General features: G+C 73.4%; 57 protein-coding genes and 1 pseudogene (1 of these 58 only partly in view). 30 read left to right on the top strand and 28 right to left on the bottom strand.

The window, feature by feature from the left end; genetic code table 11:
• Positions 1–117 precede the first annotated feature (117 nt).
• From EIW28_RS15380 to EIW28_RS15390, 3 genes are read right to left on the bottom strand one after another with little or no spacing between them, the layout of a single operon-like run.
• Positions 118–537, bottom strand: coding sequence for an SHOCT-like domain-containing protein (locus tag EIW28_RS15380; protein WP_125248601.1), 420 nt, complete (start codon positions 535–537; stop codon positions 118–120).
• 17 nt (positions 538–554) lie between these two features.
• Positions 555–812, bottom strand: coding sequence for a hypothetical protein (locus EIW28_RS15385; protein WP_197717290.1), 258 nt, complete (start codon positions 810–812; stop codon positions 555–557).
• The gene (locus EIW28_RS15390; RefSeq protein WP_125248603.1) at positions 812–1,174 is read right to left on the bottom strand and encodes a DUF2089 domain-containing protein; all 363 of its coding nucleotides are present in this window, start codon (positions 1,172–1,174) and stop codon (positions 812–814) included. The genes EIW28_RS15385 and EIW28_RS15390 overlap by 1 nt, the downstream gene beginning before the upstream one ends.
• Before the next feature lie 362 nt (positions 1,175–1,536).
• Here EIW28_RS15390 and EIW28_RS15395 point away from each other — a divergent pair, with 362 nt between their 5' ends.
• Together EIW28_RS15395 and EIW28_RS15400 are read left to right on the top strand one after the other, a co-directional pair.
• Entirely contained in the window at positions 1,537–2,601 is a 1,065-nt protein-coding gene (locus tag EIW28_RS15395; protein WP_197717291.1) for a LacI family DNA-binding transcriptional regulator, read from the top strand.
• 37 nt (positions 2,602–2,638) lie between these two features.
• Complete coding sequence (locus EIW28_RS15400) at positions 2,639–3,316, top strand: haloacid dehalogenase type II (RefSeq protein ID WP_125248605.1); 678 nt, start codon at positions 2,639–2,641, stop codon at positions 3,314–3,316.
• A gap of 2 nt (positions 3,317–3,318) precedes the next feature.
• Here EIW28_RS15400 and EIW28_RS15405 read toward each other — a convergent pair whose 3' ends face one another.
• The 4 genes from EIW28_RS15405 to EIW28_RS15420 form a co-directional block, all read right to left on the bottom strand.
• Entirely contained in the window at positions 3,319–3,834 is a 516-nt protein-coding gene (locus EIW28_RS15405) for a hypothetical protein (RefSeq protein WP_125248606.1), read from the bottom strand.
• A gap of 128 nt (positions 3,835–3,962) precedes the next feature.
• Complete coding sequence (locus EIW28_RS15410) at positions 3,963–4,637, bottom strand: response regulator (RefSeq protein ID WP_125248607.1); 675 nt, start codon at positions 4,635–4,637, stop codon at positions 3,963–3,965.
• A complete protein-coding gene (locus tag EIW28_RS15415; RefSeq protein WP_125248608.1) occupies positions 4,634–7,180 on the bottom strand; it encodes a sensor histidine kinase in 2,547 nt (848 codons plus the stop codon). Before EIW28_RS15415 ends, EIW28_RS15410 begins: the two co-directional genes overlap by 4 nt.
• A gap of 77 nt (positions 7,181–7,257) precedes the next feature.
• The gene (locus tag EIW28_RS15420) at positions 7,258–8,439 is read right to left on the bottom strand and encodes an ROK family transcriptional regulator (RefSeq protein WP_125248609.1); all 1,182 of its coding nucleotides are present in this window, start codon (positions 8,437–8,439) and stop codon (positions 7,258–7,260) included.
• 293 nt (positions 8,440–8,732) lie between these two features.
• Between EIW28_RS15420 and EIW28_RS15425 the strand changes: the two genes are divergently transcribed.
• The 4 genes from EIW28_RS15425 to EIW28_RS15440 all read left to right on the top strand — a co-directional run bounded on the left by EIW28_RS15425 (position 8,733) and on the right by EIW28_RS15440 (position 13,695).
• A complete protein-coding gene (locus EIW28_RS15425; protein ID WP_125248610.1) occupies positions 8,733–10,145 on the top strand; it encodes an ABC transporter substrate-binding protein in 1,413 nt (470 codons plus the stop codon).
• A 105-nt stretch (positions 10,146–10,250) separates the two neighbouring features.
• A complete protein-coding gene (locus EIW28_RS15430) occupies positions 10,251–11,237 on the top strand; it encodes a carbohydrate ABC transporter permease (RefSeq protein WP_125248611.1) in 987 nt (328 codons plus the stop codon).
• Positions 11,234–12,331, top strand: coding sequence for a carbohydrate ABC transporter permease (locus EIW28_RS15435; RefSeq protein ID WP_197717292.1), 1,098 nt, complete (start codon positions 11,234–11,236; stop codon positions 12,329–12,331). Before EIW28_RS15430 ends, EIW28_RS15435 begins: the two co-directional genes overlap by 4 nt.
• 20 nt (positions 12,332–12,351) lie before the next feature.
• On the top strand, positions 12,352–13,695 hold the full coding sequence (locus EIW28_RS15440) for a GH1 family beta-glucosidase (protein WP_125248612.1): 1,344 nt from the start codon (positions 12,352–12,354) through the stop codon (positions 13,693–13,695).
• On the opposite strand, the gene EIW28_RS15445 is transcribed toward EIW28_RS15440, so the two are convergent.
• The 3 genes from EIW28_RS15445 to EIW28_RS15455 form a co-directional block, all read right to left on the bottom strand.
• On the bottom strand, positions 13,692–14,162 hold the full coding sequence (locus tag EIW28_RS15445; protein ID WP_125248613.1) for a globin domain-containing protein: 471 nt from the start codon (positions 14,160–14,162) through the stop codon (positions 13,692–13,694). The two genes, EIW28_RS15440 and EIW28_RS15445, sit on opposite strands and share 4 nt — an antisense overlap.
• 33 nt (positions 14,163–14,195) lie before the next feature.
• On the bottom strand, positions 14,196–14,900 hold the full coding sequence (locus EIW28_RS15450; protein WP_125248614.1) for a hypothetical protein: 705 nt from the start codon (positions 14,898–14,900) through the stop codon (positions 14,196–14,198).
• A 143-nt stretch (positions 14,901–15,043) separates the two neighbouring features.
• Complete coding sequence (locus EIW28_RS15455) at positions 15,044–16,069, bottom strand: LacI family DNA-binding transcriptional regulator (protein ID WP_125248615.1); 1,026 nt, start codon at positions 16,067–16,069, stop codon at positions 15,044–15,046.
• Between the two features lie 169 nt (positions 16,070–16,238).
• On the opposite strand from EIW28_RS15455, the gene EIW28_RS15460 reads away from it, so the two are divergent.
• From EIW28_RS15460 to EIW28_RS15485, 6 genes are all read left to right on the top strand, one after another.
• Complete coding sequence (locus tag EIW28_RS15460) at positions 16,239–17,888, top strand: glycoside hydrolase family 13 protein (protein ID WP_232013998.1); 1,650 nt, start codon at positions 16,239–16,241, stop codon at positions 17,886–17,888.
• Positions 17,889–17,949: 61 nt separating this feature from the next.
• Positions 17,950–19,311: an ABC transporter substrate-binding protein gene (locus EIW28_RS15465; protein WP_125248616.1), complete on the top strand. Its 1,362-nt coding sequence runs from the start codon at positions 17,950–17,952 to the stop codon at positions 19,309–19,311.
• A gap of 16 nt (positions 19,312–19,327) precedes the next feature.
• A complete protein-coding gene (locus tag EIW28_RS15470) occupies positions 19,328–20,296 on the top strand; it encodes a carbohydrate ABC transporter permease (protein WP_125248617.1) in 969 nt (322 codons plus the stop codon).
• On the top strand, positions 20,296–21,183 hold the full coding sequence (locus EIW28_RS15475; protein WP_125248618.1) for a carbohydrate ABC transporter permease: 888 nt from the start codon (positions 20,296–20,298) through the stop codon (positions 21,181–21,183). The genes EIW28_RS15470 and EIW28_RS15475 overlap by 1 nt, the downstream gene beginning before the upstream one ends.
• A 164-nt stretch (positions 21,184–21,347) precedes the next feature.
• Positions 21,348–22,619 (top strand): glycoside hydrolase family 16 protein, encoded by a 1,272-nt coding sequence (locus EIW28_RS15480; protein WP_232013999.1) that lies wholly within the window; start codon positions 21,348–21,350, stop codon positions 22,617–22,619.
• Between the two features lie 443 nt (positions 22,620–23,062).
• On the top strand, positions 23,063–23,899 hold the full coding sequence (locus tag EIW28_RS15485; protein WP_125249029.1) for an undecaprenyl-diphosphate phosphatase: 837 nt from the start codon (positions 23,063–23,065) through the stop codon (positions 23,897–23,899).
• Positions 23,900–23,942: 43 nt separating this feature from the next.
• Here EIW28_RS15485 and EIW28_RS15490 read toward each other — a convergent pair whose 3' ends face one another.
• The 7 genes and pseudogenes from EIW28_RS15490 to EIW28_RS15520 form a co-directional block, all read right to left on the bottom strand.
• On the bottom strand, positions 23,943–24,881 hold the full coding sequence (locus tag EIW28_RS15490) for a DMT family transporter (RefSeq protein ID WP_125248620.1): 939 nt from the start codon (positions 24,879–24,881) through the stop codon (positions 23,943–23,945).
• Positions 24,882–25,049: 168 nt separating this feature from the next.
• Positions 25,050–26,297: an MFS transporter gene (locus EIW28_RS15495; protein ID WP_197717293.1), complete on the bottom strand. Its 1,248-nt coding sequence runs from the start codon at positions 26,295–26,297 to the stop codon at positions 25,050–25,052.
• Complete coding sequence (locus tag EIW28_RS15500) at positions 26,294–26,926, bottom strand: GntR family transcriptional regulator (protein WP_158630418.1); 633 nt, start codon at positions 26,924–26,926, stop codon at positions 26,294–26,296. Before EIW28_RS15500 ends, EIW28_RS15495 begins: the two co-directional genes overlap by 4 nt.
• Positions 26,927–26,985: 59 nt before the next feature.
• Entirely contained in the window at positions 26,986–27,549 is a 564-nt protein-coding gene (locus EIW28_RS15505) for a PadR family transcriptional regulator (RefSeq protein ID WP_125248622.1), read from the bottom strand.
• Between the two features lie 191 nt (positions 27,550–27,740).
• A complete protein-coding gene (locus tag EIW28_RS15510; RefSeq protein ID WP_125248623.1) occupies positions 27,741–28,304 on the bottom strand; it encodes a hypothetical protein in 564 nt (187 codons plus the stop codon).
• A 40-nt stretch (positions 28,305–28,344) separates the two neighbouring features.
• A pseudogene (locus EIW28_RS15515) lies at positions 28,345–29,658 on the bottom strand (UDP-N-acetylglucosamine 1-carboxyvinyltransferase); the annotation flags it as partial.
• An 88-nt stretch (positions 29,659–29,746) separates the two neighbouring features.
• A complete protein-coding gene (locus tag EIW28_RS15520; protein WP_125248625.1) occupies positions 29,747–30,673 on the bottom strand; it encodes a LysR family transcriptional regulator in 927 nt (308 codons plus the stop codon).
• A gap of 131 nt (positions 30,674–30,804) precedes the next feature.
• On the opposite strand from EIW28_RS15520, the gene EIW28_RS15525 reads away from it, so the two are divergent.
• The 6 genes from EIW28_RS15525 (at position 30,805) to EIW28_RS15550 (ending at position 34,916) form a co-directional block, all read left to right on the top strand.
• Complete coding sequence (locus EIW28_RS15525) at positions 30,805–31,077, top strand: hypothetical protein (RefSeq protein ID WP_197717294.1); 273 nt, start codon at positions 30,805–30,807, stop codon at positions 31,075–31,077.
• A 96-nt stretch (positions 31,078–31,173) separates the two neighbouring features.
• Positions 31,174–31,521 (top strand): hypothetical protein, encoded by a 348-nt coding sequence (locus tag EIW28_RS24265; protein ID WP_125248626.1) that lies wholly within the window; start codon positions 31,174–31,176, stop codon positions 31,519–31,521.
• Between the two features lie 20 nt (positions 31,522–31,541).
• Positions 31,542–32,189, top strand: coding sequence for a response regulator (locus EIW28_RS15535; RefSeq protein WP_125248627.1), 648 nt, complete (start codon positions 31,542–31,544; stop codon positions 32,187–32,189).
• A gap of 55 nt (positions 32,190–32,244) precedes the next feature.
• Positions 32,245–32,859: an IMPACT family protein gene (locus tag EIW28_RS15540; RefSeq protein WP_197717295.1), complete on the top strand. Its 615-nt coding sequence runs from the start codon at positions 32,245–32,247 to the stop codon at positions 32,857–32,859.
• A gap of 10 nt (positions 32,860–32,869) precedes the next feature.
• Entirely contained in the window at positions 32,870–33,829 is a 960-nt protein-coding gene (locus EIW28_RS15545) for a glycoside hydrolase family 43 protein (RefSeq protein ID WP_125248628.1), read from the top strand.
• Positions 33,830–33,911: 82 nt separating this feature from the next.
• Positions 33,912–34,916 (top strand): NAD(P)-dependent alcohol dehydrogenase, encoded by a 1,005-nt coding sequence (locus EIW28_RS15550; protein ID WP_125248629.1) that lies wholly within the window; start codon positions 33,912–33,914, stop codon positions 34,914–34,916.
• Here EIW28_RS15550 and arfB read toward each other — a convergent pair.
• From arfB to EIW28_RS15565, 3 genes are read right to left on the bottom strand one after another with little or no spacing between them, the layout of a single operon-like run.
• Entirely contained in the window at positions 34,913–35,332 is a 420-nt protein-coding gene (gene arfB, locus EIW28_RS15555) for an alternative ribosome rescue aminoacyl-tRNA hydrolase ArfB (protein ID WP_125248630.1), read from the bottom strand. The two genes, EIW28_RS15550 and arfB, sit on opposite strands and share 4 nt — an antisense overlap.
• A 54-nt stretch (positions 35,333–35,386) precedes the next feature.
• Entirely contained in the window at positions 35,387–37,888 is a 2,502-nt protein-coding gene (locus EIW28_RS15560) for a DEAD/DEAH box helicase (RefSeq protein WP_125248631.1), read from the bottom strand.
• 36 nt (positions 37,889–37,924) lie between these two features.
• Entirely contained in the window at positions 37,925–38,725 is an 801-nt protein-coding gene (locus EIW28_RS15565) for an exodeoxyribonuclease III (protein ID WP_125248632.1), read from the bottom strand.
• Positions 38,726–38,815: 90 nt separating this feature from the next.
• On the opposite strand from EIW28_RS15565, the gene EIW28_RS24270 reads away from it, so the two are divergent.
• From EIW28_RS24270 to EIW28_RS15580, 4 genes are all read left to right on the top strand, one after another.
• On the top strand, positions 38,816–41,089 hold the full coding sequence (locus EIW28_RS24270) for a hypothetical protein (RefSeq protein ID WP_158630419.1): 2,274 nt from the start codon (positions 38,816–38,818) through the stop codon (positions 41,087–41,089).
• A 61-nt stretch (positions 41,090–41,150) separates the two neighbouring features.
• On the top strand, positions 41,151–41,930 hold the full coding sequence (locus EIW28_RS15570) for an exodeoxyribonuclease III (protein WP_125248633.1): 780 nt from the start codon (positions 41,151–41,153) through the stop codon (positions 41,928–41,930).
• A gap of 71 nt (positions 41,931–42,001) precedes the next feature.
• Positions 42,002–42,964, top strand: coding sequence for a coiled-coil domain-containing protein (locus EIW28_RS15575; protein WP_125248634.1), 963 nt, complete (start codon positions 42,002–42,004; stop codon positions 42,962–42,964).
• Positions 42,965–43,100: 136 nt separating this feature from the next.
• A complete protein-coding gene (locus EIW28_RS15580) occupies positions 43,101–43,544 on the top strand; it encodes a hypothetical protein (protein WP_125248635.1) in 444 nt (147 codons plus the stop codon).
• 10 nt (positions 43,545–43,554) lie between these two features.
• Here EIW28_RS15580 and EIW28_RS15585 read toward each other — a convergent pair whose 3' ends face one another.
• From EIW28_RS15585 to EIW28_RS15595, 3 genes are read right to left on the bottom strand one after another with little or no spacing between them, the layout of a single operon-like run.
• Complete coding sequence (locus tag EIW28_RS15585) at positions 43,555–44,049, bottom strand: methylated-DNA--[protein]-cysteine S-methyltransferase (protein WP_197717297.1); 495 nt, start codon at positions 44,047–44,049, stop codon at positions 43,555–43,557.
• On the bottom strand, positions 44,046–45,548 hold the full coding sequence (locus tag EIW28_RS15590; RefSeq protein ID WP_125248636.1) for an AlkA N-terminal domain-containing protein: 1,503 nt from the start codon (positions 45,546–45,548) through the stop codon (positions 44,046–44,048). Before EIW28_RS15590 ends, EIW28_RS15585 begins: the two co-directional genes overlap by 4 nt.
• A gap of 50 nt (positions 45,549–45,598) precedes the next feature.
• Positions 45,599–46,591, bottom strand: coding sequence for a tyrosine-type recombinase/integrase (locus EIW28_RS15595; protein ID WP_125248637.1), 993 nt, complete (start codon positions 46,589–46,591; stop codon positions 45,599–45,601).
• A gap of 119 nt (positions 46,592–46,710) precedes the next feature.
• Between EIW28_RS15595 and EIW28_RS15600 the strand changes: the two genes are divergently transcribed.
• Entirely contained in the window at positions 46,711–47,130 is a 420-nt protein-coding gene (locus EIW28_RS15600; protein WP_125248638.1) for a secondary thiamine-phosphate synthase enzyme YjbQ, read from the top strand.
• On the opposite strand, the gene EIW28_RS15605 is transcribed toward EIW28_RS15600, so the two are convergent.
• Positions 47,127–48,086: an aldo/keto reductase gene (locus EIW28_RS15605; protein ID WP_232014001.1), complete on the bottom strand. Its 960-nt coding sequence runs from the start codon at positions 48,084–48,086 to the stop codon at positions 47,127–47,129. The genes EIW28_RS15600 and EIW28_RS15605 overlap by 4 nt on opposite strands.
• A gap of 102 nt (positions 48,087–48,188) precedes the next feature.
• On the opposite strand from EIW28_RS15605, the gene EIW28_RS15610 reads away from it, so the two are divergent.
• A complete protein-coding gene (locus EIW28_RS15610) occupies positions 48,189–48,563 on the top strand; it encodes a MerR family transcriptional regulator (RefSeq protein ID WP_232014002.1) in 375 nt (124 codons plus the stop codon).
• Positions 48,564–48,612: 49 nt separating this feature from the next.
• Complete coding sequence (locus EIW28_RS15615) at positions 48,613–49,347, top strand: nucleotidyltransferase domain-containing protein (RefSeq protein WP_125248639.1); 735 nt, start codon at positions 48,613–48,615, stop codon at positions 49,345–49,347.
• Positions 49,348–49,434: 87 nt separating this feature from the next.
• On the opposite strand, the gene EIW28_RS15620 is transcribed toward EIW28_RS15615, so the two are convergent.
• Both EIW28_RS15620 and EIW28_RS15625 read right to left on the bottom strand, forming a co-directional pair.
• Complete coding sequence (locus EIW28_RS15620; protein ID WP_125248640.1) at positions 49,435–49,932, bottom strand: tetratricopeptide repeat protein; 498 nt, start codon at positions 49,930–49,932, stop codon at positions 49,435–49,437.
• Positions 49,933–49,943: 11 nt separating this feature from the next.
• Complete coding sequence (locus EIW28_RS15625) at positions 49,944–50,705, bottom strand: hypothetical protein (RefSeq protein WP_125248641.1); 762 nt, start codon at positions 50,703–50,705, stop codon at positions 49,944–49,946.
• 22 nt (positions 50,706–50,727) lie between these two features.
• Here EIW28_RS15625 and EIW28_RS15630 point away from each other — a divergent pair, with 22 nt between their 5' ends.
• Positions 50,728–51,399, top strand: a complete 672-nt coding sequence (locus tag EIW28_RS15630; protein ID WP_125248642.1) for a maleylpyruvate isomerase N-terminal domain-containing protein — start codon at positions 50,728–50,730, stop codon at positions 51,397–51,399.
• On the opposite strand, the gene EIW28_RS15635 is transcribed toward EIW28_RS15630, so the two are convergent.
• Positions 51,396–52,085 (bottom strand): HNH endonuclease family protein, encoded by a 690-nt coding sequence (locus tag EIW28_RS15635; RefSeq protein WP_158630420.1) that lies wholly within the window; start codon positions 52,083–52,085, stop codon positions 51,396–51,398. The genes EIW28_RS15630 and EIW28_RS15635 overlap by 4 nt on opposite strands.
• A gap of 143 nt (positions 52,086–52,228) precedes the next feature.
• Between EIW28_RS15635 and EIW28_RS15640 the strand changes: the two genes are divergently transcribed.
• The 3 genes from EIW28_RS15640 (at position 52,229) to EIW28_RS15650 (ending at position 54,268) form a co-directional block, all read left to right on the top strand.
• Complete coding sequence (locus EIW28_RS15640; RefSeq protein ID WP_125248644.1) at positions 52,229–52,768, top strand: AAA family ATPase; 540 nt, start codon at positions 52,229–52,231, stop codon at positions 52,766–52,768.
• A gap of 64 nt (positions 52,769–52,832) precedes the next feature.
• Entirely contained in the window at positions 52,833–53,990 is a 1,158-nt protein-coding gene (locus tag EIW28_RS15645) for a WD40/YVTN/BNR-like repeat-containing protein (RefSeq protein ID WP_125248645.1), read from the top strand.
• A complete protein-coding gene (locus EIW28_RS15650) occupies positions 53,987–54,268 on the top strand; it encodes a MoaD/ThiS family protein (protein WP_125248646.1) in 282 nt (93 codons plus the stop codon). The genes EIW28_RS15645 and EIW28_RS15650 overlap by 4 nt, the downstream gene beginning before the upstream one ends.
• 54 nt (positions 54,269–54,322) lie before the next feature.
• On the opposite strand, the gene EIW28_RS15655 is transcribed toward EIW28_RS15650, so the two are convergent.
• On the bottom strand, positions 54,323–54,721 hold the full coding sequence (locus EIW28_RS15655; protein ID WP_125249036.1) for an FKBP-type peptidyl-prolyl cis-trans isomerase: 399 nt from the start codon (positions 54,719–54,721) through the stop codon (positions 54,323–54,325).
• 245 nt (positions 54,722–54,966) lie between these two features.
• Between EIW28_RS15655 and EIW28_RS15660 the strand changes: the two genes are divergently transcribed.
• Positions 54,967–55,266: the beginning of a rhomboid family intramembrane serine protease gene (locus tag EIW28_RS15660; RefSeq protein ID WP_125248647.1), read on the top strand. Its footprint extends 300 nt past the window's final position; only the first 300 of its 600 coding nucleotides appear in the window; its start codon is at positions 54,967–54,969; its stop codon lies off the right edge, out of view.

The raw sequence follows: 55,266 nt of genomic DNA on the forward strand, positions 1-55,266 counted from the left end.
GCGGGGGTGCGGCGCCGGGGGCCGGCTTCGCCGCGTCCGCGCGCTCGGGCGGGGCCGGCGCGGGCGCCCGCCTCGGCGGCGGGTAGAGGGTGAGCAGCAGGCCCAGGCCGATCACGGCTACTCGCAGTAGATGCGGACCTTGGTGTCGGTCTGGTCCACGTCCAGGGTGAGGTCGTCGAGGGCGTCGACGAGGTCTTCGAGCTGGTTCGGCTTGATCTCGGTGAGGTCGATCGGCACCCCCTGCTTGACCAGCTCCTGGTTGGCCCGCTCGAGCGCCTGGGGCGGCACGAAGACCGCGAGGCGCATGCCGGCGCGCAGCAGCTTGAGGGGGACGCGGATGTTCACCTTCGTCTCGCCGCTGTGCTCGTCGTTCGCGTCCACGATGAGCCGCAGGTACTTCGGCCGCGCCTTGCCGCGGGCCGGGGCCGCGTCGGGCTCCTCGACCGTCTCGACGGCGGTGAGGAGGCGCTCGGCCTCGTCGGCGGTGATCTTGCCTTCGGCCAGCATCTGGAGGATCTGGCGTCGCTGTTCGTTCATGGCTCCTGGTTTCCTTTTCATCTGACGGAGACGAACACGGCCGTGCGGCCCTGCTCGAACTCGAAGCGGGCGCCCGGCAGCGCCCCGAAGAGCCGCCCCACGCCGGCGAGTGTTCGCAGGGGCGGCAGGCCGTACATGAGGCAGGCGACGATCCCGCCGATGACGGTGAACACGAGCAGCGGCGACAGCAGCAGCACGATCGGCACCACGGGGAGGAACAGCCGCCGCCGGCGGCCGTCGCGGCGGCGCCAGCGCGCCGTCACCAGCTGGGGCATCATCTCGACCTCTCGAGTTCCGCGAGCGCCTCCTCGACGCTGATCCGGCCCTGCCGGAGGCGCTCGATGACGTCCGCTCCGGTCGGGACGGGCTCGGTCTCGACGAAGTCGAGCTGGTCGGCGATCCGGTTGAGCCGGGCCTTGACCGTCGGGTAGCTGATGCCGAAGACCCGCTCCATCTCCTTGATCGACCCGTGGGACCGGACGAACGCGGCGACGAACACCTGGTCCTCGGCGCTGAGCTGCGCCAGCTGCGGCGGCTCGAACTCGCCTTCGATCGCAATCCAGCTCTCGGTGAGCCGGACCCGCTCGACCTTGAACTCCTGTCCGCGCGTCAGATCGGTCAGCTCCTGCCAGTCCATCCCGTGCCCTTCCTCGACGACGATTCCCGTCCTTCATTTGTATCTTGAGATATTCAAGAAGTCAACGCGAGAATCTTAATTTTCTTGATCTCAACTTCAAGGCACGGAGGAATCGCCCTGTTGATAGCGGTTTGCCCGCCGGGCTCGGAGCCGCCCTGATGGCAGTCGGCCGGGGCGGGCGACGCGGCGTCGTCCCGGGCGTCGACGCGCAACCCGGAGTGAAAACGATGCAACTCCCAGACCGCCCACCCCGACCCGGCCGATCCCGCTCCGCCCGCCCCCGACTTGACAGCGGGCCGCCCGGCGGGGAATCATCGTTTCAGGAACCGTTTCCTGAAAACCCTGAAACAAAGGCGGTCAGCTTGGCGCGCAAGACGAGCGGCACCGGCAAGCGCAGCACCACCATCCGCGAGGTCGCCGAGCGCGCCGGGGTGTCGGTGGCGACCGTCTCCCGCATCCTCTCGGGCACCTACCCGGCCGCCCCCGCCACCCGCGCCAAGGTCATGAAGGCCGTCGACGAGCTCGACTACGTCGCCAACCACCACGCCCGCGCCCTCCAGGGCAGCACCCGCAAGAGCATCGCCATCATCGTCAACTCGGTGACCTCCCCGCACTACGCCCATGTGGCCCAAGGCGTCCAGACCCAGGCCGCCGAGGACTCGCGCCTGTGCCAGATCGGCACCAGCGGCGGCGACGCCGAACGCGAGCTCGCCATGGTCCGGTTCATGCGCGAGCAGCACCCCGAGGCCGTCATCCTCGCCGGCGACGTCAACGCCGACGACGAGTACCGCGCCCGCATGAGCCGCTACGCCCACGCGCTGGCCGCCATCGGCTCGCGCCTCGTCCTGTGCGGCCGCCCGCCCCTGGGCCCCGACGCGCCCGCCGTCGTCGTGGAGTACGACAACACCGGCGGCGCGTTCGCCGCCACCAGCCACCTGCTCTCCAACGGCCACAAGCGCATCCTCTACCTGGGCCGGCGCACCGGCTTCACCACCGCCGACGCGCGCGTCGAGGGCTACCGCAGCGCCCTGGCCGCGCACGGCGTCCCCCACGACCCCGGCCTCGAAGCCGACGGCACCTTCGAACGCCGCGAGGGCTACCGCATGATGCAGGAGCGCCTCACGGCCGGCGCCCCCGACTTCACCGCCGTCTTCGCCGCCAACGACCAGATCGCCGCCGGCGCCCGCCAGGCCCTCCTCGAACGGGGCCTGACCGTCCCCGGCGACGTCTCCCTCATCGGCTTCGACGACCTCCCGCCCGCCGCCGACATCGACCTCACCACCGTCTACCAGCCCCACGAGGAGCTCGGCCGCACCGCCGTGCGACTCGCCCTCGAACACGCCCGCCACGGCGGCCCGCCCCCGCACACCGTCCTCGGCGCCCACCTCGTCCTCCGCGGCTCGGTCCGGCCCGTCCTCGCCGGATAGCATCGCCCCCGACGCACCGCGAGCGACAGGAGCACACATGAACGCGCCGATCGAAGCCGTCGTCTTCGACGTCCTGGGCACCATGGTCGACGAGACCCGCGGCCTCGCCGCCGCCATCCGGGAGGCCGCCCCCGGCGCCGACACCGCCCCGCTCCTCGCACTGTGGCAGCGGCACATCGAACGCGAACAGGACCGCATCGTCAAGGGCGAGCGGCCCTTCGCCACCACCGACGTCCTCGACCGCGAGGCCGCCGAGTTCGTGGCCGAGCACGCCGGGATCACCGACGCGGCCGTCCTCGACCGCCTCGCCACCGCCGGCCGCCGCCACCCCGCCTGGGACGACGCCGCCGCCGGCCTCGAGCGCATCGCCCGCCGCCGGCCCGTGCTCGCCCTCTCCAACGCCGGCCGCGCCGCCCTGCTCCACCTCACCGCGAACGCCGGACTGCGCTGGCACCAGGCGCTCACGGCCGAGGACGCCCGCACGTACAAGCCCGCGCCCGAGGTCTACCGGCTCGCCGTCGAAGCCGTCGGCTGCCCGCCCGAGCGCCTGCTCATGGTCGCCGCCCACGCCTGGGACCTGCGCGGCGCGCAGGCGATCGGGATGCGCACCGCCTACGTCCGCCGCCCCGTCGGCGACCCGCCCGGCGACGGCGACGCCTTCGACTGGCACGCCGAGAGCCTCGGCGAACTCGCCGAGGCCCTCGGAACCCGCTGATGTCAGGCGCGCCTGCGCAGCACCAGCACCGCGACGACCGCGGCGAGCGCCGCGGCCACGAGCGCCGCGGCCTCGACAGGGCCGTACCAGCCCGGCACCCCGTCGCGCACGTACTCGGCCACCCACCGGTCGGGCTCCGAGGAGGCCGCGATCGCGAAGCGCCACCCCAGGTCGAACACGCCCGGCACGACGGCGAGGACGACCGCCAGGACCGCGACCACCAGCGCGAACCGCCGGCCGGCGCCGCGAGCGGCCCGCACGGCCGCGACCGCGAACAGGACCGCGAAGGCGGTGTAGCCGAGGACCGCCAGCCAGTAGGGCAGGTACCAGGCGGCCGGCTCGAACTGCTCGCACGAGGCCACGAAGTCCGGGTTCTGCCGGGAGACGCACCCGACGCCGGAGTCCGCGGTGAAGTCCCCGTACAGCGCGATCTTCGCGACCGCCAAGGCCGCGAACAGCACCGCCGCCGTCCACAGTGCTACCGCCGCGCCAGGCCTCGCCCCGGTCTCCGTCGCCATGTCCCGCTCCCGTTCTCGCGTCCACTGCTGCGGCCACAACTCTAGGTGCGCGCCGCGCTCCCGTCACGCCCCGCCGCGCACCTGGCACGAACCCGGGGGAGGAGCGGCTGTCAGAGGTTCGGCACCGGCTAGGGCCGGAACCGGTACCCCATGCCCGGCTCGGTCAGCAGGTGCACCGGCCGCGCCGGGTCGGCCTCGAGCTTGCGCCGCAGCTGCGCCATGTACTGGCGCAGGTAGTTCGTCTCCCGGTCGTAGTTGGGGCCCCAGACGCGGTGCAGGAGCTCGCGCTGGCTCACCAGCTTCCCGGGGTTGCGCAGCAGCACTTCGAGGAGCTGCCACTCGGTCGGCGTCAGCCGCACCTCCTCGCCGTCCCGGCGGACCTCCCGCGCCGCCAGGTCCACCGTCACCGGCCCGATCGCCGTCACCGGCGAGTCCGAACCGGGCCCGGAGCGGCGCGTGGCCGCGCGCACCCGCGCCAGCAGCTCCCCGATGTCGAACGGCTTGGTCACGTAGTCGTCCGCGCCCGCGTCGAGCGCCGCGATCTTCTCCGCGCTCGCGGCCCGGCCCGACAGGACCAGGATCGGCGCCTTCGACCAGCCGCGCAGGCCCTCGATCACCTCCGAGCCGTCCATGTCCGGCAGGCCCAGGTCGAGCACCACCAGGTCCGGCACCACCGCCGCGGCCGCCCGCAGCGCCTGCGCGCCGTCGGCCGCAGTCGTCACCTCGTAGCCGTGCGCCGCCAGGTTGATCCGCAGCGCCCGCGCGATCTGCGGCTCGTCGTCCACCACCAGGACCTTGATCACTCGGCACCCTCTCCATCGGACGCCGCGACCCGCAGCGCCAGCACCATCGTCAGCCCGCCGCCCGGAGTCGCCTCCGCGGTCAGCGAGCCGCCCATCGCCTCGGCCAGGCCGCGCGAGAGCGCCAGCCCCAGGCCGACGCCCGTCGTGTTGTCCCGGTCCCCGAGCCGCTGGAACGGGCGGAACATCGTCTCGCGGTCCTCGTCGGGCACGCCCGGGCCGCGGTCGACCACCCGCAGCTCCACCGCGCCGCCGTGGATGCCCGCCGTCACCCGCGGCGGCTCGCCCCCGGGGCTGTACCGCAGCGCGTTCGCGATGACGTTCACCAGGATCCGCTGGAGCAGGCCCGGATCGGCCAGGACCTCCGGCAGGTCCGGGCGCACGTCCAGGCTGACGTCGGCCGCGGCGTCGCCGATCTCGTCGAGCGCCCACGGCACCGCCTCGTCGAGCGCGATCGGCACCGGGTCGGCCCCGAGCACCCCCGCCTGGAGCCGGCTCATGTCCAGCAGGTTGTCCACCAGGCCCGTCAAGCGCGCCAGCGACTGCTCCGCCGAGTCCAGCAGCTCCTCGCGCTCGGCCGCCGAGAACAGCTCCCCGGTGGACTTCAGGCTCGACACCGCGACCCGCGCCGACGCCAGCGGCGTGCGCAGGTCGTGCGAGACGGCCGCCAGCAGCGCCGTCCGCAGCTTGTCCGCGTCCGTCAGGCGCTGCACCGTCGCGGCCTGCCGCTCCAGCCGCTCGCGCTCCAGGGCCGCCGCGGCGTGCATCGCGAACGCCTGCGCGATGCGCCGGTCGGCCGCCTCCAGCGTGTGCCCGCGCAGCGCCATCGCGAGGTCGTCGTCGATCGGCAGGTCGTTCTCGGCCGCCCCCGGCGACCCGCACGCCGCGCCCGCGTGCGCGACCACCCGCCACGCCTTCGGGTCGCGCCGCTCGTCCGGGCCCGCGCCCGGCTGCGCCCGCTCCAGCAGCGTCACCGACGCCAGCCCGAACGTCTCCCGCAGCTGCTCCAGCAGGTCGTCGAGGCGGTTCCCGCCCCGCAGCACGTTCCCCGCGAGCGTCGCCAGGGTCTGCGCCTCGGCGCTGGCCCGCGCCGCCAGCCGCGCCCGCGCGGCCGACAGGTTCACCACCGCGGCCCCGCCGAGCGCCAGCGCCACGAAGATCACCAGGGCGATCAGCTGCTCCTGGTCGTGGATCTTCAACTCGTAGTACGGGGTCGCGAAGAAGTAGTTGAGGAGGAAGAACCCGATGAGCGCGCCCAGCAGGGCCGGCCACATGCCGCCGGTGAGCGTCAGCGCCATGACCGCGGTGAGGACGATGAGGATCATCGTCGTCAGCGACAGCTCCTCGTGGAAGGGGATGAGCACCACCACGAGCGCGGGGATGCCGAGGAACGCCAGGCCGATGCCCAGGCGCCGGCGCGCCGCGCCGATCAGGTACCGGCCGGTGCGGCTCCGCTTGACCGACGCCACCCGCTCGTGGCTGACCAGGTGCACGTCGATCTTCCCCGACCGGGCCGTGGTCGTCACCCCGACGCCGCGGGAGATCGCCTGCGCGAACCGGCCCCGCCGCGAGGCGCCGAGGACCAGCTGGGTCGCGTTCGCGCCGCGCGCGAACTCCAGCAGCGCGTCGGGGATCGAGTCGCCCACGACCTGGTGGTAGGAGCCGCCGAGGGCCTCGACGAGGTTGCGCTGGCGGGCGAGGTTCCGCGCCGACGTCGCGCTGGTGAGCCCGTCCCCAGAGGCGACGTGCACGGCCCTGAGGTCGGCGCCGCCCGAGCGCGCGGCGATGCGCGCGGCCCGCCGGATGAGCGTGTCGCCCTCGTCGCCGCCCGACAGCGCCACCACGACCCGCTCCTTGGACTCCCACACCTTCGTGATGTGCTGGGCCTCGCGGTACTGCTCGAGCTGGTCCTCGACCTTGTCGGCCAGCCACAGCAGGGCGATCTCGCGCAGCGCGGTGAGGTTGCCGAGCCGGAAGTAGTTCGACAGGGCCGCGTCCACCTTCTCGGGCGGGTACACGTTGCCGTGGATCATGCGGCGCCGCAGCGCCTCCGGGGTGATGTCGGCGAGCTCGACCTGGTCGGCGCGGCGCACCACCTCGTCGGGGACGGTCTCGCGCTGCGGCACGCCGGTGATCTCGGCGACGACGTCGCTGAGGGATTCGAGGTGCTGCACGTTCACCGTCGAGATCACGTCGATCCCGGCGTCGAGGAGCTCGTCGACGTCCTGCCAGCGCTTCTCGTTGCGCGAGCCGGGGGCGTTGGTGTGCGCGAGCTCGTCGACGAGCGCGACCGCGGGGGCGCGGCGCAGGACGGCGTCCACGTCGAACTCCTCGACGACCGCCCCGCGGTGCTCCAGGGCGCGGCGGGGCACGGTCTCGAGGCCGCCGATCAGCGCGGCGGTGGCGCGGCGGCCGTGGGTCTCGACGAAGCCGATGACGACGTCGGTGCCGCGCGCCGCGCGGCGGCGGGCCTCCTCGAGCGCGGTGAAGGTCTTCCCGACGCCGGGGGCCGCGCCGAGATAGATCCGGAGTTGTCCACGTGGCACCTGCTAATCATTCCCGCGTTTCGCCGGTTCGGCCGTCAAGAACGCGTCAAAGGTGATCCGGCGGCCCTTGCGACCTGTCACGCGCCGCCGAGGAACCGCGAGATGACCGGGGTGGCGGCGCCTTTCGCGACGGCGTCGGGGCCGAGGCGCCCGGGGACGATGCGGGCGCTGGCGAACGGCTGCTTGAGCGCGTACTCGCCGGTGGCGGCGGTGATGTCGGCGAGGCGGCGGCCGGCGAGCATGAGGCCGGCCCAGCCGCCGATGACGATGAGCTCGGGGTTGAACAGGTTGAGCAGGTCGGCCAGGCCGGCGCCGAGGTAGCGGACGGTCTCGTCGACGACCGCGCGCGCGGCGGGGGAGGGGTCGTCCAGGAGGCGGGCGAGCGCGGCCTCCTCGCCGCCGGCGAGGTCCACCGCGCCGGCGGCGGCGAGGTACCGGTCGAGGATGCCCTCGGCGCCGACGTACGCCTCCAGGCAGCCGCGGCTGCCGCAGCGGCAGCGGGGCCCGTCGACGCGCATGGTGGTGTGCCCCCATTCGCCGGCGCTGGAGCCGGCGCCGCGGTACAGGGCCCCGTCGGCGACGACGCACGAGCCGACGCCGGAGCCGATGAGGGCGATGATGGCGTTCGCCGCGCCCCGGCCCGCGCCGAACCACAGCTCGGCCTGGCCCATCGTCATCGCGCCGTTCTCGACGTGGACCTGGAGCGGGTCGAGGCGTTCGGCGAGCATGCGCCCCAAGGGGACGGCGTCCCAGCCGAACGCCTGGGCGTGCACCACGCCGCCGGGCCCGTACTCGACGATGCCGGGCACCCCGACCCCGACGCCGAGGACGGGCGCGCCCGCGGCGGCGGCGAGCACCTCCTTGACGCCGGCGGCGACGTGCTCGATGACGGTGGCCGGGTCGTGCCGCCCGGTCTCGAGGGCGTACCGGGCGGCGGCGCGCGCGGTCAGGGCGAGGTCGAGGAGCTCGACCTGGACGTGGGTCTCGCCGACGTCGACGCCGACGACCAGGGCGTGCCCGGGGTCGACCTCGAGGAGGATGTGGGGCCGGCCGCCGTCGGAGTCGACCTTCCCGGCCTCGCGGAGGATGCCCTCGGCGATGAGCTCGGCCGTCGCGTTGGAGACCGTGGCGGTGCTCAGGTCGGTGGCGGGGGCGAGGTCGCGGCGGGTGAGCGGGCCGTCGAAGTACAGCGTCCGCAGCAGGCGCGTCCGGTTGCCGAGCTTGAGGTCGCGCGTGGTCATCCGCTTGGGGCGTGCCATCTGTCCACCAGTCCGTGTCGTTACCCGTCCGGGACCATGCCGTTATTGCGGGGAGATTGACGGCACGGGTCGGGCTACTTAATCTAAGTCTTAACAGTAAGTCGTAGACCTACTGCTCCAGCCTACCTCCGGGCCCCAGACCGGAGCGCGTCGATTCCCGGTCGTCCCGGGCGGCGCAGGGACCGCGACGCCCGTCAGAGAGCGCTCCCCGACCCTTGACCCTCCGAAAAGGAACCTTCCCGAATCCCTCCCCGGTCGCCGGCGTCCTCCGGCGGCCCCACCAAGGAGCATCCATGAGGATCACACCTCCCCGCCGCGCCCGCGGCGCCGCGGCCGCCAAGGCCGCCGCCGTCGGCGCCACCGCCCTGCTCGCCGCGGCCGCCTGCCTCAGCGGCGGCGGCTCCAGCGCCTCCGACAAGGTCGAGATCCGCTGGTTCGTCGGCATGGGCGCCGGTTCCGACGCCCCCACCATCCCCGCCCAGGAAGCGGTCGTCGAGGAGTTCAACGCCAGCCAGGACGAGATCGAACTCGTCCTCGAGATCGTCGACGCCGACCAGGCCCCCAACATCCTCTCCACCCAGATCGCCACCGGCGACGCCCCCGACATCGTCGGCCCCATGGGCATCCGCGGCCGCTCCACCTTCCCCGGCGCCTGGCTCGACCTCACCCCCCACATCGAGGCGAACGAGTACGACCTCACCGACTTCGACCCCGCCCTGGTCGACTTCTACCGCATCGAGGAGGAGGGCCAGATCGGTCTGCCCTTCGCCGTCTTCCCCTCCTTCATGTACGTCAACCTCGACCTGTTCGACGAGGCCGGACTGCCCTACCCGCCCCAGGAGTACGGCGCCCCCTACATCGACGCCGACGGCACCGAGCACGTCTGGGACATCGCGACCATGACCGAGCTCGCCAAGCAGCTCACCGTCGACGCCGAGGGCAACGACGCCACCAGCCCCGACTTCGACCCCGCGAACATCGTCCAGTTCGGCTTCGGCAACGTCTTCGCCGACATCCGCGCCCAGTCCACCCTCTTCGGCGCCGGCTCCCTCGTCGACGCCGACGGCAACGCCCAGATCCCGCCCCACTGGGCCGAGGCCCAGCAGTGGTACTACGACGGCATGTGGACCGACCACTTCATCCCCAACGGCCCCTACGGCGACTCCGACATGCTCAACGCCGGCTCCTGGTTCGAGTCCGGCAACCTCGCCATGGGCTACACCCACCTGTGGTACGCCACCTGCTGCATGGCCGGCTTCGAAGGCACCTGGGACACCGCCGCCGCCCCCTCCTACGACGGCACCGCCACCGCCAAGCTCCACGCCGACACGTTCTCCATCACCAAGGACACCGCCCACCCCGACGAGGCGTTCGAAGTCCTCACCTACCTCATCGGCGACGCCGCCGAGACCCTCACCCAGACCTACGGCGGCATGCCCGCCCGCATCAGCCTCCAGGACGGCTACTTCGACCGCGTCGGCGCCGCCAACTTCGAAGGCCAGGACATCAACTGGGACACCGCCGTCGAAGGCATGTCCTACGTCGACAACCCCTCCCACGAAGGCGGCATGCCCAACTTCCTCGAATCCGAGGCCGTCCTCGCCGAGTACGCCACCAGGTTCAACCAGGAGGCCGGACTCGACGTCCCCACCGAACTGGCCAACCTCCAGGCCGAACTCCAAGCGGTCTTCGACGCCGCCGAATAGCCGCACTCCCTGAGGCCCGCCACCCCGGGCCCCACCTCCGCCGGGCGGGCGGCACCCCGCCCGCCCGGCCCCCGCCTCCCACCACGCCCCCGAAAGGCCACACCCATGTCCGGATTCACCGACGCGGTCCTGCCCGCGCGGCGGCGGCGCGGCGACCGCCCCGCGCGCCGCCCCGCCGGGCCCATGCAGCGCCGCGAAGCGCGCTGGGGCTACGCCTTCATCAGCCCCTGGCTCATCGGCTTCCTCCTCTTCTGGGCCGTCCCCATCGGCGCCTCCCTCGTCTTCTCCACCCTCGACTTCCAGCTCACCGACCCCGGCGCGACCACCTTCGCCGGCACCTCCAACTGGGAGCGGGCCCTGTCCGACCCCGACACCTGGACCGCGCTGGCCGCCACCTTCCGCTTCACCGTGCTGTTCCTGCCCCTCAGCCTCGTCGCCGCCCTCGGCCTCGCGCTCCTGCTCAACTCGAAGCACCTGAAGTTCACCGGGTTCTTCCGGCTGCTGTTCTACGCGCCCTCGATGATCCCGCTCGTCGCCGGCGTCCTCATCTGGCAGCAGGTCCTCAACCCCCAGACCGGCTGGGTCAACCGGCTCATCGGCCTCACCGGGATCGACGCCGTCGGCACCGACGGCATCCGCTGGTTCGACAACCCCGTCCTGGTCCTGTTCGCGTTCAGCTTCATCGGCCTGTGGGGCATCGGCAACGCCATGATGGTCAACCTCGCCGGCCTCCAGGGCATCCCCACCGAGCTGTACGAGGCCGCCGAGATCGACGGCGCCGGCTGGTGGCGGCGCCTGCGCAGCGTCACCCTGCCGCTGCTGTCCCCGATCATCTTCTACAACCTCGTGATCGGCTCGGTCGCGATCCTCCAGTACTTCGTCGTCCCGTGGGTCCTCTTCGGCGCCACCGGCCGGCCCGGCGGCGCCAGCCGCTTCCTGCTCGTGCACTTCTACCAGCAGGCGTTCGTCTTCGGCGACATGGGCTACGGCGCCGCCCTGGCCTGGCTCATCTTCCTCCTCGTCGCCGTCTTCACCGCCGTCCTCTTCGGCACCTCCCGCCACTGGGTCCACTACGGAACGGAGCGCTCGTGACCGCCACCGCCACCGCCGCGCACCCCGAGGCCGCCGAGGCCCCGCCCGCCGAGCGCGCCCTGCGCCGCAGGCGCCGCGGCATCACCCTCACCCTCGCGACCACCCTCGGCGCGCTCCTGCTCGCCGTCCTGTTCCTCATGCCCCTCGGCTACGGCGCCGCCACCGCCCTCAAGGACAAGGACGGCGTCTCCGACCCGAACACCGGCGTCCTCCCCGTCTCCGCGCTCACCTTCGAACACGAGGGCGAGGTCCACGACGTCTACGCCGTCCCCATGCCCGACGGCACCACCCGCGAGCTCGCCCTCGTCGAGCCCGGCCGCGAGTCGAGCGTCTTCATCGACCCCGGCGACCCCGGCGCCGGCCCCATCGAGTGGGACGGCCGCTGGCGCACCCTCGAACCGGTCACCGGCCTCAACCCCCAGTGGGGCAACTTCGCCGAAGCCTGGAACACCATCTCGTTCCTGCGCCTGACCGGCTGGACCCTCATGTACGCCCTCGTCACCATGGTCCTGACCGTCGTCTCCTCCGCCGTCGTCGCCTACGGCTTCGCCCGCTTCCGCTTCCCCGGCCGCGGCGTCCTCTTCGGACTCCTCATGGCGACGATCCTGCTGCCCCCGGCCGTCACCCTCGTGCCCAAGTACGCGGTGTTCCTCCAGATGGGCTGGGTCGGCACCTACCTGCCGCTCATCGTCCCGCAGCTGTTCGCCAACGCCTTCAACGTGTTCCTGCTGCGCCAGTACTTCCTGACGATCCCCCGGGAACTGGAGGAGGCCGCCCGCATCGACGGCGCCGGCCCGATCCGCACCTTCCTGCGCGTCATCGTCCCCCAGTCCGTCCCCGCCCTGACGGCCGTGAGCCTGTTCCACTTCTTCTACGCCTGGAACGACTTCTTCGAACCGCTGCTCTACCTCGCCGGCAACCGCGACATCGTCCCCATCGGCGTGGGCCTGAGCTACTTCAGCGGCGTCTACAACTCCGAACCCCACCTCATCCTCGCCGCCTCGCTCCTGGCGCTGGCCCTGCCCGTCGCGATCTTCCTCGCGGCCCAGCGGGTCTTCGTCCAGGGGATCGTCGTGACCGGCGTGGACAAATGACACCACCCAAGGAGCACACCATGACCAGTCCCTTCCCCGACGGCTTCCTCTGGGGCGCCTCGACCGCCGCCTACCAGATCGAGGGCGCCGCCGCCGAGGGCGGGCGCGGCCCGTCCATCTGGGACACCTTCGCGGCCACCCCCGGGAAGGTCAAGAACGGCGACACCGGCGCGGTCGCCTGCGACCACTACCACCGCTGGCGCGAGGACTTCGCGATCGCCGCCGACATCGGCCTGAACGCCTACCGGCTCTCGGTGTCCTGGTCCCGCCTCCAGCCCGCCGGGCGCGGCGACCTCAACCCCGCGGCGGTCGCGTTCTACCGCGAGCAGCTGGCCGACCTGCGCGCCAAGGGCATCCGCTCGGCCGTCACCCTCTACCACTGGGACCTCCCGCAGCCGCTGGAGGACGAGGGCGGCTGGCCCGAGCGCGCCGTCGCCGAGTGCTTCGGCGACTACGCGCGGCGCACCGCGCAGGCCCTGGGCGACCTCGTCGACGAGTGGATCCCGATCAACGAGGCGTGGTGCGCGGCCTTCCTCGGCTACCACTCCGGCGTGCACGCCCCCGGCCGCCAGGACCGCACCGCGGCCCTGCGCGCGGCCCACCACCTCAACGTCGCCCACGGCCTGGCCGCGGCCGCCGTCCGCGAGCACGCCCCCGGGCGCGTGGGCTCGGCGGTCATCCTGACCGACATCGAGGCCGCCTCCGACAGGCCCGAGGACGTCGCGGCCGCGCGCCTCGCGGACGGCGGCGGCAACCGCCTCTTCCTCGACCCGCTCTTCCGCGGCGCCTACCCCGAGGACATGCTCGCCCACTTCGCGCCCACCGGCGCGTTCGCGGCGGTCCGGCCCGGCGACATGGAGCTCATCGCCCAGCCCCTGGACTTCGTGGGCGTCAACCACTACCACCGGTTCGTCGTCGAGGCCGACCCCGGCGACGACCACCTCGGCAACCGGGCCCTGCCCCCGCAGCACGCCGTCACCGGCTTCGGCTGGGAGATCCACCCCGAGAGCCTGCGCCGGGTCCTGACGCGCCTGTCGGCCGAGTACACCGGGCTGCCGGTCTACATCACCGAGTCGGGGGCGTCCTTCGAGGACGCCGTGGCCGCGGACGGCTCGGTCGACGACGCCGACCGCGTCGACTACCTCGAGGGCTACATGCGCGCGGCCGGGCGCGCCATCGAGGACGGCGTCGACCTGCGGGGCTACTTCGTGTGGTCGCTGCTCGACAACTTCGAGTGGGCCGAGGGCTACTCGAAGCGGTTCGGGCTGGTGCGGGTCGACTACGAGACCCAGCGGCGCACCCTCAAGCGCAGCGCCCACTGGTACCGCGAGGTCATCGCGAGCAACGGCGCGGCCCTCGCCTAACGCTCCGGGCCGGGGTCCGAAGGGGACTCCGGCCCGTGCCAGCCCCACCGCGGCAGCGGCGGCTCCAGGCCGCCCGCGCCCGGGTCGTGCGGGTGGGCGGCCATGAGCCCGACGGCCCACCGGAACCAGTCCCGCAGCAGCCCCCGCAGGCCGGCCGGGATGCCGGCGTCGTCGAGCGCCAGCGCGAAGCACGCCTGCGCGGCCTCGTCGAGGTCGGCGTGCTCGCCGTTGCCCGAGTGCATCCGCAGCACCCCGCCGTGGGACCCGTACAGGCCGGTGTAGACGGCGGGGCCGCCGAGCTGCTCGCCCCAGTAGGCGGCGAGGCGCTCGAGGTGGTCGGGGTGCTGCCCGGGGTGGCTGAAGGGGTGGCGGGTCAGTTCGTCCTCGAGGCAGCGGGCGTGCCAGGCGCGCGCGAGCGCCCGCATCGCCGGGGCCCCGCCGGCGGCCTCGTACACGGTCTCGTCCATGCCCCCATCCTGGCACCGGCGTCCGACACGCGCTCAGTACAGCTGGCCCGTCCAGTAACTGTTCGGGTCGCGGTACCAGGAGCCGTCGCACTCCTCCCAGGTGTAGCCGCCGTAGTCCTGGCACTCCTGCACGTACACGTCGTACTCCGAGGCGGTCGGGCCGGGGGCGAGCTGCCCGGTCCACTCGGTGCTCGTGTCGTGCTGCCAGGAGGTGTCGCATTCGTCGAACGTGTGGCCGGCGGCCTCGCATTCGCGGATGTAGGCGTCGTAGGGGGTGTAGAGGACGCCCCTCCAGACGCCCTCCGGGTCGTACTCCCAGGAGAACTCGCAGTCGATCTGGGGGTTGCCGTCCTCCTCGCACTCCTCGACGTAGACCTCCCGCGGGTCCGGGCCCTCGGTCGGGTCGGTGCCGCCGTCCCCGTCCCCGTCGCCTCCGGGGTCCGGGTCGCCGGTGGGCTCTCGGGTGTCCCCGCCCTCCTCGTAGAGCTTCCCCGTCCACTCGGGCGAGGGGTCGAGGTCGCGGGAGGCACGGCACTGCTCCCGGGTGTAGCCGTCGTCCTCGCAGTCGCTGACGTACTGCGCCGCGACGGACGCGCCCTCGCCCTCGGGGCCGTAGCCGAGCCATCCGGCGATCGTGGTGAGGTTGGCAAGGAGCGCCACGATGCCCCCGACGGCGGCGAGGGCGCCGGCGAGCCAACCGGTCTTCTTCCAGTTCACGGACGAGGAATCTGCGTTCACCGGCTCAGATTACGCAGCGCCGGCCGCCGCCCCCGCCCCGTTTTCGGCCACGCAGCGCGACCTTCCGGACACAGGTGCACCCTGATCGCAAGCCGACCGGCAGGTGTCGGGCATCCGACACCCCAAAGAGGTGTAACCGCCGGTCAGCGGGCCGGCGGGGGGCCGGCGGTGCCGCGTTCGATGAGGGCCACGTCGAGCGAGACGGCCTGCGCGGGGCGGTCCCTGCCGGCGAGGCGGTCCATCATGAGCCGCACCGCCTCGGCGGCCTTGCCGGGCAGGTCCTGGGCCACGGTGGTGAGCTTGGGGGTCACGTACGCCGCGAGGTCGGCGTTGTCGTAGCCGACCACCGACACGTCCCCGGGCACCGACCTGCCCGCGGCCGCCAGGCCCTCGATGAGGCCGATCGCGAGGATGTCGGCGGTGGTGAACACGGCGGTGACGTCCGGGTGCTCCCGCGGCAGGCGCCGCCCGTACGCGAGGCCGTCCGCGTGCGTGGTCTCCACTTCGGATACGAGGTCGGGGTCGAAGCCGATGCCGTGCTCGGCCAGGACCTTCCGGTAGCCCTCGAAGCGGCGGCGCACGACGCCGGTGGCCGAGAACGCGGGGCCGGCGAAGGCGATGCGGCGGTGGCCGAGGCCGACGAGGTGGCGGGTGGCGAGCTCGGCGCCGCCGAAGTCGTCGGAGCGGACCTCGAGCGCGAGCGGGTTCTCCGAGTAGGAGTCCATGGCGACCAGGGCGACGCCGCCGACGTCGGCGGCGGTGAGGCGGTCGATGACGACGTCGTTGAAGCCCAGGAGGACCGCGCCGTCGAGGTTCCACGAGCGCAGGGCCTCGGTGATCTCGCCGTGGCGGGAGATGCCGCGGAGCATGAGGTGGTAGTCCAGGCGGCGCAGCTCGCGCTCGAGCATGCCGACGACCTCGACGGTGTGCGGGTCGATCGTCAGGCTCGACTCGCCGACGGCGGGGACGAGGAGCCCGACCAGGCGGGAGGAGCGGGCGGCGAGGCTGCGCGCGGAGGCGCTGGGGACGTACCCGCGCTCCTTGACGATGCGCATGATGCGCTCGCGGGTGGCCGCCGAGACGCGGGCCTGCTTCCCGTTGACCACGTTGGACACGGTCATGAGGCTGACGCCGGCCTCCGCCGCGATGTCCTTCAGCGTGACGCCCAAGAGGGCTCCTTCCGGTCGAGCAAGCGGATTCCGGTGGCCCGCCGTTGACAAGTGTGACATCCACGGGCTAAGCTTCCGCCAAGGTATAGCGCTAAACCTAGCATGTGCTGGGCATTCACCATGCCCCCACCCCCTCCTAGGCCGCGCCCGACGCACGAACGGAGCCACATTGCACGCGCGACAGCAGCCCGGACCCGCCCCCGAGTGGTGGCGGAACGCGGTGATCTACCAGGTCTACCCGCGCAGCTTCGCGGACGCCGACGGCGACGGCACCGGCGACCTCGCCGGCGTGCGCGAGCGCCTGCCCTACCTCGCCGCCCTCGGCGTCGACGCGCTCTGGTTCACCCCCTGGTACCGCTCGCCCCAGGCCGACGGCGGCTACGACGTCGCCGACTACCGCGAGATCGACCCCGCCCTCGGCACCCTCGCCGACGCCGAGGCCCTCATCGCCGACGCGCTCGCCCTCGGCATCCGCACCATCGTCGACGTCGTCCCCAACCACGTCTCCTCCGCGCACGCCTGGTTCCAGGAGGCCCTCGCCGCGCCCCCCGGGCACCCGGCCCGCGGCCGCTTCTGGTTCCACGACGGCAAGGACGGCGGCCGCCGCATGCCCACCGCCTGGACCTCCAGCTTCGGCGGCGACACCTGGACGCGCACCGCCGGCCCCGACGGCGAGCCCGGCCAGTGGTACCTGCACCTGTTCACCCCCGAGCAGCCCGACCTCAACTGGAACCACCCCGACGTCGTCGCCGAGCACGAAGCGGTGCTGCGCTTCTGGTACGACCGCGGCGTCGCCGGCATCCGCATCGACTCCGCGGCCCTCATCGCCAAGGACCCCGACCTGCCCGAGGTGGGGGAGCACCACGAGCCCGGCACGCACCCCCACCTCGACCGCGACGAGCTCCACGACGTCTACCGCGGCTGGCGCAAGGTCGCCGACTCCTACGGCGGCGACCGCCTCCTGGTCGGCGAGGTCTGGCTCGAGGACATCGACCGCTTCGTGCGCTACCTGCGCGACGACGAGATGCACATGGCCTTCAACTTCGACTTCATGACCCGCCCCTGGGACGCCGCGGCCCTCGCCGAGTCGATCCGCGCCACCCTCGACGCCCACGCCCGCGTCGGCGCCCCGCCCACCTGGGTCCTGTCCAACCACGACGTCACCCGCCCCGTCACCCGCTACGGCCGCGAGGACACCTCGTTCTCCTTCGCCGCCAAGCGCTTCGGCACCCCCACCGACCTCGCCCTCGGCGCCCGCCGCGCCCGCGCCGCCGCCCTCCTCACCGCCGCCCTCCCCGGCGTCCTCTACGTCTACCAGGGCGACGAGCTCGGCCTGCCCGAAGTCGAGGACCTCCCCGAAGGCGCCCGCCGGGACCCCATGCACTTCCGCTCCGGCGGCACCGACCCCGGCCGCGACGGCTGCCGCGTCCCCCTCCCGTGGACCGCCGCCGGCGACACCTGCGGCTTCAACACCACCGGCGCTCCCCCCTGGCTGCCCCAGCCCGCCGGCTGGGGCAGCCGCGCCGCCGACCTCCAGGAGGCCGACCCCGACTCCTTCCTCAACCTCTACCGCACCGCGATCCGCCTGCGCCGCACCGAACCGGCACTGCGCACCGGCGACTTCGCCTGGACCGAGGCCGCGCCCGGCACCCTCGCCTTCCGGCGCGGCGCCGACCTGACCTGCGTCGTCAACTTCGGCGACGCCCCCGCGGACCTGCCCGCCCACACCGAGGCGCTGCTCGCCAGCGCCCCGCTCGACCGCGACGCGAACGGCGGCGGCCGCCTGCCCGGCGACGCCGCCGCGTGGCTGCGGAACTGACCGCACCGTCCCAACGAAACGCCGACCCCTCCACCACAACCGGAACCGACAAGGAGCAACGATGCTTACCTCTCGCACCGCCGCGGCCAGGACCGCGGCCGCCCTCACCGCCCTGGGCGTCGCCGCGCTCGGCCTCGCCGCCTGCTCGGACGAGCCCGACGACGGCAGGACCCACATCACCGTCACCATCGACGCCGGGCTCGAACAGGAGGCCATCGACGCCTTCAACGCCCGCGTCGCGCAGTTCGAGGACGCCCACCCCGACATCGACGTGGAGACCCAGGAGTACACCTGGACCGCCGGGACCTTCACCGCCCAGCTCGCCGGCGGCACCCTCCCCGACGTGTTCACCATCCCCTTCACCGACGGGCGCGGCCTCATCGAGCGCGGCCAGATCGCCGACGTCTCCGCCTACACCGCCGAACTGCCCTACCGCGACGCGTTCAACCCGAACATCGCCGCCGCCGGCGAGGACGCCGACGGCGACCTCTGGGCCATCCCGATCGCCGCCTACGGCCAGGGCCTCCACTACAACCGGACCCTGTTCGCGGCCGCCGGCCTCGACCCCGACGCCCCGCCCACCACCTGGGCCGAGGTCCAGACCGCCGCCAAGGCCATCAGCGACGCCACCGGCGAGGCCGGCTACGCGGTGATGACCAACGACAACACCGGCGGCTGGATCCTCACCACCGTCGTCAACGCCCTCGGCGGCCGCACCGAGGACGGCGGCGCCGCCACCATCGACACCCCGCAGATGCGCGAGGCCCTCGGCCTGCTCCAGGCCATGCGCTGGCAGGACGACTCGATGGGCGACACCCTCCAGTACGACTGGGCCACCATCAACCAGGACTTCGCGGCCGGCCGCATCGGCATGTACGTCTCCGGCGGCGGCAACTACGGGAACCTGTTCACCCAGAACGGCCTCAACCCCGACGACTACGGCCTGACCGTCCTCCCGCTCGCCGACTCGCCCGACGCCGGCGTCCTCGGCGGCGGCACCCTCGCCGCCGTCAGCCCCGGCGCCGAGCCCGAGGAGCAGGAGGCCGCGGTCGCCTGGATCGACTTCTACTACATGGAGAAGCTCACCGACCAGGCCGCCGCCGTCGCCGACGCCGAGGTCAAGGCCGAGACCGGCCAGCCCGTCGGCGCCCCCGAGCTCCCCGTGTTCGACCAGGCCACCTACGACGAGCAGCAGACCTGGATCGCCGAGTACGTCAACGTCCCGGTCGAGCAGATGGCCCCCTACACCTCCCAGGTGTTCGCCCAGCCGCTGCTGACCGAGCCGGTCACCGCCACCCAGGAGGTCTACGGCGTCCTCGACACCGTCGTCCAGTCCCTCCTCACCGACGAGAACGCCGACATCGACGCGCTCCTGGAGACGGCCCAGGCCGAAGCCCAGGCCGCCATGGACGCCGCCGCCTAACCGAAGGCAACCGACCATGACCACCACCGACACCCGCCCCGCCGGTGTCACGGGAGACCTGGCCGGGCCGCAGCACGCGGCCCGGCCCGGCCGCCCGGGCGCCCGCCTCGCCCGCGCCCGCGCCGGGCTGCACACCCTCGTCTTCCTGGCCCCCATGCTCCTCGTCTTCGGCGTCTTCTCGTGGGTCCCCATCGGACGCGCCGTCGTCATGAGCTTCCAGCGCACCAACCTCGTCGCCGACCCCGTCTTCGTGGGCTTCGCGAACTTCCAGCAGGTCGCCGCCGACCCGCTGCTGTGGACGGCCGTCCAGAACACCGGGTACTTCGCGCTCCTGGCCCTCCTCTTCGGCTACCCCGTCCCGCTCGTGGCCGCGATCCTCATGAGCGAGGTCCGCAGGCTCCGCGGCCTGTTCTCGGCCCTCGCCTACCTGCCGGTCGTCGTCCCGCCCGTCGTCGCCGTCCTGCTGTGGAAGCTGTTCTACGACGCCGGCGAGGACGGGGTCTTCAACACCGTCCTCGGCTGGTTCGGCCTCGGCCCGGTCGCCTGGCTCCAAGACGCGGACGCCGTCATGCCCGCCCTCGTCCTCGAGGCGACCTGGGCCGCCGCCGGCGGCACCGTCGTCATCTACCTCGCCGCCCTCATCGGCGTCGACCCCTCGCTCTACGAGGCCGCCGAGATCGACGGCGCCGGCGTGTGGCGCAAGCTCTGGCACATCACGCTCCCGCAACTGCGCGGCGTCCTGCTCATCACCTTCATCCTCCAGATCATCGGCACCGCCCAGGTCTTCCTGGAGCCGTTCCTGTTCACCGACGGCGGCCCCGCCAACCGGACCCTGACGCTGCTGCTGCTCATCTACCGGTACGCGTTCACCAACTCCCTCGGCGGCGACTACGGCGCCGCGGCCGCCCTGAGCCTCATGCTCGCCCTCGTCCTCGCCGCCTTCTCCATGCTGTACTTCCGCCTCACCCGATCCTGGAGCAGCTGATGGCCGCCGCCACCGACCGGGCCCTCCTGGCCCCCACCGACCGCAGGCGCGCCAGCGTCCGCTGGAGCACCCGCATCCTCCACGGCCTGCTCCTGACCGTCCTCGCCGTCGCCGGCCTCGGGCCCATGCTCTGGCTCGCCAAGGCCGCCGTCACCCCCACCCAGGACACCCTGCGCCAACCCATGGCCCTGTGGCCGAACGGCATCGACCTCGCCAACCTCGCCGAGGCCTGGACCCGCGTCGAGATCGACAAGTACTTCTTCAACACCGTCGCCCTCGCCGCCGGCTCCTGGGCCGTCCAGCTCCTGGTCGCCGCCACCGGCGGCTACGCCCTCGCCGTCCTGCGCCCGCGCCTGGGCCGCTACCTCTCCGGCGCCGTCCTCGCCACCCTGTTCGTGCCCAGCGTCGTCCTGCTCGTCCCGCTCTACCTGACCATCCTCGACCCGCCCGTCCTCGGCACCTCCATGCTGAACACGTTCTGGGCCGTGTGGCTCCCCGCCGGCGCCAACGCCTTCAACGTCCTGCTCATGCAGCGCTTCTTCGCCAACCTCCCCCGGGAGATCTTCGAAGCGGCCCGCGTGGACGGCGCCGGCCCCTACCGCCTCTTCTGGTCGGTCGTGCTGCCCATGTCGCGCCCGGTGATCGGCGTCGTCTCCGTCTTCGCCGTCATCGCGTCCTGGAAGGACTTCCTGTGGCCGATGCTCGTCCTGCCGGACCCGGCCCTCCAACCCCTGTCGGTGCGCCTGCCCGCCCTCCAGCAGTTCGTCGAACTCGACGTCTTCCTGGCCGCGCTGGCGATCTCCTCGCTCATCCCGATCGCGCTGTTCCTGGTGTTCCAGCGGCTGTTCCTCTCCAGCGCCGGCCTCGGCGGCGCCGTCAAGGGCTGACCCGCGGGCGGGGGACCGGCGCTGCTCCCGGCCCCCCGCCCCGCTTTGCCCTATTGACAATGATCTATCCCGATGTTAAAAAGACAGGAACATTTACAGAGAGCGCTCTCTCATGGTGTTCCCCCCGTGACGCGCGCTCCACCACGGAACGAGAGGACGCCTCCGTGAGACCACCCCGAGTCCGCAGACCCATCCGCGCGGCCCTCGCGGTCGCCAGCGCCGCGATCGCGGCCGCGGCCGCCGCCACCGTCGGCCTCACCACCGCCGGGGCCGCCGACCTCGACGAGCCCCGCGCCCACGAGCAGGTCCAGGCCCAGGCCCTGACGTGGAGCGACGAGTTCAACGCCGCGGCCGGCACCGCCCCGGACGCGTCCAAGTGGCGCTACGACATCGGCGGCGGGGGCTGGGGCAACAACGAGCACCAGTACTACACGAACTCCACCAGCAACGCCGCCCACGACGGGGCCGGCAACATGGTCATCACCGCCCGCCGCGAGAACCCGGCGAACTACCAGTGCTGGTACGGCGCCTGCCAGTACACCTCGGCGCGGCTGCTCACCAACGGCACCTTCAAGCAGGCCTACGGCACCTTCGAGGCCCGCATCCAGATCCCGCGCGGGCAGGGCATCTGGCCGGCGTTCTGGATGCTCGGCGACGACCTCGGCCAGGTCGGCTGGCCGCAGTCGGGCGAGATCGACATCATGGAGAACGTCGGCTACGAGCCGAACACCGTGCACGGCACCCTCCACGGGCCCGGCTACTCCGGCGGCGCCGGCGTCGGCGGGGCCTACACGATCGGGCAGCCCTTCGCGAACGGCTTCCACACCTTCGCGGTGAACTGGACGCCGACCGCGATCAGCTGGTCGGTCGACGGCGTCACCTACCAGACGAAGACCACCGCGGACATCGGCGGCAACGAGTGGGTCTTCGACCACCCGTTCTTCATGATCCTGAACGTCGCGGTCGGCGGCAACTGGCCCGGCTACCCCGACGGCACCACCCAGTTCCCGCAGACGATGAAGATCGACTACGTGCGCGTCTACTCCGGATCGACGTCCTCGGGCGGGGCGGTCACCGGCCTGGCCGGCAAGTGCCTCGACGTGGAGGCCGCCGGCACCGCCGACGGCACCCCCGTGCAGCTGTACACCTGCAACGGCACCGCGGCCCAGCAGTGGACCGCGCCCGGCGACGGGACCCTGCGCGCCCTCGGCAAGTGCCTCGACGTCGCCAATGGCGCCACCGCCGACGGCACCGCGGTGCGATTGTGGACCTGCAACGGCACCGGCGCCCAGCAATGGGTGTTCTCGGCCGCGAACGACCTCGTGAACCCGCAGGCGAACAAGTGCCTGGACGTGCCGTGGGCGAACCCCGCGGACGGCACCGACCTCCAGATCGTCACATGCAGCGGCAACGCCGCCCAGAAGTGGTACCGCTGACCTGACGCGTCCGAGGGCCGGCGGGGGATCAGCGCCCCCGCCGGCCCTCGAACGCGTCCACGGCCCGACCACCTCGCGCCCGCGCCCGCGCCGAACCGCCCAATCGGGAGAAACGAGCCCAAGCGGGAACGGGCGGCCGTAGAGTCCCTGTATCGGCGCCGCGCCGCGGCCGACCGCCCCGGGGCCTGCCATGCGACCGGGCCGGCCGGCCGCGGCGGACCCGCCCCCGCACCCCCTCGACCCGACACAGTGGACCCGCCGTACGGCAGGTCTCACTGCCGTGCGTACACCGGCCGGTCACCCTCGCGCGTCTGGCAAGATGTCCCAGTCGCTCCGGGAGCCGCAACGCGGCGGAAGCGACGCCTGACCGTCGATGTGACGAAAGAAGCGCGAATGCACATTCCCCCCTGCCATGCACGGACGGAGGCGCCCGCATGGTCGACATGACCTGGCTCGAAGCGATCGTGCTCGGCGTCGTCCAGGGCCTGACCGAGATGCTGCCGATCTCCTCCTCGGCCCACCTGCGCCTCACCTCGGCGCTGTTCTTCGAGGAGGACGCGGGGGCGTCGTTCACGGCGGTCACCCAGCTGGGCACCGAGACGGCGGTCCTCATCTACTTCTGGAAGGACATCGTCCGCATCCTCGTGGCCTGGTGGAAGGGCCTGTGGAACAAGGAGGAGCGCGGCGGCACCGACTACCGGCTCGGCTGGTACGTCATCATCGGGACCCTCCCGATCGTGTTCTTCGGCCTCCTCTTCAAGGACGCCATCCGCGACGGCGCCCGCAACCTGTGGCTCGTCGCCTTCAGCCTCATCTTCTTCGGCCTCCTCCTCGCCCTGGCCGAACTGGTCGGCAAGAAGACCCGCACCTGGGACGACTTCCGCATGAAGGACGGCCTCATCCTCGGCTTCGCCCAGGCCGGCGCCCTCATCCCCGGCGTCTCCCGCTCCGGCGGCACCATCACCGCGGGCCTGTTCATCGGCCTCGACCGCGCCGTCGCCGCCCGCTACTCGTTCCTGCTGGCGATCCCGGCCGTGTTCGGCGCCGGCATCCTCAGCCTCGGCGACGTCTTCGACCCCGCCACCGAAGGCTCGGTGCCCTCCGGCGCCCAGATGCTCGTCGCCACGCTCATCGCGTTCGTCGTCGGCTTCGGCGCCGTCCACTGGATGCTCAAGTGGGTCGCCAAGCACTCGGTCTTCATCTTCGTCTGGTACCGCTGCATCCTCGGCGTCCTCGTCATCTTCATGCTCGAGACCGGCTGGCCGGTCAAGCTCCAGTAGGACCTCTAGGAGGGCCGGGTCCGCGCGGACCCGGCCCTCCGCGCTACCCGGCGGCCGGCCGCCGCGACTCCGCGACCGCCAGCGCCGTGATCGACCCCAGCAGGACCGCCGACCCGGCGACCGTCGCGCCCGTCAGCGGCTCCCCGAGCACCCACACCGCCAGCGCCGCCGCCGTCACCGGCTCGATCAGCATCATCACCGACGCCGTCGCCGCCCGCACCCGGGCCGCGCCCGCGAAGTACAGCGGGTACGCCAGCGCCGTCGTGAACACCGCCAGGTACGCGATGAGCAGCGCCGCCGCGGCCTCGTTCCCGCCGCGGGGGAGCAGCCCCTCGAACGCCGCCGGCGCCAGCAGCACCAGCGCCCCGACTCCGAAGGACCACAGCGTGAGCGTGAACGCGTCCTCGCCGCGCCGTCCGGCGCTGCGGCCCAGGAGCGTCACGACCGCGTACCCGGCCGCCGACAGCACCGCGAGGCCCGCCCCGGCCGGGGCGACGGTCGCGTCGGCCCCGACCAGGACCGCGAGCCCGGCGACCGCCCCGGCCACGGCCAGGACGCCGCCGCGCCCGAGGCGCTCGCCCAGCCACACCCGGGCCCCGAACGCGGTGAGCACCGGCCCCGACCCGAGCGTCAGCAGCGTCGCGACCGCCACCCCGGTGGCCTCCACCGACGCGAAGTACGCGGTCTGGAACACCGCCATGCCGAGCCCGGCGCCGACGAGGTGCCCGAGGCGGCCCGTGAGCGGGCGCCGCGCCGGCCGCCGGCGCAGGGCGCAGAACGCCCCCAGGAGCACCAGGCCCCCGAGGTGGCGCCAGAACGAGACGGCCGTCGGGCCGAGCGCGCTGGCGCCGTAGACGAGGTCCGCCGCGGCCCCGGTGGTGCCCCACGCGAGACCGGTGACGGTGAGGAACGCGAGCCCGCGCCGGGCCGAGCCGGTCGCGGGGCGCGCTTCGATGACAGTGGCCGTGCCACTCGTGGACATGCGTCCTCCAGAAGAGAGTGCTGAGCAAGGTCTCTCGTCTGCGGGCACGCCAGGAAGACGCGACCGGCCGCGGCCGGTCGCGGAGTTCGGATGCCCGCCCTAGCGGACGGGCGGGGAGATGGTCGAACGCATGGCCGCCACCCTACACGCCGGCCCGGGCGGCCCGGCTCAGCGCGGCAGGTGCCGCCGGTAGTTCACGGCCAGCACCAGCGCGCACCCGATCCCCAGCCCGGCGACCGCCAGCAGCCCGACCGCCGCGGCCGTCCCGGTGCCCGCCGCGACCGCCGCCAGCAGCGCCGGCGACGCGAACCCCAGGTACGACACCGCGTAGTACACGCCCGTCAGGCCCGCCAGGTCCTGCGGGGCCGCGATCCGCTGCACCTCCAGGAGCCCCGAGACCATCGCCGTCCCCATGCCCGCGCCCGCGACCGCCGCCGCCGCGATCCCCAGCGGCCACGACTGGAGCACGTCCGCGGCCACCACCAGGCCCAGCCCGGCCACGATGAGCAGCAGGCCCGCGAGCGTGCCGCGCGCGCTGTCCTTCGTGTCCACGTGCTTCGCCAAGGGCTGCACGAGGGACGAGGACACCAGCGCCACCGCCGTCAGGAGCGTCGCGTACGCGATGCCCCAGCCCCGCGTCGCCTCCGCCAGCAGCACCGGCAGGTACCCGTACCCGATCGCCGAGGCCGCGAACACCCACGGCCCGCTCACCAGCACCACCCGCGTGAACCGCCGGTGCCCCGCGGCCGGGACCCGCAGCCGCTCGCGCAGCCGCCCCGGCACGCCGACGCGCGCCGTCTCCGGCGCCCGCAGCACCAGCCACGCGAACGGCAGCGTCACCGCCGCGTGGATGAGGAACGGCAGCTGCTCGGGCCAGGGCCCCCACTGCGCGATGAGCCCGGCGACGACCGCGCCGAGCGCCGACCCGAGCGAGAACGCCAGCGTCGCCCGCCGCGCCCCCGCCCCGGTGTCCGCGGCCGGGTCGTGCGGCCACTGCGACAGCTCCTTCATCCACGCCGTGCCCACGCACGTCGCCGTCCCCACCGTCACCCCGGCCAGGAACCGGCCGACGCAGATCATCACCGCCCCCGACTCCCCGAACGCCAGCGCCGTCGAGGCCGCCACGGCCGCGGCCACGCCCGCGAACATGACCGGGCGCCGCCCGTACCGGTCGCTCAGCGCCCCGCTGAGCAGGAACGCCGGCACCAGCCCGAGCACGTACACGCCGAGGAACCCGTTCACCGCGGCCGTCGAGTAGTGCTGGCGCTCCTGGTAGAGCAGCAGCAGCGGGCTGAACTGGTTCCCGGCCCAGCTGGTGCAGAACATGACCGCGAACAGGACCCGCCACGGCCGCGTCCGCGCCGCGGCGAGCGGCTCGGGCAGCGCCGCCACGCCCTCGGGGGCGACGGCGCTCACGCCAGACCCTGGTGGCGCGACAGGTGCAGGTCCAGGACCGCGTGGTAGGCCGCGGCGTCGTGCCGGCCCAGGCAGGCGGCCATCTCGCGGTGCTCGCGGAACGACAGGTCCAGGACCAGGCCGCTGCTGGAGAGCACCAGGAACGCCAGCCGCAGCTGCCGGTCGCGCAGGAGCTCGAAGAAGTGCGCCGCGATCGGGTTGCCCGACAGGCCCACCACGGCCGCGTGGAAGTCGCAGTCGGCCTCGACGTACGCGGCCAGGTCCCCGGCCGCCAGGGCCGCCTCCTGGCGCTTGAGCGGCGTGCCCAGCGCCGCCTCGACCTCCGCGGGGCTCGGGCCCTGCGCGGCGATGCGCGCCACCGCGGTCCGCTCCAGGACCCCGCGGGTCTCCACCAGGTCGGCGACCTCGGTGACCGACACCGGGTTCACCGTCGCGCCCTGCCTGGAGGACAGCGTGATGAGCCGCTCGGCCGCGAGCCGCAGGAACGCCTCGTGCACCGGGGTGCGGCTGAGCTCGAGCTCCTCGCCGATCTGGCCCTCGCTGAGCCGCGCGCCCCCGGGGAGCTCGCCGGTGATGATGCGCCGCTTGGTGTACGCGTACGCGCGTTCGGCCGCCGCCTGTCCCGTCACGAGCAGGACGCTACCACTTGCATGCATCGATGCATGCAACGATTCCGGCCGGTGGGACGTCAGTCGCCGCCGCGCTGGCGCACCGCGTAGCCGGCCCGCTGGTTGAGCTCGGCGATCTGGCGGTCGAGCCAGTCGATCTCGGTGAGGTTGGTGGAGCGGTGGATCTGCATGAGGCCCTTGCGGAAGGGCGACTCGAGCAGTTCGGGCGGGATGGGGGCACCGGCCGCGTCGAAGAACAGCTGGGCCGGCTGGTCGAGGAACTCGCGGCGGCGGGAGAGCACGAGCGCCTGCTCGCGCGGGTTCTCGAGGTGGTGGAGGAACGCGAGGAGCACGTACCACTTGTTGTCGTCGGTGATGAACCCCGGCTCGGGGTCGCGCAGCCACCGCCGGAGCTGGTCGGTGCCGGTCTGCGTGATCTCGAGCATGTGCCGGGGCGCGGCCACCGAGCCGGGCGCGGTGCGCCGGGTGAGGCACTGCGCGTCCTCGAGTTTCTTGATGGTGGGGTACAGCGTGCCGTCCGCGATCGGCCGCACGTGCCCGGCCAGGCTCGCCACGCGGTTCTTCAAGTCGTACCCGTGCAGGGGGAAGTCCCGCAGGAATCCGAGAATCGCCATCTTCAGCATGCGTCCATTATGCCATATATCTAGATATACATCGGCTCCGAGGTTTAAAAACCTCTTGTCAGTCAACGGAAGTGCCCGTCTCGAAGCACGAGCACGGGCTTCGCCCGCGCACTCACCAAAAAGGAAGACCGCCCTCCTTCCCTTGCCTGAACAGGGGAAAGAGGGCGGCCGGCGGTCTCGGTCGAGGGGGATCAGAGGAGGTGGAAGTACCAGAGCGCCAGGTAGGCGGTGCCGCCGAGGAAGGCGATGAGGACGAGCAGGACGAGCCAGCCGGCGGCGGCCTCGAAGACGCCGGGGCGGCCGGAGTCGCCGGTCGCCGCCGCGACGGGCTCCCACACGGCCTCGTCGAGGACGCGCAGGGGCGCGATGGTCTTGGCGGGCGGGTACCAGGCGCGGGCCTGGGCGTCGAGTGCGGTGCGGTTGGCCGGCTGGAGGCGGCCGCGCCGGTTGTAGGAGAACACGGCCACTTCGGACTCGTCGGCCAGGAGCGCGACGTCGGCGGCGACGGGCATGCTCGTGTACAGGCGGCGCCGGCGGTCGGGGGAGCCGGTGCCGACGATCATGGGCACGTCCTCGGCGGTGACCTCGACCCCGGGGGCCTTGACGGCGGCGACGGTGCGGGCCGACTCGACCGCGGCCTCCCACTGGGGGACCGGGAGGTACTCGCCCTCGACCTTGTCGAGGTGCCGCAGGTGCGCCTGGACGAGGCTGAGGAGGGCGTACGTCTGCGGCGGCACATCGGGCGGCATGTTCATGCGTTGAAGTGTCACATACGGCCGCGGGGGCCGCACCTGCTCAGAACGGCTCGATCTCGGCGCCCAGGAGCTGGAGCCGCTCGGCGAGGTGCTCGTAGCCGCGGTTGATGACGTTGACGTGGCGCAGTTCGGAGGTGCCGCGGGCGCGGAGCATCCCCAGCAGGAGCACGACGGCCGGGCGCAGCGCGGGCGGGCAGGTGACCTCGGCGCCGGTCCACGCGACGGGGCCCTCGACCTGGATGCGGTGGGGGTCGACGAGGCGGACGCGGGCGCCGAGCCGGTTGAGCTCGGTGAGGTAGATCGCGCGGTTCTCGTACACCCAGTCGTGGATCATGGTCGAGCCCTCCGCGCAGGAGGCGATGAGCGCGAAGAACGGCAGGTTGTCGATGTTCAGGCCGGGGAAGGGCATCGGGTGGATCTTGTCCATGGGCGCGCGCAGCCGCGAGGCGCCGACGGTGAGGTCGGCGAGGCGGGTGCGGCCGTTCTCGGCGAGGTACTCGGGGCCGCGGGCGTACTCCAGGCCCATCTCCTCGGCGACGGCGAGTTCGATCTCGGTGAACTCGATGGGGACGCGGCGGATCGTGATCTCGGATTCGGTGACGATCGCGGCGGAGATGAGGCTCCACGCCTCGATGGGGTCCTCGGAGGGCGCGTAGTCGACGTCGGCCTCGAGGTCCTCGCGGCCGTGGACGGTGATGGTGGTGGTGCCGGCGCCGTCGATGCGCACGCCCAGGTGCTCCAGGAAGAAGCACAGGTCCTGGACCATGTAGTTGCAGGAGGCGTTGCGGATGACGGTGACGGCGGGGAAGCGGGCGGCGGCCATGATCGCGTTCTCGGTGACGGTGTCGCCGCGCTCGGTCAGCACGATCGTGCCGGGCGGTTCGACGCGGTCCTTGACGGCGGCGCGGTAGGCGCCCCCGGAGGTCTCGACGGCGAGGCCGAAGCGGCGCAGGGCCACCATGTGGGGTTCGACGGTGCGGTCGCCGAGTTCGCAGCCGCCGGCGAAGGGCAGCTCGAACTCGGGGTAGTCGTGCAGGAGCGGGCCGAGGAACATGATGATCGAGCGGGTGCGGCGGGCCGCGTCGGCGTCGATGCGGGTGAGGTCGAGGCGCTCGGGCGGGGTCAGGCGCAGGTCCTGGCCGATCCACTCGTGGTGGACGCCCATGGACGCCAGGACCCGCAGGATGCGGTTGACCTCCTCGATGCGGGCGACGCGGCGCAGGGTCGTGGTGCCGCGGTTGAGCAGGCTCGCGCACAGCAGTGCGACGCAGGCGTTCTTGGAGGTCTTGACGTCGATCGTCCCCGAGAGCAGCGCGCCGCCGGTGACGCGGAGGTGCCTGGGGGCCTCGGGGCCCGCACCGTGGTTCCCGTGATCGGACATGCGGTCAGCGTAACGGAGACGAGTGTCCGAATAGGGGCGTTCGTGTTCGAAGCCGGCCCGCTCAGGCGGCCGGGTTGATGCCCTCGGCGGCGCGGATGCGCTCCTCCAGGAGCGCCATGACCGCGGCTACGGCCGGGCGGCGGGCCCCGCCGCGCAGCGTGACGGCCCGGAAGTGCCGGTAGGGCGTGTACGGGCCGCCGATCGGGACGCGCACCAGGTCGAGGTGGTGGGGCAGGTCCACCAGGCGCGGGACGAGCGCCACGCCCATCCCGTGGTGGACCATGATCGCGATGACCGGCCATTCGCGGGCCTCGCCGGTGACGGTGGGTCGGAATCCGGCGTTGGAGCAGGCGGTGAGCACGTGGCGGCGGTGGATCGATCCGGGCACGCCGAGGATCCACGGTTCGCGTTCGAGGTCGCGCAGGTCGGCCTTGCCGGCCGAGGCCACCCAGTGGCCGGCGGGCACGACGAGGTCGAACGGGTCGTTGAACACCGTCTGGGAGTCGAAGCGGATGTCGTCGGGCGGCGGGTTGTCCGGGGTGGCCTCCACCAGCGCGAGGTCGGCTTCGCCGGCGAAGAGGAGGTCGAAGCTCTCGGTGGCCTCGGCTTCGCGCAGGCGCAGTTGGAGTTTGGGGTGGCGGTCGCGGGCGGTGTCGACGAGGGGGGCGAGGAGGGTGGCGATGGCGGTGGGGAAGCCGCACAGGCGCAGGAGTCCGGAGGGTTCGCCTTCGGTGGCCTGGAGTTCGGCTTCGGCGAGGCGCCACATGGCTTCGATGGCGTCGATGTGGGCGATGAGGATCTGGGCGGCGGAGGAGAGGCGGACGCCGCGGCCGACGGGTTCGAGGAGGGGGACGCCGAGGTCTTTGGAGAGGAGGCGGATCTGCTGGGAGGCGGCGGAGGTGGACATGTGGAGGGCTTTGGCCGCGCCGGAGACGGTGCCGTGGTGGGCGATGGCCCGCAGGACGTGCAGGCGGCGGAGGTCGATCACCGGGTGTCTCCTGTCTGCTCGGCGTGGCTGGCGCTGGGGCGGCTCAGTGAAGCCGCCGCTTCACGATGAGTTTCGCAAACCGTCGTCGCCGAAGTGTTGTAGCCCGGACGAATGGGACCTTAACCTCGATCGTGAGCGTGATCGCCGGTGTCTGGTGCCGGCGGGTGGGCGCTCGCTTCCCGAGCATTTTTCCCTTTCGCGAGGAGGACGCGGTCATGCCCTGCTGCCCGTACTGCGGTTGGCCCGACGACGATCCGGTGGTCACCGTGTCGCGCCACGGCGGCGGTGCGACGGTGTGGACGCGGTGCGTCTGCGGGTCGTTGCAGATGCGCGAGCGGCGGGGGGACGTGCTGGCGGTGTGCGCGCGGAGCAGACCGGGCGGCCGTCCGGCCGCGACCCTGTAGCGCCCTTTTCCGCTTTTTTCTGTTGCTTCTGCTCGCGCCCGTGGTGGGGCGCGGGTTCGTTCCTGCCTGCCTTCGTTCCGTCAAGGGGTCCTTCCAATGCACGACTTCGACATCCGTATCGCGCTCCAGGTGCTCGGCGCGCTGCTGTACATCACGAACTTCCTGCTGCTGCAGACGCACCGGATCCACGCGACGAAGCCGGCGTCGCTGGGGCTGGTGATCTCGGCGTGCTCGATCCTGCTGACGGCGGCGGTGATCGGGCGGGACTGGGGGCTGATCCTGCTGGAGGGGACGTGGCTGGTGATGGTGACGACGACGTTCGTCATCCGCCAGCGCGAGGCGCGTCGGCGGGCGGTGCTGGAGCGTGAGGCGGCGGTGTCGGCGGGGCCGGTTGGGGCGGGGGTGTCGGTGCGGGAGCCGGAACTGGCGGGTGCGGTCGCCTGAGGGGCGGTTAGGCTCTGGGCGTGGTTATCCGAGTGCTCATCGCAGACGATCAGGAGATGGTCCGGGCTGGTTTCCGGGCCATCATCGATTCGCAGCCGGACATGGAGGTGGTGGCGGACGCTCCGGACGGTGTGGTGGCGGTGGCGGAGGCGCGGCGGTTGAAGCCGGATGTGTGCCTGTTCGACATCCGGATGCCGCGGTTGGACGGTCTGGAGGCGACGCGGACGCTGTTGGCGGGGTCGAACGGGTCGGGGCCGCGGGTGGTGGTGGTGACGACGTTCGACACGGACGAGTACGTGTACGGGGCGTTGCGGTCGGGTGCGACGGGGTTCTTGTTGAAGGATTCGGGTCCGACGTTGTTGATCGAGGCGGTGCGGGCGGCGGCGAGTGGGGAGTCGCTGGTGTCGCCGTCGGTGACGGTGCGGTTGCTGGAGCGGTTGAGCGAGCCGGTGAAGGATGGTCCGGCGGCGGTGCGGGTGTTGACCGAGCGTGAGTTGGACGTGGTGGAGCTGGTGGCGCGGGGGCGGACGAATGCGGAGATCGCGGGGGAGTTGTTCGTGTCGGTGTCGACGGTGAAGACGCATCTGGAGGCGGTGCGGGCGAAGTTGTCGGCGCGGAATCGGGTGGAGATCGCGGCGTGGGCGTGGGAGCACGGCGTCGTGGGTTGATCGTCGTGGTGTGCGGCGTTGCGGGTTGTGGCGCTGTGGTGTGAGGCGGGGTGGCGTGGTGCGTGGTCTGGCGGTGTCGTCGTGGACGTCGGAGTCGGTGGTGTCGCGGTCGCGGTTCGTGTGTTCGCTGTACCGGGTGGGTGCGGAGGCGGAGGTGCGGGAGCGGATCGGGGCGCATCGGCGGGAGTGGTGGGGGGCGTCGCATCACTGCACGGCGTATGTGCTGGACGGGGGTCGGGTGGCGCGGTCGAGTGATGACGGGGAGCCGGCGGGGACGGCGGGCGGGCCGATGCTGGAGGTGCTGCGGGGGCGCGGGTTGACGGAGGTGCTGGCGGTGGTGTCGCGGTACTTCGGCGGGGTGAAGCTGGGGGCCGGGGGTCTGGTGCGGGCGTACGGGGGTGCGGTGTCGGCTGCGGTGGCGGAGGCGGGGACGGTGGAGTTGGCGGTGTGGCCGCGGTTGCTGGTGCGGGTGGACTACGGGACGGCGGGGAGTCTGGAGGGGCTGCTGCGGTTGCGGGAGGACGTGCGGTTGGGGGAGGTGTCGTTCGGGGAGGTGGTGACGTTCGATCTGGCGTGTGCGGATGCGGAGTTGCTGGCGGCGTGGGTGGCGGGGCAGTCGGGTGGGGCGGCGGAGGTGGAGCCGGCGGGGTCGGTGCGGGTGGAGTTGTAGGATTCGCCCCATGACTGATTACAACGTTGTATATCCGAGTCCGTTCATTCGCGAGCGCGCCGATCCGCAGATCCTGCGCCACGGCGGCCGCTACTACTTCACGGGGACCGTCCCGGCCTACGACCGGATCGTGCTGCGGAGCGCCGACACGCTCGCGGGCCTGCGCGACGCGCCGGAGGCCACCATCTGGGTCAGGCACCCCGAGGGCGCGATGGGCTCGCACATCTGGGCGCCGGAGCTGCACCGGGTCGGGGACGGCTGGTACGTGTACTTCGCGGCGGGGGAGGCCGACACCGCGACCGGGGACGTGTGGCGGATCCGCATGTACGTCCTGGAGCACCTGGGCGACGACCCGGTGTCGGGGGAGTGGACCGAGAAGGGGCAGATCGCGACGCCGATCGACTCGTTCTCGCTGGACGCGACGACGTTCGCGCACGGCGGCCGGCAGTACCTGTGCTGGGCGCAGCACGACCCGGGCCTGGCCGGGTCGAACACGAGCCTGTTCCTGGCTCAGCTGGCGGACCCGTGGACGATCGCGGGCGAGCCGGTGGAGCTGTCGCGGCCGGAGCTGCCGTGGGAGACGGTCCGGTTCGCGGTGAACGAGGGCCCGTCCGCGCTGGTGCGCAACGGGAAGGTGTTCATCGCCTACTCCGCGTCGGGCACGGGCGCGGAGTACTGCGTGGGCCTGCTGTGGGCCGATGCGGACGCGGACCTGCTCGACGCCGCCTCGTGGTCGAAGCGGCCGGAGCCGGTGTTCGCCACGAGTGCGGCGAATGGGATCTTCGGGCCGGGCCACAACGCGTTCACCGTCGACGAGGCCGGGCGGGACCTGCTGGTGTTCCACGCCCGCTCGTACGAGGAGATCGCGGGCGACCCGCTGGACAACCCGGACCGGCACTGCCGGGTGCAGCCGTTCGGGTGGGACGGGGACGGCTTCCCGGTCTTCGGTGCGCCCCTGCCGGAATCGTGACGGGCTTCGGCCGGTCGGCCGAGGCGGGCGGGCGCGGCCGGCGCCTACGGTGGGGACTCCACCCCTTTCCCAAGGAGGCGTCATGAAAGCCGTCGTCCAGGACCGGTTCGGGCCGCCCGAGCAGGTCCTCCGCGTCACCGAGACCGACCGGCCCGCACCGGGGCCCGGCGAGGTCCTGGTCCGGTTGCGGGCCACGACCGTGAACACGCCGGACTGGATCGCCGTCGCCGGCGTCCCGTACGTGCTGCGGGCCTCGGCGCGCGCGAAGGGCGCGATCCGCGGGACCGACATCGCCGGGACCGTCGCGGCCCTCGGCGAGGGCGTCACCGCCTTCACCGAGGGCGAGGCGGTGTTCGGCACCAAGTGGGGCGCCGGGTTCACCCGGGCCGGGACGTTCGCCGAGTACACCGTCACCGCCGCCGACCAGCTCCTGCCCAAGCCCGCGGGCCTGTCGTTCACGGACGCGGCCTGCGCGGTCATGTCCGGGCTCACCGCCCGCGCCGCGGTCGCCGCCGCGCAGGCCGGGCCGGGCACGCGGCTGCTGGTCAACGGCGCCTCCGGGGGCGTGGGCACGTTCGCCGTCCAGATCGCCAAGCACCGCGGCGCCCACGTCACCGCGGTGTGCGGGCCCGCGAACCTCGACCTCGTGCGCGGCCTCGGCGCCGACGCGGCCCTCGACTACACGGCCGCGGACTTCACCGCCGGCGCCGAACGCTACGACGCGATCCTCGACAACGTCCTCAACCACCGGCCCCGGCGCGTCCTGCGGGCCCTGGCCCCCGGCGGCGTGTACCTGCCCAACAGCGTCGGCAACACCGGCGGCCTCCTCGCGGGCCTGGCGAAGATGGGCGCCGCGTCCCTCCTGGGCGCCCTGGGCCGGGCCCGGGTCGCGACCGTCGACGGGAACTTCACCCCCGAGCGCCTCGCCGAGGTCGCCGGCCTCATCACCTCCGGGGCCGTCACCCCCGTGATCGACCGCGTCTACCCGCTCGCCGAGACGCCGGCGGCGGTCGCGCGCATGTACTCCCACCGCGCCCGCGGCAACCTCGTCATCACCATGGACGACGACGAGGCCGCCCCGCGCTAGTCGCCGGTGTCGCGGCGCAGGCGCTTGACCTCGCCGCGGCGCTTCTTGTCCTCCAGGCGCCGCCGCTTCTGCCCCTTGGAGGGCTTGGTGGCCTTGCGGGCGGGCGGGGGCGCGGCGATCGCACGGCGCAGCAGGTCGCCGAGGCGCTCGGCCGCGGCCTCGCGGTTGCGCAGCTGGGAGCGGAACTCCGAGGCCGCGATCACGATCGTGCCCTCGACCAGCCGCGACTGGAGGCGCGCGAGGGCCCGCTCGCGGAGCACGGGCGGGAACACGGCCGTCCCCGCGAGGTCGAACACCAGCTCCACCCGCGAGTCGGTCGTGTTCACGCCCTGCCCGCCCGGCCCCGAGGAGCGCGAGAAGCGCCAGCGCAGCTCGGCGTCGGGGATCGCGTACTTGTCGGTGACGGTGACGGGCATCGGCGCGCGCTTTCAAGAGTCGAGGCGGGGGCCGGCCCCCGCCTGCTGGTCGGTTCAGGTCCGGTCGGAGAAGTCCTGGACGGCCATGGCGACCGTGCCGTGCTCGTCGGAGGCGTCCAGGTCCACGGTGAAGACCATCGCCCAGTCGCGGTCGCCGGCCGGGTCGTCGATCACCTGCCGCACCGTCCACACCCGCCCGGTCTTGGCGATGTCGAGGAACTCCCCGCCCCGGGCCGCGCCGGTGGTGCCGATGTCGTCGTGGGCCGCGAAGTACGCCTCCAGGGCCGCGTCCCACTTCCCGGTCGGCCAGCCCGACTCCAGGGCCGCGAGCGCCTCGGGCCGGTCGGCGGCGGCGAGTTCGACGTGGCGGAACGCGGCGTTGCGGACCGCGATCGTGAACGCCCGCTCGTTGTCGGTGAACGCCCGCGCCGGCCGGCCCGTGTCGAGGTCCCCCTCGTCCTCGGCCGGGTTCGTCAGCTGCTCCCACTCGTTGATCAGCGACGAGTCGGTCTGGCGGATCGTCTCGCCCAGCCACGCGGTCAGGTCGTCGAGCTCGGCGCCGCCGGTGTCCTCGGGCAGGGTCTGCACCAGGGCCTTGTACGCGCTGGAGAGGTAGCGCAGCAGCAGGCCCTCGGCGCGCGGGAGCCCGTACAGGCCGATGTACTCGCCGAAGCTCATCCGCCCCTCCCAGATCTCGCGCAGGATCGACTTCGGCTCCAGCTGGTAGTCCGCCGCCCACGGGTGGCTGGTCCGGTACGCCCCGAACGCCTCCTCCAGGAGGTCGGCGAGCGGCTTGGGGTAGTCGACCTCGGTGTCCTCGAGCTGGTTCATGCGGTCGTAGTAGTCCAGGCCCTCGGCCTTCATGGCGTCGATCGCCTCGCCCTTGGCCTTGTTGCGCTGCGCGGCCAGGATCTGCCCCGGGCCCTCCAGGGTCGCCTCCACCACCGAGACGACGTCCATCGCGTACTCGTCCGAGGCCGGGTCCAGCAGCTCCAGGGCCGCCAGCGCGAACGGGGCCAGGGGCTGGTTGAGCGCGAAGTGGTCGGGCAGGTCGACGGTGAGCTTGACGCGGCCGCCGTCGATGACGATGATCCCGGCGTCGCGGAGGGTGCGGGCGATGGTGAGGGCGGTGCGGGCCATCTTCAACTGGGTGGCGCGGTCGGCGTGGGAGTCCTCGATGAGGGTGCGCACGTGCGCGAACGTGTCGCCGCCGCGGCCCAGGAGGTTGATGAGCATCGCGTGCGTCATGCGCATGCGCGAGGTCAGCGGTTCGGGCGGGGCCTCGGACAGGCCCAGGAACGTCTCCTCGGACCAGCCGACGAAGCCCTCGGGGGGCTTCTTCTTCGCCATCTTCTTGCGCTTCTTGGGGTCGAGGCCGAACTTGGCCTGGGCCTTCTCGTTCTCGATGACGTGCTCGGGCGCCTGGCAGACCACGAAGCCCTCGGTGTCGAAGCCGGCGCGGCCGGCGCGGCCGGCGATCTGGTGGAACTCGCGGGCGCGCAGGCGGCGGGTGCGGCGCCCGTCGTACTTCGTCAATCCGGTGAAGACGACGGTGCGGATGGGGACGTTGATGCCGACGCCGAGGGTGTCGGTGCCGCAGATGATCGTGAGCAGGCCCTGCTGGGCGAGGCGCTCGACCAGGCGCCGGTACTTGGGGAGCATGCCGGCGTGGTGGACGCCGATGCCCGAGCGCACGAGCCGGGCGAGGGTCTGCCCGAACTTGGTGGTGAACCGGAACCCGCCCAGGGCGGCCGCGATCGCGGCCTTCCGGTCCTTGTCGACCAGGGGCAGGCTCGCCAGCGCCTGCGCGGTCTCCAGGGCCGCGGCCTGCGTGAAGTGCACGATGTAGGCGGGGGCCTGCCCGGACTTGACGAGGATCTCGACGGTCTCGTGGAGGGGGGTCTTGCGGTACTCGTAGTGGAGGGGGACGGGCCGGTTCGCGGAGGCGACGAGGGCGGTCTCGCGGCCGGTGCGGCGGGTGAGATCCTGCTCGAAGAACGCGGTGTCGCCGAGGGTGGCGGACATGAGGGTGAACTGGGCGCGGTGCAGCTCCAGGAGCGGGACCTGCCAGGCCCAGCCGCGGTCGGGTTCGGCGTAGAAGTGGAACTCGTCGGCCACGACCGAGTCGCAGTCCAGGGCCGCGCCCTCGCGCAGGGCGAGGTTGGCGAGGATCTCGGCGGTGCAGCAGATCAGGGGCGCGTCGGGGTTGACGGCGGCGTCGCCGGTGAGCATGCCCACGTTCTCGTGCCCGAACTGGTCGCACAGTTCGAAGAACTTCTCGGACACGAGCGCTTTGATCGGCGCGGTGTAGAACGAGGTGCGCTGGTTGGCGAGGGCGTTGAAGTGGGCGGCGGCGCCGATGAGCGACTTCCCCGACCCGGTGGGGGTGGCGACGATGACGTTCTGGCCGGTGCAGATCGCCAGGAGCGCCTCCTCCTGGTGCTCGTAGAGGACGATCCCGGTGTCCTCGGCCCATTGGGCGAACGCGGCGTAGACGTCGTCGGGCTCGGGCCGGTCGGTGCCGGGCAGGTAGTCGATGAGGCTCACGTGTACCAATGGTGCCCGCTCGGTGCGGGCGGGCGCGACAGGGGGCTAGTGGTCGTAGGTGACCAGGACCGGGGCGTGGTCGGACCAGCGCTGGTCGTGGGCGGGGGCGCGGTCGACCCACGCCTTGGCGGCCTTGGCGGCCAGGCCGGGGGTGGCCACGTGCAGGTCGATGCGCCAGCCGGTGTCGTTGTCGAAGGCGCGGCCCCGGTAGGACCACCACGAGTAGGGGCCCTCGACGCCGGGGTGGAGGGCGCGGACGACGTCGACGAAGCCGCGCGGCCCGTACAGGTCGCTCAGCCAGGCCCGCTCCTGGGGCAGGAACCCGGCGGTCTTCTTGTTGCCCCGCCAGTTCTTCAGGTCGGCCTCGGCGTGGGCGATGTTCCAGTCCCCGCACACCAGCAGCTCCCGGCCCGCGGCCTGCGCCTTCGCGGCGGCGGCGGTCAGGTAGTCGGCGAAGGCGGCCATGAACCGCTCCTTCTCCTCCTGGCGGGGCGTCTCGGCCTCCCCGGAGGGCAGGTACAGGGACGCGACCGTCAGCCCGGGCAGGTCGGCCTCGGCGTAGCGGCCGGCGCCGTCGAACTCGGCCGACCCGAACCCGATGCGCGTGGCCTCGGGGACCTGGCGGGTGAGGACCGCCACGCCCGCGCGGCCCTTGGCCGTCAGCGAGGGCGCCAGCAGCCAGTGCCAGCCGCCCGCGGCGGCCACGTCGGCGGGCACCTGGCCGTCGTCGGCGCGGACCTCCTGGAGCAGCACCACGTCCGCTTCGACGTTCGCGAGCCATTCGACCAGGCCCTTCTTGGCGGCGGCCCGGACTCCGTTGACATTGGCGGTGGCGATGGTGCGCATGCGCCCACCCTAACGCGCCCGGCCGACACCGCCGGGGCGCGCCGCGCCTCGCGGCCGGAACGGACGCGAGGACCCCATAGACTACGGGGCATGACACAGGTGGCGGGCCGCGGACGAGCGCCCTGGGGCAGTTCATGGGTGCGCTGGGCCCTCGCCGGCCTGGCCGCCGCGGCCGCGGCGCTGGCCCTCCCGCAGCCCGCCGCCGCCGAGGGCCCCGAGGCCGCCGGCGTCGTCATCGTCGGCATCCCCGGCCTGTCCTGGGCCGACATCGACGAGGGCGCGACCCCGAACCTGTGGGCGCTGGCCGACGAGGGCGCCTCGGCGGCCATGAGCGTGCGCACCCTCGGCTCCTGGACGTGCCCCGAGGCCGGGTGGGTGAGCCTGGGCGCCGGCGAGCGCGCCGGCGGCGTCGCCGCCCGCGACGCCCAGTGCTCGGCCCAGTCCGCGCTCGAGGCGCCCGCCGACACCGGATCGGGCTGGACCGTGGAGGGCTGGGACGCGTTCATCGAGGCGAACAGCGCCTTCAACTACGGGGCCCGCCTCGGGTCCCTCGCCGACGCGCTCGCCGAGGCCGCCCAAGCGCAGCAGGAGGCCGCCGCCGCCGCGGCAGCGGACGGCGAGCCGGCCCCCGAACCGAACCCGGGGTCGTGCGTGGCCGGCATCGGCGACGGCGCCGCGCTCGCCGCCGCCGACACCGAGGGCCGCATCGCCTACTGGGCGCCGGGCCTGGACGCCCTGCCCGAGGCCATGGCCGCGTGCGACGTCGTCATCGTCGACCCCGGCGTCGTCGTCGGCGACGCCGACGACCGCGCCCCCGACACCACCACCGACTACGACCAGCTCGGCGAGGACGACACCGAGGTCGGCACCGACGCGACCAGTCCCGTGGAGGACGCCGGGGCGATCACCCCCGACGCCGACCCCGTCCGCGAGGCGGCGGCCCGGGCCGCCGACGCCGCCGTCGGGCAGGTCCGCGAGGCCCTGCCCGAGGACTGGCGGCTCATCGTCGCCGGCGTCGCCGACGCCGCCGCCCCCTCCTCCCTGCACCCCGTCCTCTACACCGGGCCCGGCATCGCCCCCGGCGAGCTCACCTCCTCGACCACCGGCCGCGACGGGTACGTGCAGCTGACCGACCTGACCGCGACCGCGCTCGCGGTCGTCGGCGCCGACATCCCCGCCGCCGTCGCCGGGTCCCCGGTCGCCGTCCGGCCCGACCCCGGCCACACCGCCGCCGCGGCCGTCGCCCGCGGCGTCGATGAGACCGCCGCGTCGGCCGCGAACGCCGCCGTGTCCCCGAACTTCTACTGGACGCTGTCGTTCACCGGCGTCGCCGTCATGCTCGCCGCCGCCTACTACCTCACCGGGCCCGACCGGCTGCGGCGCACCGTCCGCACCCTCCTCATCGCGTTCTCCACCGTCCCGGTCGCCGGCCTCGCCGCCGGCATCCCCCCGTGGTGGCGCACCGACCACCCCAAGCTCGCGTTCTGGGGCCTCATCGTCGCCGGCGCCGCGATCCTGACCGCCGCCGTGTCCCTGCCGTGGACGCGCCGCGGCGCCCGCCCCGTCCTCATCGTCGCCGGCGCCTGCGCCGCCCTCATCGCCGTCGACCAGATCTCCGGCGCCACCTGGCCCCTGCACACCCCCATGGGCTACACCGCGCAGGCCGGGGCCCGCTTCACCGGCCTGGGCAACTACGCGTTCTCGGTGTTCGCCGCCGCGATCATCCTCCTGGTGTGCTTCATCCCCTGGCGGGGCCGCACCCGCGTCTGGGGGCCCCTCGCGATCGGGGCGTGCGCGGTCGTCATCGTCGGCGCCCCCATGCTCGGACGCGACATGGGCGGCACCCTCACCCTCGTGGCCGCCGGCATCCTGTGCTGCCTGAAACTGTGGGGCCGGCGCCTGTCCCTGGGCTCCCTCGCGCTCGCCGGCGGCCTCGCGTTCACCGTGTTCGCCGTCGGCGGCGTCCTCGACTACCTGCGGCCCGAAGAGGACCAGACCCACCTGGGCCGGTTCGTCGGCTCCGTCCTCGACGGCTCCGCGCAGCTCATCCTCATCCGCAAGGCCCGCGCCGCCCTCGGCACCGTCGACGAGTCCATGGCGTTCATCTCCTTCGCCGCGCTCGTGGCCGCCGTCATCGTCTGGCGGCGCCGCGCCCCCATCCGCACCACCCCCGTCGCCGCCGCGGTCACCGGCCTGACCACCGTCGCCGTCATCGGCGGCCTCGTCAACGACTCCGGCATGGCCATCCCCGGGTTCACCGCCGCCCTCGCGTTCGGGCTCCTCGCCGTCGCCGTCGGCCCCCGCCGCGACCAGCCCGCCCCCGCCCCAGCGCCGCCGGCGACCCGCGCCCCGGCCGCGACCTGACCGACACCCGCGCACCCCCGGTCCGCCCGGTCACGCACCGCAGCCGGGTAGGGTGAGGCGCATGCGCGTGGCCACCTGGAACATCAACTCGCTCAAAGCCCGCCTCGACCGGGTCCTCGCCTGGCTCGACGCGGCCGCCCCCGACGTCGTGTGCCTCCAGGAACTCAAGTGCGCGACCGCCGACGTCCCCGTCGACGCGTTCACCGCCGCCGGCTACGAGACCGCCGCCTGGGGCGGCGGCCGCTGGAACGGCGTCGCCATCCTCTCGTGCGTCGGCCTCGCCGACGTCCGCCAGGGCCTCGCCGGCCAGCCCGACTTCGCCGGCGAGACCGAAGCGCGCGCCCTCACCGCCACGTGCGGGCCCGTCCGCGTCCAGGCCCTCTACGTCCCCAACGGCCGCGACGTCGCCGACCCGCACTTCCAGTACAAGCTCGCGTTCCTGCGCGCCCTGGCCGCCGACGCCGCCGCCGACGCCGCCGGGCCCCTCCCCTTCGCCGCCATGGGCGACTACAACATCTGCCCCACCGACGACGACATCTGGTCGGTCGAGGAATGGGGCGGCACCACCCACATCACCACCGACGAACGCGACGCGCTCGCCGCCGTCACCGCCGCCGGCCTCGCCGACGTCCACCCCCGCCCCCTCAAATACGACCAGCCGTTCACGTTCTGGGACTACCGCAACCTCGACTTCCCCAAGAACCGCGGCCTGCGCATCGACCTCGCCCTCGCCAACCCGGCGTTCGCGAGCGCCGTCACCGACGCCTACGTCGACCGCAACGAACGCAAAGGCAAAGGCGCCTCCGACCACGCCCCCCTCGTGATCGACCTCGACCTGTGACACCCGCCGCGCGGCCACCCCGAACCCAGGCCCGGCCGCGCCCGATCCGCCGGAAGGGCTGACCTCCACCCGTGCGCCACAAGATCCTCTCCGCGCTCCTGCTCGTCGCGCTCCTCGCACTCGTGCCCGCCCCCGCCGCGGCCGAACCCGACGAGGAGACCCTCGAAGCCGACCTCGCCGAGGCCATCGCCGCCGTCAACGACGCGCAGGCCGCTGTCGACGAGGCGAACGCCCGCGCCGCCGAGCTCGAGACGCAAATCGCCGACACCCAGGCCCGCTTCGACGAGCTCCAGGTCGACCTCGACGAGTACGCCCTCTACCTCCACACCGAAGGCGACCTCCAGCAGACGAACGCGATCCTCTCCTCCGAGGACACCCAGGACCTCATCGACGCGATGACGTTCACCGGGTTCCTCGGGAACGAGCGCGCCGCCCTCCTCGCCGACGCCGGCGCCCTCCTCGAGCAGCTCCGGGCCGAGCAGGCCGCCCACGCCGACACCCTCGACGAGGCCGAGCAGGCCCTCGAGGACGCCGAGCAGGCCCAGACCGACCTCGAGGAGCAGCTCGAGGAACTCCGTGCCGAGGAGGCCTCCGGGCCCGGCTCCGACGGCGGCGCCCCCGCCGCCGAAGGCTACGGCGGCGACGGCGGCGGCTGCACCGAGGACGACCCCACCACCTCCGGGTGCCTCACCCCCCGCACCCTCCACATGTACAACGAGACCATCGAGGCCGGCTTCGACCACTACGTCTCCTGCTACCGCTCCGGCGGCTCCGGCGAGCACCCCCTCGGGCGCGCCTGCGACTGGGCCGCCGACGAGTCCGGGTTCCAGAACGCCGACGCCGAAGGCTCCGACAAGGAGTACGGCGACCAGCTCGCCGCCTGGTACGTCAACAACGCCGACGCCCTCGGCGTCGAGTACGTCATCTGGTACCGCCAGTTCTGGTCGGCCGGCTCGGGCTGGCGCTCCTACTCCGGCGCCGGCGGCGACCCCGCCTCCGACCACACCAACCACGTCCACGTCTCCATGCAGTGACGGGCCCCGCGATGACCGACCGCGCCCGCGACTACCTCGCCGCCGCCGACACCGCCCCCGCCGTCATCAGCGGCCTGTGACACCCGCGCCCGGTATATGAGGCGCACACGCGCCGGCACCGGGTAGGGTCGCCGCCATGGTCTCCCCGCCGACACCGACCGGGCGCCGCGCCCTGGCCGCCGCCGCCTGGCTCGCGGTGGTCCTGGCCGGGCTCCTGGGCGCGGTGTGGGCCGTCGCGTGGGCGCTCGAAGGCGGCCCCGCGCCCTCGCCGGCCGCGGTCGAGGAGGCCGTCCACCTCGACCTGCCCGAGGGCACCGACGTCATCGACGCCGACCTCACCCAGGCGCAGCCGCCCGCGCCCGGCGGCCGCGCCGAGGCCACCGTCTCGGTGCCCGCCGACGCGTTCGGGGAGTTCATCGACGCCAACGGCATGGACGCCCCGCTCATCGCCGGCGCCACCCCGGCCGGGACCGCCTCGGGCGTCATCCCGGCCGGGTGCACCGACGAGGTCTGCTACTCGGCGACGATCGTCGTCACCGGCGACCGCGTCGAGGTGACCCTCACCGTCACCCTCCTCTAGGGCCCCTCCGCTATGCGAACAGGGCCGGCGCGCCCCGCTCCAGGCCCAGCAGCCACTCCTTGCGCCACAGGCCCCCCGCGTACCCGGTCAGCTTCCCGTTCGAGCCGATCACCCGGTGGCAGGGGACGACGATCGCGATCGGGTTGCGCCCGTTCGCCAGCCCCACCGCCCGCACCGCCTTCGGATCCCCCAGGCGCTGCGCCACGTCCAGGTAGGACCACGTCTCGCCGTAGGGGATGCGGACCAGCTCGGCCCACACCCGGTGCTGGAAGCCCGTGCCGGCCGCCGCCAACGGCAGGTCGAACTCCTTCAGGTCGCCGTCGAAGTACGCCTCCAGCTGCTCCCGGGCCGCGGCCAGGACCGGCGTGTCCCCCTCGGGGCCCCACGCGTCCTTCATCTCCTCGACGCCCATGTGGACGCACGTCAGCCCCTCCTCGACCGCCGAGACGGCCATCAGCCCCAGCGGGGACTCGAACTTCACATGCCTCGCATCGGTGCGCATCATGCGCTCGCCTTCTCTCGCTGCTCGTCTTCGGGTATCCGGTTCGTCGGGTGCTCGCTGCCGGCCCACAGGTACTGGACCGCGTACGCCCGCCACGGCCGCCACGCCTGCGACCTCGCCTCCAGGGCCCGCCCCGACCCGAGGCCGAGCGCCGCGGCGCCCTTGACCACGCCCAGGTCCTTGACCGGGAACGCGTCCGGGTCGCCCAGGGCCCGCATCGCGACCATCTCCACCGTCCACGGCCCCACGCCCGGGACCGCGGCCAGCTGCGCGCGGGCCGCGGCCCAGTCCGCGCCCGGCCCCAGCTCGACCCGGCCCGCCGCCAGCGCGGCCGCGAGCGCGGCCACGGTCCGCTTGCGCGAGGCCGGCATCGGCAGGTGCGCGGGGTCGGCGCCGGCGAGGGCGGCCGGTTCGGGGAACAGGCGGGTGAGGCCGCCCTCGGGGTCCTCGACCGGCTCGCCGTACCGGTCGGCGAGGCGGGCGGCGATCGTCGCGGCCGACGCGGTGGAGACCTGCTGGCCGATGACGGCGCGGATCGCGTACTCGTCGGCGTCGGCCTTGCGGGGGACGCGCCGGCCGGGGGTCTTGGCGACCAGGGGCGCGAGCACGGGGTCGCCGGCGAGGGCCTCGGCGGGGGCGTGGGGGTCGGCGTCGAGGTCGAGCATGCGCCGGCAGCGGGCGACGGCGGCGGTGACGTCGCGCAGGTCGGCGACGCGCAGGCGCGCCTCGACGTACCCGGGGCCGGGCCGCAGGGCCGCGATGCCAGGGCCGCCGGGCAGGCGCAGGGTGCGCCGATAGGCGCCCTCGCGCCACTCCTCGACGCCGGGGGCGGCCGCGGCGGCGAGGTGCCCGAACAGGTTCGAGGGCTCGAACGGCTCCCGGTAGGCCAGGCGGAGGGTGATCGCCCCGCCCCCGGCCGGGCGCGTCCTCGTCTTGGCGCGCAGTTCGGTGGGGGAGCAGGCGAAGACGTCGGCGACGACGCGGTTGAACGCGCGGATGGAGGCGAACCCGGCGGCGAACGCGACCTGGCCCATGGGCAGGTCGGTGTTCTCGATGAGGGTGCGGGCGACCTGGGCGCGCTGGGCGCGGGCCAGGGCGGCCGGTCCGGCGCCGACTTCGGCGATCAGGAGCCGCTCGAGCTGGCGCAGGGAGTAGCCCAGGCGCCGGGCCAGGCCGGCGGCGCCGTCGCGGTCGACGACGCCTTCGCCGATGAGGCGCATGGCGCGGGCGCACACGTCCGAGCGCCAGTCCCACGCCGGGGAGCCGGGGGAGGCGTCGGGCCGGCAGCGTTTGCAGGCCCGGTACCCGGCCTCCTGGGCCGCGGCCGCGGAGGCGTAGAACCGCTGGTGCTCGCGTTTGGGTTTGACCGCGGGGCACGAGGGCCGGCAGTAGATGCCGGTAGTGGTGACCGCCAGGAACACCCAGCCGTCGAAGCGGGCGTCGCGCCCGGCGACGGCGGCTTGCAGCTGCTCCTCGTTCCCGAGGATCTGTAGATCGGCCATGGGTTCAAGGGTGCCCGCCGGGTGCGACAGCGGCTAGCCAGAAATCGACATCACGATTCGGGCAGCTGGAGGCGGTCGACCGCTTCGCGGGAGCGGCGGGCGGGGCGGCGGTCGTAGCGGGCGGTGGTGGCGGGGGAGGCGTGCCCGACCAGGGACTGGGTGATGGCCAGGTCGACGCCGGCGTCGAGGAGCTCGCCGATGAACGTGCGGCGGAAGTCGTGCGGGGTGTGGCGGCGCTGCCCGGCCTCGACCAGGCGCTTGGTGAGCAGGTCGGCGATGGCCTGCCCGGTCATGCCCGACAGCTGGTTGCCGGTGCGGCGCAGCTTCCCGGCCTTGTTGATCGGGCAGAACAGGGCCCCGGGGGTGTTGCCGCGCACGGCCATCCACCGGTCGATGCGGGCCTGGGCGGCCTCGGTGACGTAGACGGCGCGCTCCTTGTTGCCCTTGCCGACGATGCGGATGGCGCGCTCGGCCGGGTCGTAGTCGGCCAGGCGCATCGAGGCGATCTCGCTGCGGCGGCACCCGGTGGAGTAGAGGGTGGCCAGGACGGCGGCGTCGCGGGCGCCGGCGGGGCCGGGGTCGGCGTCGCACGCGTACAGGGCCGCGCCGAGCGCGTCGGCGTCGACCTGCTGGCCGACCGGGAGGCGCTGGGCCTTGACCGGCTGGAGGTCGCAGGCGCGCTGGTAGTCCTCGGCGGCCATGAGGTCGAGGCGCCAGGCCTCCTTGAGGACGCGGCGCAGGGCCGCGAGGTGCTTGTTGACGTACGCGCCGGACCAGCCGGCGTCGATCATGGCCGCGCGCAGCCGGGAGGTGTGCTCGTAGCGCAGCAGGTGCCAGGGCTGGCCCTCGCCGGTGGTGTCGGGGTCGCCGGACAGGAGCTGGGCGATGCGGTCGAGGCACCCGCGCATGGTGCGCCGCGACTCGGCCGAGCCGAGCGAGTCGAGGTAGGCGCGGTACGGGTCGGCGCCCGGGGCGACGGCGACCGTCTGGTCGCTCCAGTCGATGCCCGCCAGTGCGTTCCCCGCTGCCCCGCTGCCTGCCATGCACCCCAGCCTAAACGACGGGTCCGGCCGTCCGGGCGGGCCCGCCGGCAACCGTTCGCGTCCCGGTAAGGCCCGGCTCACCGCCACCGGTCGCGGTGGGGCATGGCAGGATCGCCCCTATGAGCCCGGCGTTCCACACCACGACCCTCGAGGTCCACACCGGACGGCGCGAGACCGTCCGCAACCTCACCGGCGAGTGCGAGGACTTCCTGTCCTCCATCGGCGCCCGCGAGGGCCTGCTGAACGTGTTCGTGCCGCACGCGACCGCCGGGATCGCGGTCATCGAGGCCGGCGCCGGCTCCGACGAGGACCTCCTGGACGCCCTCGGGGAGCTCCTGCCGCGCACCGACCGGTGGCGCCACCAGCACGGCTCGATCGGGCACGGCCGCGACCACGTCCTGCCGGGCCTGGTCGCCCCGCACGCGACGCTCCCGGTGGTGTCCGGACGGCTCGCCCTGGGCACGTGGCAGTCGGTGCTCCTGGTGGACACCAACCGCGACAACCCCGACCGGACCGTCCGGCTCACCTTCCTCGGCTAGGCCGCCGCGCTCATGCGCCGCCACTGCTCGGGGTCGAGCTTGAGCGCGACCCCGGCGGCGGCCTCCTCCAGCTGCGCCACCGACGACACCCCCACCAGGGGGATGACCGGCGCGTCGTGGCCGGCCAGCCACGCCAGCACCACCTGGTTGCGGGTCGCGCCCGTCTCGGCGCACACCTCGTCCAGGACCCGCAAGCGCGCGTCGGTGCCCGGGTGCGCGTAGTGCTCCCCGAGGGGCTTCTTCACGTACGCGCCGGACAGGAGCGAGGAGTACGCCAGCAGCGCCGTCCCCGGCGTCTGGGCCACGTAGTCGAGGTCCTCGGGGGAGGCGTGCACGTGCCCGCCCTCGGGCAGGACCGCCTCCGGGCGCGGCTTGAGGTACGAGTACCGGTTCTGCATCGCGGTGTACGCGGCCGCGCCCGCGGCGGCCGCCGCGGACCGGGCCCGCTCGACGCGCCACGCGGTGTGGTTGGAGGCCCCGACCATGCGGGCCTTCCCGGCCCGCACCGCGTCGTCGAACCCGGCCACGGTCGACTCCAGCGGCGTCTCCCGGTCGTCGCGGTGGGCCCAGAACAGGTCCACCCGGTCGGTGCCGAGCCGCGCCAGGGACTCGTCCAGGGCCGCGCCGATCCGCTCGCGCGAGAGCGGCTCGGAGTGCTCCAGGCCCCCGCCGGGGAAGGACGGGCGCCGCCCGGCCTTGGTCGCCAGCACCACCTCGTCGCGGTTCCCGCGCGCCGCGAACCAGCGGCCCAGCAGCAGCTCCGACTCGTCCCCGGTGCCGCCCTCGATCCAGAACATGTAGCAGTTGGCGGTGTCGATGAAGTTCCCGCCCAGCTCCAGGAACCGGTCCAGGATCGCGAAGCTCGTCGCCTCGTCCTGCACCCCGCCCAGCGCCATGGCCCCCAGGCACAGCCGCGACACGCCGACACCGTCCGGGCCCAATGCGATCCGCTCCACGGCGGACCCCCTCTCTTCTCGTGAGACTTCGCCACCGACGCTAGGACCTGGAGTGGACTCCAACGCAAACCCGCAGGACACGGCCGGGTATCCTCGATCGACGTGGACACCACCGCCGCACCCGCGTACACGATCGGCGAATGCGCCCGCCGCTCCGGCTTCACCATGGACACGCTGCGCTACTACGAGCGCATCGGCCTCATCGGCGACATCGCCCGCACCGCCACCGGCCAGCGCCGCTTCAGCGACGACCACCTCGAATGGCTCGGGGTCCTCAAATGCCTGCGCGACACCGGCATGCCGGTCGAGCAGATGCACCGCTTCGCGACCCTGGTCCGCGCCGGCGACCACACCGTCGCCGAGCGCATCGCGCTCCTGGAGGCCCACAAGGAGGCCGTCGACGCCCGCATGGACGACCTCGCGGCCAAACGCGACTACCTCCTCGGCAAGATCGACTACTACCGGTCCCTGCCGTAGGGGGGAAAACGCCTCGACGCCGCGCCGGGCCCTCGGCCATACTCCGGCGATGGACCACCGCGCGCACGCCCTCGACATCGCCCGCCGCTTCACCGCCGGCCTCGACGACGCGGCCGGAGTCGCCCTCGTCGGCTCGGTCGCCCGCGGCACCGACCACCCCCACTCCGACATCGACCTCATCGCCGCCGCCGACACCCGCCCCGGCACCACCGTCCACCACGTCGAGGGCCGCATGGTCACCCTCACCCGCAAGACCCCCGCCGACCTCGCGGCCGCCTTCACCCACCCGTGGGAGGCCGGCGCCGCCGTCCCCGCCTGGCGCTCCGCCCTCATCCTGCGCGACAGCGGCGAGGCCCTCGCCGGCCTCCAGGCCCGCGCCCGCGACTGGACGTGGGACGCCATCGCCGACGCCTGCGACCGGTGGGCCGCCGCCGAACTGGTCGGCCTCGCCGAGGAAGTCCACAAGATCCACGGCATGCTCGCCCTCGCCCGGCCCCGCGCCGCGGCCGCCAACCGGCTCCTGCTCGCCCTCAGCCTGGCCGCCCCGCTCGCCGCCGCCGGCCGCGTCTCCTACGAATCCGAGAACGACCTGTGGGACAACGTCGCCGCCGCCGAAGGCCCCGCCTGGGCCCGCGCCTGGGACCTCGCCGCCGGCGTCGCACCCGCCGGCCACGAGGCCGGCTGCCGCGCCGCCCTGGACCTGTACCGGCACGCCGCCGACCGCCTCATCGACCACCTCGACGCGAACGGCCGCGCCGTCGTCGACACCGCCCGCCGCCTCTGACCGGCACCATCCCGGACGCACCGCCCCCACCGCACACGACGAACCGGGCCCCGCCGCCCCGCAGCGGACCCGAGCACCCGGCCCGGGTCAGTCCACCGGATCCAGCCCCACCAGGCCCCGCGCGTAGTTCACCGTCGACCGCTGATACCGCGGCAGATGCGGGGCCAACGCGACCAGCGCCACCGACAGGCCCTCCCGGTCCCGGCCCAGCTTCGCCAGCGTCAGCGCCTCGCACATCGCCAGAGCCCCGTCGTACTCGTCCGACCCCCGCTCGCGCTCCTCGGCGATGACCGCCAGCGCCCGCTCCGGACTCCCCGTCTCGCGCAGCGACGACGCCAGCTGGATCGACACGCGCCGGCGCCGCACCCCGCCCAGCCCGGCCGCGAGCGCCCGCTCGTAGTAGCCGACCGCGGCCTCGGTGAACCCCGTCGAGTCGTGCGCACTGGCGACCTCGAACAGCCCCACCGGGTCCTCCGGTCCCCGCTCGGCGGCCAGGTCCCGCATCGCCTGCACGAACTCCTCGCGGCCCATCTCGTCCAGCCGGTCCCACAGCGCGGCGCAGCGCGCCTCCCAATCAGCGTCCATAGCCGCGAACCCTACCCCCGGGCCGGGTCGAGCCCGTCGCCGAGCGCGCCCAGCGCCGCCAGCAGCACCAGCCGCTCACGCGCGTCCAGCGCCTCGTAGACGGGCGCGTCCCGGCGGTTCGTCTCGGCCTCGATCGCGTCCCGCTCCACCCCGGGCGCCATCGCCTCGATCCCGGCCGCCGTCAACCCCGCACCCCTCCAGGCCGCCCGGTGCGCGTCCGCCCGGTGGTGGCGCAGCGCCTCCAACCGCGCGACCAGCGCCCCCGGCCCCGGCGTCCCCGCCGGCTCCCACGAGGGCGCGAACGCCGCGAACACCGGCCCGCCCGACACCCGCCCGGCCTCCACCAGCCGCGCCACCAACGGCAGCGCCGCCTCCACCGCCCCCAGCCCCGCCAAGCCCGGGTTCGGCCGCCACGACCACAGCCGCTCCGCGGCCGCCCCCAGCGCCCCCGCCACCGCTTCGGCCAGCCCCCGGCCCGCCGGCGTGAACCGCCAGCAGCCCTCCGCCCGCTCCACCAGGCCCCGCGCCTCCTGCTCGGCGGCGTCGAACGGCAGGTACACCATCCGCTCGGCCACCACCGCCTCCGGCACCGGACGCGCCAGCAACGCGTACACCAGGTTCATCTCCAGGCCCGGCACCAGGCCCAGCGGCGCGTACAGCTCCTGCACCGCCGGCCGCGACGCCAACCGGACACCCACGTGCAGCCGGTCGACCACCGGCCGGACCAGCGCGGCGTACTCCTCGAGCGGATGATGCGGCAACACGACCTCCAAGGCGCGGTTAGGATCGACCCCCATGATGCCACCCGCACCGCTCACCGCGCTGGCCGCCGAGACCGCCCGGATGTCGTTGGCGCTCACCGAGATCACGACCTGGGACGCCCCCACCCGGTGCGTCCCCTGGGACGCGGCCGCGCTCACCGCGCACGTCACCGGGGCGATCGCGCGCCTCGACGCGATGCTCGACGCGCCCGAGCCGGCCGCGGCCGCCGTGGACGCCGCCGGCTACTACACGCCCGACGCGCGCTTCTCACCGGAGGTGAACGTCGTCCGCGTCGACACCGCGGCCCGGGCCGGCGCGGCCGGGGGAGCAGCGGTCGCAGCCGACTTCGACGCCACCTGCCACCGCGTCCTCACCCGCTGCGCCGCACAGGACCCCGGCCGGCGCGTCACCACCCGCCACGGCGACCCGATGACCCTGGACGACTTCCTCACCACCCGCATCGTCGAGGCCGCCGTCCACGGCATCGACCTCGCCGACGCCGTCGGCGCGCCCCGCTGGACCACCCCCGAGGCGCAGCAGACCGTCACGTTCCTGCTCCTGGGGCCCGGCTGGGCGACCGCCCTCGCCTCGCTCGGCCTGGACCCGGTGGCGTTCATCGCCAAGGCCACCGGCCGGGACCCGTTCGCGCCCGGCGAGCGCGCGGCCGCCGAGGCCGCGGGCCTGCGGCCGCTGGCGTTCGGCTAGCAGGCGCCGGCGTACTCCAACAGCGCGGCCCGCTCGGCCTCGTCGACCGACAGCGCCCACTCCCGCTTGACCTCGACCCACGCCCACACGTACGCGCACCACACCGTCTCGTCCTCGGGCATCCACTCGGCCGGGTCCTGGTCGGACTTGGACCGGTTCGAGGAGGCGGTGACCGCGATGAGGTGCCACGCGTTGCCCAGCCAGTTCGCGTACGACTGCCGGTCCTCGGTCGTCCAGTCGACCGCCCCGGACCCCCACGCCTCCTTCAGCGGCACGAAGTGGTCGATGTCGACGTCGCCGGAGGCGGTGACGGTCTCGGCGTCGTACATCGACACCCATTCGCCGGTCATCGCCTCCCCGCAGTCGGCCTCGGTGAGCGCACCCGACCGGTCCTGGGCGACCAGGACGTCGTCGCGGGCGTCGCAGCCGTTCCCGTCGTCGTCCCGCCAGTGCGGGAACAGGGACCGGTCGTAGCCCTCGTCGCGCTCGGCCGCGACCTCGAGCGCCTCGATGTCCGCCACCAGCGCCGCACCGTCCACAGTGACGGTGAACGGGGCGGTGTCGCTGAACTCGGCCCCGACCTGGGAGCCGGTGCCGTCCCCCGACACCGGGTCGGAGGCGGCGTCGCCGAGCGCGTCGGACAGCTCCGAGCAGCCCGACGCCAGCAGCAGCACGATGGGGGACAACAGCACGGCAAAGCGGGAGGCGCGCATCACACAAGTCCTCACAAGAGCGACGGGCGGGGGAGGGCGCCGCGGCGCCCGGGGTGTCCGCAACGTAACACGAACGCGCGCCCCGCGACAGGCCCGGCCCTGCTACATTCCCCCGAATGATCGTCTGGCTCAACGGCGCGTTCGGCGCCGGCAAGACCACCACCGCGCGCGTCCTCCAAGACGCCCTCCCCGCCCGCGTCTTCGACGCCGAACACATCGGCCATCTCCTGCGCGGCATCATCGGCGACCTGCCCCACCGCGACTTCAAGGAGTTCCCGCCCTGGCGGGCCCTCACCGTCGCCACCGCCCGCCACGTCCTCGACTACGCCGGCGGCACCCTCGTCATCCCGCAGACCGTCCTCGAAGCCCCCATCTGGACCGAGCTCACCGACGGCTTCGACCACCACGGCATCCCCCTGCACGCCTACACCCTCCACACCGACCGCACCACCTTCGCCCACCGCGTCCACCACGACCGCGACGAACCCACCGCCCTCCAATGGCGCCTCGACCACCGCGACCCCTACGAACAGGCCCTCCACACCTGGCTCGCCGACGCCACCACCGTCATCGACACCACCGCCCTCACCCCCGCCCAGACCGCCGCCCGCATCCGCGACCACCTCCAACCCGCCCGAAACCCCGGAACTCCCTGAAAACGTCACACCCCGGCGTCACCATGAGGACGACAGCCACACACGCACGGCAAAGGAGCCCGCCATGGCCTACCTCGTCCTCATCGGCACCCGCAAAGGCCTCTTCACCGCCACCAGCGACGACCGCGTCCACTGGACCGTCGACGGCCCCGCCAAACTCGACGACGACGGCTTCACCGCCGTCGCCGAGATCTACGCCGCCGCCTGCGACCCCGCCACCGGCCGCATCCTCATCGGCGCCTCCACCTTCTTCGGCCCCAGCATCTGGCGCTCCGACGACCACGCCCAAACCTGGCACGAACCCGAGAACGCCCCCATGTCCTTCCCCCAGGACCTCCCGTACCGGCCCCTCGACTTCTCCGACACCGCCGGCCTCGACCAACCCGACAGCCCCGAGACCAACACCGTCAAACGCATCTGGCAACTCGCCTTCGGCCCCGGCCAGCGCGTCTGGGCCGGCGTCGAACCCACCAGCCTCTGGACCTCCGACGACGGCGGCCAGACGTTCACCTTCAACCAGGCCCTCTGGGACCACCCCCAGCACACCACCTGGGCCTCCGGCGCCGGCGGACCCGCCGTCCACACCATCGTCACCCACCCCGGCGAACCCGAGAAACTCACCGTCGCCATCTCCTCCGGCGGCATCTACCAGACCGACGACGACGGCCGCACCTGGCGCGGCATCACCAAGGGCATCACCGTCGACTACGCCCCCGACGAAGCCCCCGAATCCGGCCAGTGCATCCACAAGGTCACCCGCGACGCCGACGGCACCCTCTTCGTCCAAAGCCACGGCCCCGCCTACCGCTCCAACGGACCCGACGGCGGCTGGACCAACATCTCCGCCACCCTCCCCTCCAACTTCGGATTCGCCATGGTCGCCCACCCCACCCGCGCCGGCACCGTCACCGCCTGGCCCGTCGGCGAATCCATGGACCGCACCCCGCCCGGCGCCCGCATCGCCGCCTGGCGCACCACCGACGGCGGCGACACCTGGCACTCCTGGTCCCACGGCCTCCCCGACGAGGACTACTACGGCACCGTCATGCGCGACGGCGCCTGCACCGACGGCGACCCCGACGACCCCGGCTGGTACTTCGGCACCCGCTGCGGCGACGTCTGGGCCGCCGCCGACGACGGCCACTGGCACCAGGTCGCCGCCCACCTGCCCGACGTCCTCTGCGTCCGCGCCATGACCGTCCCCGCCAAGGACACCCCGTGACCCACGACGTCAAGATCCCCGCCGCACTCGCCTCCGAGTGCGGCGGCGCCCGCCACCTCCACGTCGACCTCCCCGAGGACGCCACCCTCGCCGACCTCCTCGACGCCGTCGCCGCCACCCACCCCCGCCTCGCCCGCCGCCTGCGCGACGAATCAGGCCGACTCCGACGCTTCGTCAACGTCTACATCGGCGACGACGAATCCCGCCGCCTCCAAGGACTCGCCACCCCCCTCGCCGGAAAGGAGATCCAGATCCTCCCCTCCATCGCCGGAGGCTGAACACACCGCAGCGGGGCCGCCCCCAAAAGGGACGGCCCCGCCGCAACAAGCAGACTACGAACGCCCGTTGATCGACACCACGTCGACCACGAACACCAGCGTCTCATTCGGACCGATCACCCCGCCCGCACCCGCCGCACCATACCCCAGCTCCGGCGGAATCACGATCAGACGCCGGTCACCGACCTGCGCCCCCATCAACCCGTCATTCCACCCCTGAATCACCGGAGCCGACCCCAACGGCGACACCGAGAACGGCTGCGCCCCCCGGTTCCACGACGCGTCGAACTCCTTCCCGTCCGACCAGTTGAACCCCGCGTACTGCACCGCGACCGAATCCCCGGCCACCGCCTCAGCACCCGAACCCTCCACCACATCGTGCACGAACAACCCCGCCGGCGCCGCCGCATCCGGCACCGTCACCACCGGCCGCGAACCCGTGTCCTCCGACACCGACACCTCGACCCCGTCACCGATCTGCACCACGTCCACTTCCCCTTCCTCCGCGCCGCCCTCAGCGGCACCACAACCGGCCAGCAGCACCGCACCCGCGGCCGCCACCGGCACCACCAACCTCAACAGCCTAAGCACCACCGCGCGAACCTACCACCCAGACCCCCACACCCCACCCCACACCCGCCACCCCGCCCAACGACTACCCTTCACACCACCACCCGCGAACCCACACGAGGAACCCCATGACCCTCCCCGCCCCACCCCACCGCCCCCCGCACCCCCTGCGCCGCGCCCTCACCCTCTGGGGCGCCCTCATCGCCCTCCTCTGGGCCGTCCTCGCCGCCGACCTCCTCCACCCCGCCCACCTCATCGCCTGGGGCATCACCCCCCGCACCCTCGACGGCCTCCTCCCCGGCATCCTCATCGCCCCCTTCCTCCACGCCGACGCCGCCCACCTCGCCGCCAACACCGTCCCCCTCACCGTCATGGGCGTCATCTGCGCCCTCCGCGACCGCGCCGGCATGTGGACCGCGCTGGCCGTC

Origin of the sequence: Glycomyces terrestris (assembly GCF_003933745.1) — a bacterium.
Taxonomy (GTDB): domain Bacteria; phylum Actinomycetota; class Actinomycetes; order Mycobacteriales; family Micromonosporaceae; genus Glycomyces; species Glycomyces terrestris.

What these genes read in the sequence shown, in the direction of transcription:
- EIW28_RS15465 (WP_125248616.1), top strand. Translation starts at nt 17,950, where the DNA reads ATGCTTACCTCTCGCACCGCCGCGGCCAGGACCGCGGCCGCCCTCACC.
- EIW28_RS24265 (WP_125248626.1), top strand. Translation starts at nt 31,174, where the DNA reads ATGCACGACTTCGACATCCGTATCGCGCTCCAGGTGCTCGGCGCGCTG.
- EIW28_RS15590 (WP_125248636.1), bottom strand. Translation starts at nt 45,548, where the DNA reads ATGGCCGATCTACAGATCCTCGGGAACGAGGAGCAGCTGCAAGCCGCC.
- EIW28_RS24270 (WP_158630419.1), top strand. Translation starts at nt 38,816, where the DNA reads ATGACACAGGTGGCGGGCCGCGGACGAGCGCCCTGGGGCAGTTCATGG.
- EIW28_RS15470 (WP_125248617.1), top strand. Translation starts at nt 19,328, where the DNA reads ATGACCACCACCGACACCCGCCCCGCCGGTGTCACGGGAGACCTGGCC.
- EIW28_RS15490 (WP_125248620.1), bottom strand. Translation starts at nt 24,881, where the DNA reads ATGTCCACGAGTGGCACGGCCACTGTCATCGAAGCGCGCCCCGCGACC.
- EIW28_RS15595 (WP_125248637.1), bottom strand. Translation starts at nt 46,591, where the DNA reads ATGGCAGGCAGCGGGGCAGCGGGGAACGCACTGGCGGGCATCGACTGG.
- EIW28_RS15510 (WP_125248623.1), bottom strand. Translation starts at nt 28,304, where the DNA reads ATGAACATGCCGCCCGATGTGCCGCCGCAGACGTACGCCCTCCTCAGC.
- EIW28_RS15390 (WP_125248603.1), bottom strand. Translation starts at nt 1,174, where the DNA reads ATGGACTGGCAGGAGCTGACCGATCTGACGCGCGGACAGGAGTTCAAG.
- EIW28_RS15550 (WP_125248629.1), top strand. Translation starts at nt 33,912, where the DNA reads ATGAAAGCCGTCGTCCAGGACCGGTTCGGGCCGCCCGAGCAGGTCCTC.
- EIW28_RS15505 (WP_125248622.1), bottom strand. Translation starts at nt 27,549, where the DNA reads ATGCTGAAGATGGCGATTCTCGGATTCCTGCGGGACTTCCCCCTGCAC.
- EIW28_RS15420 (WP_125248609.1), bottom strand. Translation starts at nt 8,439, where the DNA reads ATGGCACGCCCCAAGCGGATGACCACGCGCGACCTCAAGCTCGGCAAC.
- EIW28_RS15585 (WP_197717297.1), bottom strand. Translation starts at nt 44,049, where the DNA reads ATGATGCGCACCGATGCGAGGCATGTGAAGTTCGAGTCCCCGCTGGGG.
- EIW28_RS15630 (WP_125248642.1), top strand. Translation starts at nt 50,728, where the DNA reads ATGATGCCACCCGCACCGCTCACCGCGCTGGCCGCCGAGACCGCCCGG.
- EIW28_RS15380 (WP_125248601.1), bottom strand. Translation starts at nt 537, where the DNA reads ATGAACGAACAGCGACGCCAGATCCTCCAGATGCTGGCCGAAGGCAAG.
- EIW28_RS15600 (WP_125248638.1), top strand. Translation starts at nt 46,711, where the DNA reads ATGAGCCCGGCGTTCCACACCACGACCCTCGAGGTCCACACCGGACGG.
- EIW28_RS15570 (WP_125248633.1), top strand. Translation starts at nt 41,151, where the DNA reads ATGCGCGTGGCCACCTGGAACATCAACTCGCTCAAAGCCCGCCTCGAC.
- EIW28_RS15430 (WP_125248611.1), top strand. Translation starts at nt 10,251, where the DNA reads ATGTCCGGATTCACCGACGCGGTCCTGCCCGCGCGGCGGCGGCGCGGC.
- EIW28_RS15640 (WP_125248644.1), top strand. Translation starts at nt 52,229, where the DNA reads ATGATCGTCTGGCTCAACGGCGCGTTCGGCGCCGGCAAGACCACCACC.
- EIW28_RS15405 (WP_125248606.1), bottom strand. Translation starts at nt 3,834, where the DNA reads ATGGCGACGGAGACCGGGGCGAGGCCTGGCGCGGCGGTAGCACTGTGG.
- arfB (WP_125248630.1), bottom strand. Translation starts at nt 35,332, where the DNA reads ATGCCCGTCACCGTCACCGACAAGTACGCGATCCCCGACGCCGAGCTG.
- EIW28_RS15475 (WP_125248618.1), top strand. Translation starts at nt 20,296, where the DNA reads ATGGCCGCCGCCACCGACCGGGCCCTCCTGGCCCCCACCGACCGCAGG.
- EIW28_RS15485 (WP_125249029.1), top strand. Translation starts at nt 23,063, where the DNA reads ATGACCTGGCTCGAAGCGATCGTGCTCGGCGTCGTCCAGGGCCTGACC.
- EIW28_RS15565 (WP_125248632.1), bottom strand. Translation starts at nt 38,725, where the DNA reads ATGCGCACCATCGCCACCGCCAATGTCAACGGAGTCCGGGCCGCCGCC.
- EIW28_RS15440 (WP_125248612.1), top strand. Translation starts at nt 12,352, where the DNA reads ATGACCAGTCCCTTCCCCGACGGCTTCCTCTGGGGCGCCTCGACCGCC.
- EIW28_RS15545 (WP_125248628.1), top strand. Translation starts at nt 32,870, where the DNA reads ATGACTGATTACAACGTTGTATATCCGAGTCCGTTCATTCGCGAGCGC.
- EIW28_RS15400 (WP_125248605.1), top strand. Translation starts at nt 2,639, where the DNA reads ATGAACGCGCCGATCGAAGCCGTCGTCTTCGACGTCCTGGGCACCATG.
- EIW28_RS15580 (WP_125248635.1), top strand. Translation starts at nt 43,101, where the DNA reads ATGGTCTCCCCGCCGACACCGACCGGGCGCCGCGCCCTGGCCGCCGCC.
- EIW28_RS15645 (WP_125248645.1), top strand. Translation starts at nt 52,833, where the DNA reads ATGGCCTACCTCGTCCTCATCGGCACCCGCAAAGGCCTCTTCACCGCC.
- EIW28_RS15425 (WP_125248610.1), top strand. Translation starts at nt 8,733, where the DNA reads ATGAGGATCACACCTCCCCGCCGCGCCCGCGGCGCCGCGGCCGCCAAG.
- EIW28_RS15385 (WP_197717290.1), bottom strand. Translation starts at nt 812, where the DNA reads ATGCCCCAGCTGGTGACGGCGCGCTGGCGCCGCCGCGACGGCCGCCGG.
- EIW28_RS15620 (WP_125248640.1), bottom strand. Translation starts at nt 49,932, where the DNA reads ATGGACGCTGATTGGGAGGCGCGCTGCGCCGCGCTGTGGGACCGGCTG.
- EIW28_RS15615 (WP_125248639.1), top strand. Translation starts at nt 48,613, where the DNA reads ATGGACCACCGCGCGCACGCCCTCGACATCGCCCGCCGCTTCACCGCC.
- EIW28_RS15445 (WP_125248613.1), bottom strand. Translation starts at nt 14,162, where the DNA reads ATGGACGAGACCGTGTACGAGGCCGCCGGCGGGGCCCCGGCGATGCGG.